Origin of the sequence: Stackebrandtia soli, assembly GCF_965137155.1 — a bacterium.
Taxonomy (GTDB): domain Bacteria; phylum Actinomycetota; class Actinomycetes; order Mycobacteriales; family Micromonosporaceae; genus Stackebrandtia; species Stackebrandtia soli.
Window position 1 is genome coordinate 1 of record NZ_CBCRZX010000019.1, and the last position, 54871, is coordinate 54871.

The window sequence follows — 54871 nt, forward strand, 5'->3', positions numbered from 1 at the left end:
GGGTACGGCCCGCCGCCTTCAGCGCCCGGCGCAAGGCGTACTCGATCTGGGCGTTCACCGACCGCAGATCGTCGGCCGCCCATTTGGCGATGGCGGCGTGCACGGCCGGGTCGAGCCGCACGAGCACGTTCTTGCGTTGCGACATCAGGAATACAGCGAACCCGCGTTGACCACCGGCTGCGTCGCGTGGTCGGAGCACAGGACGACCAGCAGGTTCGACACCATCGCGGCCCGGCGCTCCTCGTCGAGTACGACCATGTGCTCCTCTTCGATCTTCTCCAGCGCCAGGTGGACCATGCTGACCGCACCCTCGACGATCTGCTGACGGGCCGCGACGACGGCGCTCGCCTGCTGGCGACGCAACATCGCCTGAGCGATCTCCGGCGCGTACGCGAGGTGTGTGATGCGGGTTTCGATGATATCGATGCCGGCCTCGGCGGCGCGCTCGCGCAACTCCTGTGTCAACTCCTCGGCGACCTGCGAGCCGTCCCGCAGGCTCATCCGGTCGGAACCGTGCGAGTCGTACGGGTAGCAGGTCGCCAAGTGACGCAGGGCCGACTCGGCCTGAATCGACACATAGGACATATAGGAGTCGACGGAGAACACGGCTCTCGCCGCGTCCCGGACGCGCCACACGATCACGGCGGCGATCTCGACCGGGTTGCCGTCGGCGTCGTTGACCTTCGCGGCGGCCGTCTCGAAGTTGCGGACGCGGCGGCTCACTGTCCGCTTCGCCGTCAACGGCCATGTGCACCAGAAACCGGGCTGGTCGATCGTGCCGACATAGTTGCCGAAGAACTGCACGACCTTCGCCTCGTTCGGGTCGACGACGACGAGACCGCTGAGCGGGATCACCAGGAGTGCGGCGAATACGGACGCCCCGACGATGACGATCTCGCGAACGTCTTCGGGGATGAGCACGATCGCGACGAACGCGGCCAACACGTAGATCGCGAACAACGCGATCCCGACAAAGCCGGAGAATTTGGGGGCGGGCTTATCCATTTCGTGCTCCAAAACCGAGGGGGATTTCAAAGTGATATCACTATGGTATCCGGTGTCGCCCAGTCGAACCGGAACGGGTGAACGCGAAAGCGCCGCCGCACCGGATTCCGATGCGGCGGCGCCGTAAAGAACAGTTCGAAAGTCAGGCGGCCTCGACGACGATGCCCGCGCCGACCGTGCGGTTCGTCGCCTCATCGATGATGATGAAACCTCCGGTCGCCCGGTTGCGGCGGTACTCGTCGCAGAGCAACGGAAGCGTGGTCCTCAGACGGACGCGGCCGATCTCGTTGAGACCCAAGCCTTCCGCCTTCTCGTCGCGATGCAGGGTGTTGACATCCAGTCGATAGTGGAGTTCCTTGACGATGGTCCGCGCCGCACGCGTCGTATGGGCGATCGCGTACTTGCGGCCGCGCTGCAACGGTTGCTTCTCGTCCATCCAGCAGATCATCGCCTCGACGTCCTGCGCCGCCTGCGGGCGATTGTTCGGGCGGCAGATCATGTCGCCGCGCGACACGTCCAGTTCGTCCTCCAAGCGCACCGTCACCGACATCGGCGGAAACGCCTGTTCGACCGGACCGTCCGCCGTCTCGATCGACGCGATCCGCGTCGTGAAACCGCTCGGGAGCACCATCACCTCGTCACCGGGCTTCATCACGCCCGACGCGACCTGACCCGCGTAACCCCGGTAGTCGTGGTTGGCGTTCGAATGCGGCCGGATCACGTACTGCACGGGGAACCGGACGTCGACGAGGTTGCGGTCGGACGCGATGTGCACGTTCTCCAGGTGATGCAGCAAGGACGTGCCCTCGTACCACGGCATGTTCTCCGAACGACTGACCACATTGTCCCCGCGCAGGGCGGAGATCGGGATGACGGTCAGGTCCGGGATGTCGAGCTTCGTCGCGAAGGCCGTGAACTCCGACGCGATGCGATCGAAGACGTCCTGGTCGTAATCGACCAGGTCCATCTTGTTGACGCACAACACGAGGTGCGGCACGCGAAGCAGCGAGCACAGGAAGGCGTGCCGCCTCGACTGCTCCACCAGGCCCTTGCGGGCGTCGACCAGGATCAGCGCCAGGTCGGCCGTCGACGCGCCCGTCACCATGTTGCGCGTGTACTGAATGTGCCCGGGGGTGTCGGCGATGATGAACTTCCGCTTCGGCGTCGCGAAGTACCGGTAGGCGACATCGATCGTGATGCCCTGCTCCCGCTCCGCGCGCAGACCGTCGGTCAACAGCGCCAAGTCCGTGTACTCGTCGCCGCGAGCGCGGCTCACCGACTCCACGGCCGACAGCTGGTCGTCGAACAGGGTCTTCGTGTCGTACAGCAGGCGGCCGATGAGGGTGCTCTTGCCGTCGTCGACGCTGCCGGCGGTCGCGAACCGCAACAACTCAGTGGTGTCCACTTAGAAGTATCCTTCCCGCTTGCGGTCTTCCATCGCCGACTCGGACACGCGGTCGTCGCCGCGAGTCGCGCCGCGCTCGGTGATCCGGGTCGCGGCGACCTCGTCGATCACCTCCGCGACCGTCGCGGCCGTCGACGGCACCGCGGCCGTGCACGAGGCGTCCCCGACCGTGCGGTACCGGACGACCCGTCGGCTCGTCGCCTCGCCGGGACGCGGCCGGACGAAGTCGCCGACGCCGTACAACATGCCGTCGCGCTCGACGACCTCGCGCTCGTGAGCGAAGTAGATCGTCGGCAGGTCGATGCCCTGGGCGGCGATGTAGTGCCAGATGTCGAGCTCGGTCCAGTTGGACAGCGGAAACACGCGGATCGACTCACCCGCGTTGACGCGACCGTTGTACAGGCTCCACAGCTCGGGGCGTTGGTTCTTCGGGTCCCACTGGCCGAACTCGTCCCGGAACGAGAAGACGCGCTCCTTCGCGCGGGCCTTCTCCTCATCGCGACGGGCTCCGCCGAACAGCGCGTCGAAGCGGTACTTCTCGACGGCGTCCAGAAGGACGGGAGTCTGGATGCGGTTGCGGATGCCGTCGGGCGGCTCGACGACGAGTCCCGAGGTGATGCCCTCCTCCACGGAGGCGACGACGAGGTCGACGCCGAGGCGGGCGACCGTCGCGTCGCGGTAGTCGAGGACCTCCGCGAAGTTGTGCCCGGTGTCCACATGCATCACCGGGAATGGGATCGGCGCGGGCGCGAAGGCCTTCGCGGCCAGATGCAGCATGACGATGGAGTCCTTGCCGCCCGAGAACAACAGGACCGGACGGCTACAGGTCGCGATCACCTCCCGGAAGATGTAGACGGCCTCGGATTCGAGGGCGTCGAGGTGGCTGATGCGATAGTCGGTACTCACTGTTCACTCCTTTCGGGCGGTCGGGGGCGTGGGCGCGTCGGCGATCGCGGCGAGCAATCGGGTCGCCAAATCGGGACGGCACACGACCAGGTCGGTGAGTTTGGGGTCGGGATTGTTGTACGTCAGCGAAGCGCCATCGATTCGCGACGTGTGCAGTCCGGCCGCGCGGGCGACGGCGACGGGCGCAGCAGAATCCCATTCGTACTGGCCGCCCGCGTGGACGTAGGCGTCCACCCTACCCAACACGACGGCGGCGACCTTCGCACCGGCGGAGCCCATCGGCACGAGCTCCGCGTCCAGCGCGGTTGCGACGGATTCGACGAGGGCGGGCGGTCGACTGCGGCTCACGGCGATGCGGGGGCGACGGTCGGTCCATCGCGGCGACGGCGGGGCGTCGCTGGACAGGACGTGCCCGGCGGCGGGCAGCGCGACCGCGCCGTCCGACAACGCGCCGTCCTTCCACAGTGCGACGTGCACGGCCCAGTCGGAGCGTCCGGCCTCGCCGTACTCGCGGGTGCCGTCGAGCGGGTCGACGATCCAGACGCGTGAGGCGGACAGGCGAGCGGAACCGGTGCGCCCGGACTCGCCCTCGCCTTCCTCCGACAGCACCGCGTCGTCGGGGAACCGCTGGCGAAGGGCGGCCATGATCAGCCGGTGCGAGCCGATGTCGCCGTCGCGGCGCAGGGCCGTCGGGTCGTCGAAACCGCGCTCGTCGCGCAGCTTCAGCAGCCACGCTCCGGCCTCCTCGGCGAGCAGGGCGGCGACCTCGGCGTCCGATAGTTCCATAGTGGTCATGCTTTGGCCTCGCCGATCCATCAGTAAGCCCCCGACGAACGCAGGACCGCGGTCACCGTTCGCGCCAATATAACCAGGTCCAGGGTCAACGACCAGTGCTCGACATACCGCAGGTCGAGCCGCACCGCCTCCTCCCAGGGGAGGTCGGCCCGCCCCGAGATCTGCCACAGGCCCGTCAGGCCCGGCTTGACGGCCAGGCGGCGACGCACATCCTCCGGATACATGTCTACTTCGGACGGAAGTGGTGGGCGCGGCCCGACGAGGGACATGTCACCGCGCACGACGTTCCACAGCTGCGGCAGTTCGTCGATCGAGAACCGACGCAGGAACCGGCCCGCGGGCGTCACCCGCGGATCGTCGCGCATCTTGAACAGAACTTCGGACTCGTTGTGCTCCAGCAACTCCGCCAGCCGCGCGGGGGCGTCCGCGTACATCGACCGGAACTTCCACATCGTGAAAGGCACGCCGTCACGTCCAACCCGGACCTGCGAGAACAGCACCGCGCCAGGCGAACCGAACTGGACCACGACCGCCACCGCCGCCAGCAGCGGCGCGAACAACCCCAGCAGCACTAGGGCCACGACGCGGTCGAAGACCTCCTTCACGAGTCGCCGCCCACCCGTCAACCGGGCATGCTCCACATGCAGCATCGGCAGGCCGTCGACCGGGCGGACGCTCGTGCGCGCGCCCGCGACGTCGACGAGCCCGCTCGAGAGGATCAGGTCGACGTCGCCGCGCTCCAACTGCCACGCCAGCCGCCGCAGCGGAACGCCGTCCAACTCGGGGCAGGACAGGACGATCACCGTGTCGGCGTTCGCGGCGGTCACGGCAGCGCCCGCCGCGCCGAAATCGCCGTAGACGCGGGCGTCGACGTCGAGGAACGGCCCGACCGCGCGGCCACCCGGCAGGCACGCGCCGACGACGTGCAGCCCGTGGAAGTGCTCCCGCCGCAACTGCCGGGTCAACGCGGCGACCGGCACCTCATGACCGACCAGGACGGCCCGCCGGACGCACCGACCCGTCGCCCGCATCGCGTGCAACCACTTACGCCAACAGAACCGCAGCAGGATCGCCGTCGCGATCGTCACGGGGAGCGCCACCAGCACGAACATGCGCGACGTCGGCAACTCGAAACCGTACGAGACGATCGCGACGCAGGCCATCACCCATAGGCCCGCGTGCAGGACGCGCTGATACTCGCTGGTCCCCACGTACAGGTGCCTGGCCTCGTAACAGCCGTTCAGGGCACAGGTCCCGACCCAGGTCAAAGGCATCACCACCAGCATGACCACATAGACCTGATTGTGGACGGACACCTCGCCGAAACGGGCGAGGAACGCCACGGCGGCGCCGACCAGCGCGGCGGCCGCGTCGGACAGGCCGATCGCGACGATGTACCTGCTCTGCCAACCCCGCCGCCGACCGAGATCACGGTCGGATTCGGCACGCGGAACCTGATGGCGCGCGCCATCGGCTACTTCGGAAACCACACAACCCCCAAAAAAGGCACCAAGCCCGTCATCGCGTATAACGTGGCGCTCGAGAGTAGGTAACGGCAAGCTCCCAGCCTATGCGTGATAAGGAGATCACTTGTCGTTATTGCGCCATTTCGGGCGTCGAGGACCACCACACTCGACCAACCGCGAGGCATGAGCCCCGATAACCCTTGGGACACAAGGAATCCACCATCACGATGATTCGGCCGATCCGAAACGGCCTTCGGCTTGATGGGGGAAGGGAGGACTTCGAAATGACGGTCCTCTGTCGACAACCGTCAGGAATGGACGGAACCGGCGAGACCGCTCAGGCTGGCGTGTGGAACCGATTCTGGGCGGCCGTGAGGCCATCGGTCATGACGGCCTCGACCGCGTCGGCCGTCAACTCCATGAACAGCGGCAGCTCGGTGCGCTCGTCCGCGGAGAAGTCACGCAGGACGTACGCGGCCGGGTCCATCCGGCCCGGGGGACGACCGATGCCGAACCGGGCTCGGACATAGGACTTCGCCCCGAGCGCCTGCGAGATCGACTTCAGACCGTTGTGGCCGCCCTCGCCGCCGCCCGACTTCAGGCGCAGCACTCCGAACGGCAGGTCCAGTTCGTCGTGCACGACGATGATGCGCTCGTCCGGCACCTTGAAGAACGTCGCGAGCGGACCCACCGACTGACCGGAGACGTTCATGTACGTCAAGGGCTTGACGATGACGACCTGCGGCCCGCCGATGCCGAGCCGCCCCTCGCACACCTCGGAGCGGGTGCGGGCATTGCGCGAAAAACGGCCGCCGATCCGCTGTGAGAGCAGATCGGCGACCATGAAACCAACGTTGTGGCGGTTACCGGCGTACTTCGGCCCGGGGTTGCCGAGGCCGACGACGAGGAACGGTGAATCCGCCATGACTGGATTAGGCCTCGGCCTCGGCGTCCTCGCCGTTCTCGGCGGAGACTTCGGAGCGCGGCTGGGTCAGGGAGACCAGCGTCGTCTCGGGCTCGCTCACGAGCGTCGAACCGGTGGGGAGGGTGACGTCGGCGGCAGTGACGTGGCCACCGACCGCGAGACCTTCGATCGAGACGTCGATCGAGTCGGGGATGGCGGTGGCGTCGGCCTCGACGGTGATGGTGTCGTTCTCGGTGACGAGCAGGCCGCCCTTCTCGGGCTCACCGACGATGTTGATGCGGACGTCGACGGTCACGATCTCGCCGCGACGGACGAGCAGCAGGTCGACGTGGTCGATGGTGTCCTTGATCGGGTCGCGCTGCAACGCCTTCGGCAGCGCCAGCTCGCTGGTGCCGTCGGAGATCTCGACGGTCATCAGCTGGTTCATGCCACCGCGACGAATGAGGTTGGTGAACTCCAGAGAGGGCAGCGCGACGTGCTTCGGCTGCTCACCGTGGCCGTACAGAACGGCGGGGATCTTCCCGGCCCGGCGCGTACGGCGCGCGCCACCCTTGCCGAACTCAGTACGGGGCTCGGCGCTAATACGGACCTCGGACACGGAAACGCTCCAATGACTTTCTCGAAAAGGATGATGGCGCTCGACACGTGCGCGCGGCGCCGACAAGCGACAACCGAAGAGCCCGCGTCGATCACGGCATACGGTGGGGTCAGCCCACCACACGCCCTCGCCGTGGCAACCGAAGTAGCTTACACCGGGACGCCGTTTCGCCCGCACGGCCCCAGCCTGCGACGATCCGTCCGTCTCGGCGTGTGAGCGCCGGTTGACGCGGCCCCGTTCCGTTTTCGGCGAATCACCGAACGAATCGCTCACGCCCCCGAACGGGCGACCCGAAAACCGACGTCGTCGATGCGCAATGTGGGGTGGCTGCGGCGTCGCACGGACGCCCGACAGCTCCAGTGCTCATCGAACCAACCACCGCCACGAAGGACACGGTACGGACCGTATACCTCGGGATCGTAGACGTCCCAACACCACTCCCACACGTCACCCAGCATGTCGTGCAAGCCCCAGGCGTTGGGGCGCCGACCCCCGACATCGCGAATCCGTTCGCCGGAGTTCGCTCGGTACCAGGCGATCTCGTCGAGGTCGCCGTACCGGGGACCGGCCGTGCCCGCGCGGCACGCGTGCTCCCACTCGGCTTCGGTCGGCAACCTGTAGCCGTCGGCGGAGGCGTCCCAGTCGACGCCCGCGCCATCCGCGGCGTCCACCTCGTCCGGGTCGACGCGGTACGCGGGAGTGGCACCCTCGTGGACGGACAGGGCGTTGCAGAAGGCGATCGCGTCATTCCAGGTGACGCTCTCGACGGGAAGGCGGTCACCCCGCGAGGCGCTCGGGCGTTTCCCGGTCAACCGGGCGTAGACGTCCTGGGTGACCGGGAACTCGGCGATGCGAAACGGCGCCACGTCGACGGACCAACGCGTTTCGGTCCGGCGGTCCGACAAGGTGACTAGGCCGCGCGGAACGGGAATCAGCTCCACGCGCTCGACCTCCACCGACACCGACGGCCTAGGACAGGCCGCCGAAGAGGGTGGTCACGGAGCCGTCGCGGAAGACCTCGCTGATCGCCTTGGCGATGAGCGGGGCGACCGACAGGACCGTGAGCTTCGAGAGGCCGTGGTCGGCGGGCAGCGGGAGCGTGTTCGTCACGACGACCTCGCTGCACGGGGCGGCCTCGAGGCGGGCTATCGCCGGGTCCGAGAAGATCGCGTGAGTCGCGCCGATGACGACGTCGGCGGCGCCCGCCGCGTCCAGCATCTCCGCCGCGCGGCAGATGGTGCCGCCGGTGTCGATCATGTCGTCGATGAGGAGGCAGACCCGGCCCGCGACGTCACCGACGACCGTGTTGGCGACAATCTCGTTGGGGCGCAACGGGTCTCGCGTCTTGTGAATGAAGGCGAGGGGGGTGCCGCCCATCCGGTCCGTCCAGCGTTCGGCGACGCGGACGCGACCGGAGTCCGGCGCGACGACGGCCAGCGGCCGACCCGAGTACTTCTCCTCCATATAGGAGGCAAGGGTCTCCATCGCGAACAGGTGGTCGACGGGGCCGTCGAAGAAACCCTGGATCTGCGCCGTGTGCAGGTCGACGGTGAGGATGCGGTTCGCGCCCGCCGTCTTCAACAGGTCGGCGACGAGTCGCGCCGAGATCGGTTCCCGGCCACGGTGCTTCTTGTCCTGTCGCGCGTAGGGATAGAACGGCAGGACCACGGTGATGCGCTTCGCCGAACCACGCTTGAGGGCGTCGATCATGATCAGCGTTTCCATGACCCAACGGTTGATCGGAGCCGTCATCGACTGCACGACGAACGCGTCACAGCCACGGACCGATTCCCGGTACCGGACGAACAGCTCGCCGTTCGCGAACGAGTAGGCGTCGGCCGGCGTCGGCGCCACGCCGAGATGCTCCCCGATCTCCTCCGCCAGCTCGGGGTACGCCCGGCCGGAAAACAACATCAGATTCTTGGGATTCTCGGCGGAAATGCTGGCCATCAGGGCACACCCTCGTGTCTACGGCTGAGTAACTCGACTCGGACAGTCTTGCTCGCCGACCACGACCGCGAGGGAACTTGCCCCAGCAAATGTGGAATTGATCTCCGCCGCGCGGAGCGACTCGCTGACCGGCGGCTCCACGGCCGCGGCGCGACGCCTCGACCGTGGACGATCGCTGGCCCGCTGAGACCGGTCGCGCCGTGACGTTTCGGCACGTGAGGGGCGCGAACCGCGGTCCGCCGCGTGGCGGATCGCCCGCGCCGATGACCGCTCCGGCGGGGCGGCCGCTTCGCCGGAATCCGGACTCGGAAGCGTGCGGGGAACGCGTCTTCCGGACGCGACCGCGAGTCGGTCTCGCGCGCCGTCGTCGGCCCTGCGGCGCCGCACCCGAGCCCGCCGGCACGGACCATCGGTGCGCGAGAGGTGATCTTGCACTGTTCCCACGCCACGCGGCGCTCACGCCAAAGGCTCTGGCCCACTGGTCCCGGCGCCGGCCCGACGCGGCGCTCAATCCAAAGCCGGAACCTGCTCGACTGGTCCCCGCGCTGTCCCGACGCGGCCCTAAATCCAAAGCCGGACCCGCTCGACTGGTCCCGGCGCTGTCCCGACGCGGCCCTGGCACGCCGGGGACGCGGGTGGAAGCCGTGTTCGCCGAACACCTTTGCCTCACAACGCGTCCGCCCGGACCCGCTCGACGTGGAGGCTCAGTCGCTCGAACCGGCCCGCTTCGCCGCGTCGGCGCTCTTGGTTCCGGCCCGACGCCGTTCGACCCAACCGTCCGAGTTGTGCTGACGGCCGCGCGCCACCCCGAGCGCGCCCGGTGGGACGTCCTCGGCGACCGCGCTCCCGGCGGCGACGTACGCGCCGTCGCCGATCGCGACCGGCGCGACGAGGACGGAGTTCGAGCCGACGAACACGGCCTCACCGATGTCCGTCGGGTGCTTGGCAACGCCGTCGTAGTTGGCGAAGATGGTGCCCGCGCCGATGTTGGCGCCCGCGCCGATCGTCGCGTCACCCGCGTACGTCAGGTGCGGCACCTTCGCGCCTTCGCCGACGGTCGACTTCTTGACCTCGACGAAGGTGCCGACCTTCGCGCCCTCCAACAGCACCGCGGCGGGCCGCAGGTAGGCGTACGGACCGACCGACGCGGACGGCCCGACCTCGGCCTCGACGCAGTGCGCCCGCGTCACCGTCGCGTTCTCCCCCACGACCGTGTCGACCAAGGTCGAGTCGGGGCCGATGACGGCGCCGGACGCGATCCTGGTCGCGCCCTCCACCTGGACTCCGGGACGCAGCGTCACGTCCGGCTCGATCACGGCGGTCACGTCGACCCACGTCGACGCCGGGTCGTCCATCGTGACGCCCGCGCGCATGAGCTCGGTGTTGATCCGGTCCCGCAGCAGCGACCGCAGGCCCGCGAACTGGGCGCGATCGTTGCAGCCCAAGGTCTCGGCGGCGTCGGCGGCGACGAAGGCGCCGATCCCGTGCCCGTCCGCCATGAGCAGTTCGAGTGTGTCGGTGAGGTACTCCTCGCCTTGGTCGTTGTCGGTCGTCAGGCGGGACAACGCTGACCGCAGCGGCCCGATCGTGAACGCGTAGATGCCCGAGTTGATCTCGTCGATGCGGAGTTGTTCGGGGTCGGCGTCGCGATGTTCGACGATGCCGACGACGTCGCCGGAACGGTCGCGAACGATCCGCCCGAATCCGGCCGGGTCGGCGACGCGCGCCGTCAACACGGTCGCCGCCCTGCCGGAGGCCTCGTGCTCGGCGGCGAGCTGTTCCACGGTCTCCGGGCGAAGGAGCGGTGTGTCCGCGCCTAGGACGACGACCGTGCCTTCGACGTCGGGGAGGCTGTTCAGCGCGACCCTCGCGGCGTCGCCGGTGCCGCGCATGACCGGTTGCAGCGCGATGGACGCCTGCGGGGCGATGCCGGTTACGTGTTCGGTGACCCGGTCGCCCCCGGCCTTGCCGACAACGACGACGGTGTGGTCCGCCCGGACCGCGCGGGACGCGTTCAGGACATGCCCGAGCAGCGACCGCCCGAGCATCGGATGCAGCACCTTCGGGAGGGCGGACTTCATCCGCGTTCCCATTCCCGCCGCCAACACCACGACTACCCGTGCTGCGCTCATGTACACCGGCCCCTCTGATCGGAAATCACGACGTGTCATCGTATCCAGCCGACCCGTCCGCCCCGGTTTCTTCCCCTATCAGGGTCTCCGCTTGGTTGGGCAAAAGTTCCGCTTGGTTGGGCAAATGTTCGAAACAGGCGTGTTTTCGCAATTTGCCCAACCAAGCGAGACGTTTAACCAACCAAGCGGAATGGACGGTGGTCCGGCCAGGCGGACGATGTCGAAACGTGAACGGCGGCAATCGAATGCCGGGGGCGCAGGTACGGGAATCGACGGAGAATTGGCGGGGAAGTGATCGGCGCCGTTGGTGGAAGTGGTCTCCCACTTCGGATGGGGATGAGCTCCCGGAGGAGGATTCGAACCTCCACGTACGCCTTCAAAGGGCGCTGTCCTGCCATTAGACGATCCGGGATCGGCCCGTTGCGCGGGCCGTTTTCCACGTCCACCCTACCCGTTCGCCCACGCGTGGCGCACCCGCCTTAGCCGACGCCGAGCCGGAAGCCGCGAATCGACGTACCGGAGCGCCCGCCCCGCCGACTCCGGGATCATCCGTGGACCCGAAGCGCGCCAAGATCCTCACCAGACGACACCGTGACACGACAAAAGGTGACGGAAACGCCACCCCCAATCCGGGGGTTTTCCCCATTCCCTTCCTACGCTTGCGTAAGTTACGGTTTCGTAGGCGCTACCGTCACCGCTTGGTCGCGCTGCAAACTGCTTGCTCTACCTGCGAGGACACTCATGAGCGCGTTCACCGGCATCGAATCGGTCGCCCCCGGTGGCACCAGTGCGGACACCGTCGCCGAACCCAAACCACTGACCGTCGGAAAACAGAGCCGAGGCACGCTCATCGGCCTCTGGTTCGTCGTCATCGCACCGTTCTTCGCTCTGGCGATCGCCATTCCGCTCCTGTGGGGCTGGGGACTGTCGTGGGTGGACGTCGCGATCGCCGTCATCATGTACAACGTCTCGGGCTTCGGCGTGACGATCGGTTTCCACCGATACTTCACTCACGGCAGTTTCAAGGCCAAGCGCTGGCTGCGAGTCTCGCTCGCCGTCGCGGGTTCCCTCTCCGCGGAAGGCTCCGTGATCCAGTGGGTCGCCGACCACCGCCGCCACCACGCGTTCTCCGACCGCGAGGGAGACCCGCACTCCCCTTGGCGTTACGGCAGCGGCTTCTGGGCACTGACGAAGGGCCTGTTCCACGCGCATGTCGGCTGGATGTTCGACCGCGACATGTCCAATCGCGACCGTTTCGCGCCGGACCTCGTCGCCGACAAGGACATCCGTCGGGTCGACAACCTCTTCGGCCTGCTGTTCGCGCTGACGCTCATCGCCCCCGCCGTCGCGGGTGGCCTCATCACCTGGTCCTGGCAGGGCGCCCTGACGGCGTTCCTCTGGGGTGGCCTCATCCGCATCGCGTTCCTGCACCACGTCACGTGGTCGATCAACTCGGTCTGTCACGTCTACGGCGAACGCCCCTTCGCGACCCGTGACGGCGACAAGGCCTCGAACTTCTGGCCGCTCGCGCTCCTGTCGATGGGCGAGTCGTGGCACAACCTTCACCACAGCGACCCGACCTGCGCCCGCCACGGCGTCATGCGCGGTCAGATCGACACGTCGGCCCGCATCATCTGGTTCTTCGAGAAACTCGGCTGGGCGTCGAACGTCCGCTGGCCGAACCGGGAGAGGCTGAGTAAGCGGATGACGAGCGGGCAGGACAAACTACGTGGGTGAGCGATAAGAATTCGAATACAACGCGCCGCGTTCGGATGTCATCGGCTCAACGCCGAGAGCAGTTGATATCCGTAGCGCGGCGCGCTTTTGCCGAACGGGGCTTCGACGGGACGAGCGTGGAGGAGATCGCGGCACGCGCGAAGGTCTCCAAACCCGTGGTGTACGAGCACTTCGGGGGCAAGGAGGGCCTGTACGCGGTCGTCGTCGACCGGGAGGTGCGGGCCCTGCTGGACAGGGTGACCAAGGCGCTGACGGGCGGGCACCCGCGCGTCCTCGTCGAACAGGCGGCGCTGGCGCTCCTCGACTACATCGAGGGCGACACGGACGGGTTCCGGGTGCTGGTGAGAGATTCGCCCGTGGCGTCGGGCGCCGGCAACTTCTCGTCCATTTTGAACGACGTGGCGCACCAGGCCGAGGGCATCCTCGGTAAGGAGTTCTCCGAACGCGGCTTCGACCCCAAGCTGGCCGAGTTGTACTCGCAGGCGCTCGTCGGCATGGTCGCGTTGACCGGTCGCTGGTGGCTGGAGGCGCGGAAGCCGAAGAAGGAGGTGGTCGCCGCGCATCTGGTGAACCTCGCGTGGAACGGTCTGTCCCATCTGGAGATGAAGCCGTCCCTGGAGTCTACTGAGGAATGACGAACCCCCGGCCGAGATCGACCGGGGGAAGGGAGCACGTGCGGGAGGCGATCAGGTGTTGTCTCCACCGACGACGCGGTGCCTGTGCTGGTTCTGGGCCTGCTCGGCCGAACGGGGGCCGACCTTCCCGTACAGCCCCGCGGTGAGCAGCGTCAGACCGAGGATGGACGACACGACGCACGTCGCGACGCTGAAACCGAGGAAGTTGAGGTCGGTGCGCAGCACGGCGAGCATGCCCATGCTCGCGAGCAGCTGAATCGACCCGGCGACGAGGTTGACGACCCGGTCGACGTTGCGCCCGATCAGCACGCCGAGCACGACGATCGCGCCGACGACGATCGACAGCAGCGAGAACGCCGGGTTGGCCTTGAGACCGAGGGCGCTCGGAAGGCCGGACTGGGCGAACCATTCGAGGCCGTCACCGGTGGAGGCGACGAAACCGACGATGCCGAAGACGAGCATGTAAACACCGGCGAAGAACGCCAGCCCACGCCACAGCGGCCGTAGTTGATGATTGACAGGTAGATGATCCACGAGGGTGATTGTCGCTGATCACCTCAGACGACCTCGCCGGGACGGTCGATTAATGTGGTGCCGCTTTCGGGGGGCGGCCGGGGACGGCGATCTGGCGACACAGCGCGGCCAGGTGTTCGGCGTCGGCTTCGACCTGATCGAGGTCGATCATCTGGTACCGCCGGATCAGCATCAGTCGCCCGTTCTCAAGCCGGTAGTGGATGTCGGGGGAACGTCCCAGCCGCTCCGCCATCTCTTCCCAATCCTGAATGGATAGTGGTGGTGGGCCTTCGATCATGTCGGCGGTGACGTCGAAGGCCGGGGCGTTGACATCGACGGTCCCCGCGACGACGACCGTCGCGGTTCGCAGCGGTCGATCGTGCCGGTACTCGGTGACGGTGATCGGGTGCTCGTCGTAGCGGCCGATGAACTGGTGCCGCTGGCGGAAGCCGTCGGCGAACGGCGCGCCCCGACTCGGAGCGGGCAGTGTCGCGCCGAAGGTATAGGCCAGGCCGTGCGCGTGTGCCCACGCTCGGAAACGGGCGCGCTGACGGCGATCGCCGACGTACAGCCACCCGAAGAACCCGAGGAGGATGAGCAGGCACGCGACACCGGTCACGACATTCCACGGATAGGGTATGTCCATCATGGCGGTCCTTGAGGGGTGTGGGGGACGCCGAGGGGTGGCGGGGGTCAGCTGTGCGCGCGCACCGCTTCGGCTATCTCGGCGGCGACGGTTTCGGCGGTTTCGGCGGTGGCGGCCTCGACCATGACGCGCACGATCGGTTCCGTTCCGGACGGACGCAGCACGATCCTGCCGCGCGTTCCCAGCGTGGTCGTGTGGTGGTCGAGCAGCTTCCGCACGGGTTCGGCGTCGATGACGGTCTTGTCCGTGACGGGGACGTTGATGAGGATCTGCGGCGCGTGGCGCATGACGGCAGCGAGCTCGGAGAGACGGGAACCCGTCGCCGCGACGCGAGCCATGAGGTGCAGCGCGGTCAGCAGGCCGTCCCCGGTCGTCGCGTGCGACGGCATGATGATATGTCCACTTTGCTCTCCGCCGAGGGCGAGACCGTCGGCGTTGAGCTGCTCCAGGACGTACCGGTCGCCGACCGCCGTCGTCAACAGGGAGACGCCCGCGTCGCTCATCGCGGTGTGCAGACCGAGGTTGCTCATCACGGTCGCCACGAGGGTGTCGCGGGTGAGAGTGCCCGCCTCCTTCATCGCGATCGCGAGGATAGCCATGATCTGGTCACCGTCGATCGTGGCGCCGGTGTGGTCGACGGCGAGGCACCGGTCGGCGTCCCCGTCGTGGGCGATGCCCAGGTCCGCGCCAGCCTCGACGACCGCGCGCGAGACCACGTCGAGATGTGTGGAGCCGCAACCGTCGTTGATGTTGAGGCCGTTGGGTTCCGCGCAGATCGTCGTCACGGTCGCGCCTGCCCGCCGGTACACCTCGGGGGCGACGGCCGACGCGGCGCCGTTCGCGCAGTCGACGACGACGTGCAGGCCTTCGATCCGTTGCGGCAGAGACGACAGCAGGTGTTCGATGTAATGCTCGGCGCCGTCGACGAGGTCGCGAACGCGGCCGATCTCGGCGCCGACGGGGCGCGGATGCGGCGAGTCGCAGGCACGCTCGATGGCGTCCTCCGTCGCGTCGGACAGTTTCTCCCCGCCCGCGGCGAACAGCTTGATTCCGTTGTCCGGCATGGGATTGTGACTCGCCGACAACATGACGCCGAAGTCGGCGCCCGTCGCCGCGATGACGTACGCGACGGCCGGGGTCGGCAGCACGCCGACGCGAACGACGTCGGCGCCGACGCTCGTCAGACCCGCGCAGATCGCGGCCTCCAGCATCTCGCCGGACGCTCGCGGGTCGCGCCCGACCACGACCGTGCACCGGCCGCCGTCGGTTCGGGCGAGCACCTCGACGGCGGCTTGCGCGACCGTCATCGCCAGTTCCGGCGTCAGCGCGGAGTTGGCCTGAGCGCGGATTCCGTCGGTACCGAACAGTCGTCCCACGTGCGTCCCCTTTGGTCGGCGAATCTATCTGGTCATCTCACAACGGGCGAGACGTATCCGAGGCTGCCGTGGGCGAGGCGAGAGTCGTTCCTGGATAACGGTTTCTGCCGTGTCCAGATGCTCGTCGTCGCGGATCTCGGGTCGGTCGCGGCCGATGATGCTGTTATGAACACGGTACGGCGAACGGGGCCAGGCTGTGCCTGGCCCCGTCGGGAAGAACTAACGCTTCGAGTACTGAGGCGCCTTACGGGCCTTCTTGAGGCCGTACTTCTTGCTTTCCTTCTCACGCGGGTCACGCGTCAGGAAACCGGCCCGCTTGAGGGCGGGGCGGACCTCCGGGTCCAGCTCGATCAGCGCGCGCGCGATCGCCAGACGCAGGGCACCGGCCTGGCCGGTGACGCCGCCACCGTGCAGGTTCGCGAGAACGTCGAAGGACTCGGTGCGCTCGGTGGTGACGAGCGGCTCGGCGACGATCTGCTGGTGCACCTTGCTCGGGAAGTAGGTGCTGAGGTCACGTCCATTGAGGACGAACTTGCCGGTTCCGGGGACCAGGCGGGCACGAACGACGGCGCGCTTGCGGCGGCCGACCGTCTGCACCGGGCGGTCGTGCGGGATGGCGGGAGCGACCGGGGGCGCGGCGGGAACGGCGGCCGGGGTCGGGACGGCTTGGGTGATTTCGCTCATGATGTAAAAGCTTCCTTATCCGGTGCGCGCCTACTGCGCGATCTGCGTGATCTCGTACGGCTGGGGCTGCTGGGCGGCGTGCGGGTGCTCCGCGGCCGCGTACACCTTCAGCTTGGTCAGCATCTTGCGGCCGAGCTTGTTGTGCGGAAGCATGCCCTTGACGGCCTGCTGCACGGCCCGCTCGGGCTTGGTCTCCAACAGCACGGAGTACGGAGTCTTCTTGAGACCACCGGGGTAACCAGAGTGGCGGTACGCCATCTTGGTGTCACGCTTGTTACCGGTCAGGACGACCTTTCCGGCGTTGATGATGACGACGAAGTCGCCGGTGTCAACGTGGGGCGCGAACGTCGGCTTGTGTTTGCCGCGCAGCAGCTGCGCAACCTGGCTGGCCAGGCGGCCGAGCACGACGCCCTCGGCGTCGATGATGTGCCACTGTCGGGTGATGTCACCCGGCTTCGGACTGAAGGTACGCACAGGATTACCTTGCTCTCGTTGTCGGTCTTGGAACACGAACCCCGTCGCCGGGAAAGGCGCCGGCGCCGCCCGAATGCCTCACCGGGTGGTGAGTTCATTCGCGGGACAGCTCAGGCGGGGTACCCGTTTTCGGGCACGACCCGCTGGCTCGCACAACAGCAGTCGATACTACTCGCCCACACCGGGGGCGATCCTGCCGGGCCGGGGTGGCGCCCACTCACGGCGATCCACCCCGCGAACAGGCGAAACACGCGTGTTCGAGTAACGTCACAGACGCGCCAGGAAGGTCGCCAACGCCGCCTCGTACGCCTCGGGGTCCTCGTTCCACGACGCGGTGTGACCGACCTCGGTCGTCACCAGTGTCATCAACTCGGCCGGGACCGCCTCGGCGAACTCCAGGGACGCGTCGGCGGCGACCGTCTCGTCGGCGATGTCGCAGTACAGCAGGATCGGCGTCGTCAGGTCGGCGGCGATCAAACGCTGATCGAGGTCGTCCAGATCGACGTCGACGCGCCATTCGACGATCAGTTTCGCGACGTCGGTGAGTATGCCCGGCAGGCTCCGCAGCTCACCCTGCTTGTCGAGCGTCGACGACCAGTCCAGGACCGGCGAGTCGAGGACGACTCCCGCGACGAGCCCGGGATCGTCCATATTGCGCAGAGTTGACATGACGACGGCGCCGCCCATCGACCAGCCCGCCAGGACGACCGAGCGGGCGCCGTTGTCCACCGCGTAGTCGACGGCGGCCGACACGTCCTCCCATTCGGTGGCGCCCAGGTGATGCAGGCCGTCCGGGGAATCGGGGGCGCCGACGTCGTTGCGATGCGTCACCGACAGGAGAGGGAAGCCGCTCTCGTGGAATCGCGGCAGGGCCCGCAGCGCCTCGCCAGGCGACGCGTTGCGTCCGTGGACCGCGATCACCCAGGTGTCACCGTCGGCCGGGACGTACCAGGCGGGGAACTTCCCCAACTTTCCCTCGATGTCCACCGTGGAGTATGCGAGTCCGAAGTCGGTCTGCGGATCGGTCGCGTACGCCCACGTGTCGATGCGGGTGTCGGTGCCCTCGGTGGGTCGGTCGCCCTCCAGCAGGCGTCGAGTCACGGTCTCCGGGTTGATGTCGGTGATCTCACCGATGACCGCGCGACCGTCGCCCCAGTCGAGCCCCCACACTCCGACGCGGGTCGTGTCGTGGTTGTTCGGAAGTGTCACGGTGTCGTCGTCGACCGCCACCACCGGGTACGGGTAGGAATGCGGGCCGTGCACGACGTCCACGACCTGCCCCGAGAAGTACCAGCCGGCGCCGCCGAGCGCGACGAGCAGCAGGACCAGCAACGCCGAGACGCCGATGACGAGCCATCGCGTCCAGCCGCGCCGTCTCCGGGCGGGTTCCTCGACGATCGCCGCTTCGTCGTCCATCATGGATTCGACGGGATCGGTGGACGGTGTCGGCTCCTCGGCACCGGTCTCGTCGACGGGAAGGGTGTCGCCGACTGGGGCACTGTCGGGCTTCGTCATGAGCGCCGTCCTGCTCGATCCTGGGGGCAAAGTGGGCCGAAAGATCGAAGATTAGCAATGCCCACATGGGGGCGGTACCGACCGAACGGCCCATCGAGGCGTCCGGGCCGACGTCGAGATCGACGGCTTCCTCAGGGCGGGGTTTCGGTCTGCGGTTTCGTGGCGCGGTTTCGTGGCGCGGTTTCGGCGGGCGACACCGGCGACAACGCGGGCGTGGCCTCGAATCCGCCCGGCCCGTCAGGTCCGCGTTCGATGCCTCGGTGGCTGAACGCGTGCGATTCGCCCGATCACAGGGCCCGGCCTACCTAGGATCGACACGGAATGTCACCAAAGCCCGACCCGAGAGGACGCGTCCCATGCCGACCGCCGTCAACGTCGCGATCATCTACTACTCGTCCACCGGGACCGTCTACGAGCTCGCCCGGACCGCCGCCGAGGAGGCCGAGGCGATCGACGGCGCCGAGGTCCGGCTCAGGAAGGTCGCGGAGCTCGCCCCGGAGGGCGCGATCGCGTCGAACCCGGCATGGGCGGAGCACGTCCGCGCGACGAAGGACATCCCGGTCGCGGGCCTGGAGGACCTCGACTGGGCCGACGTCGTCCTGTTCGGCACGCCGACCCGGTACGGGCTCCCGACGTCGCAGATCAAGCAGTTCATCGACACGTCCGGACCGCTGTGGGAGTCCGGAAAGCTCGTCAACAAGGTCGTGTCGTCGTTCACCGCGACGGCAACGAAGCACGGCGGCCACGAAACCACGATCACCGCGCTGAACAACACCTTCTACCACTGGGGCTGCATCATCGTCCCGCCCGGCTACGCCGATCCGATCCAGTTCGCGACCGGGAATCCTTACGGCACGAGTCATGTCAGCGGCACGCCCGACCAGCCGCTACCCGGCCAGGTGCAGCGCGACGCGATGCGCTTCCAGACCCGCCGCACCGTCACGATCGCCCAGGCGCTGCTGCGCGGCGGGGTCGGCGGTTGAGACCGGTCGGTCTGCTCTCGGCGCCTCGTTCAGGCCGCCGAGGACCCGCAGTACCCACGCTCCCGAGCTCCCGAGCTCCCGAGCTCCCAGAACTCCAGAACTCCAGAAACTTTGGCTTGGTTGGGCAAATTCTCCGCTTGGTTGGGCAAATGTTCAAAACAGGCGTGTTTTCGCAATTTGCCCAACCAAGCGGGACTTTTGCCCAACCAAGCGGAGATCCTTGGGGTCTCAGCGCCGTTCGCGCAGTGCTTCGGCGATGGCCCGCTCCACCGGGACCGGGTTCTCGGCGTCCGGATCGAAATCACCGACGGGGACGAGCGGCGGCTGCGCCATGAAACGCGGTCGGGTGCCCCGAATGTCCTGGGCCGCATGGACGAGGAACGGGTGGCACAGGTAGACGTCGCCCGCCGCGCCCGTCGCGTACGCCTCCGGATGGTCGGCGGTCACGTCGGCGACCGCGCCCGCGAGCTCCATGAACTCCAGGCCCGTCTCGCCCGCCGAGGCCAGGGCGCGGGCCGTGTCCCGATGCGAACCGACCCGGATCCGCGTCGGCGCGTCGTCCTCACCGACATCGGTGAACAGGAACAACATGAGCAGCGCGCGCTCGCGTGATCGCAGGTTGGCGCGCGACCGACCCTCGTCGTCGGCGAAGCTCGTGTCGACGTGCCACCCGGTGTCCTCGGCGGCGTCCGCGTGCGGGAACCGCAGCGGCAGCGAGCCCACTCCCCCGCGCGGCACCCAGCGGCCCGCGCCGACGAGGGCGTCGAACGCCGCGTGCAGCGCCGGGGTGTTGACGGCGGCCCGGAACGGTTCGGTGTGCATGTGCCAGACACGCACGACCGGCTCCACCCAGGTCGCGGGATCCTCGGCGTCGTAACCGATCTCGCGCCACAACTCATCGCGGCAGGTCGCGGCCGTCCGCGCGTCGAAGGCCGCCGGAACGCGTACGAAACCGTCGCGGACGAACGCCTCGATCTGTTCGGGGGCGAGCATCAACACTCCTATGTGTCTCTAATGTGGGTCATCTGACGTCCCACACGGGTTCGGGGGTTTCGCTGACCTCTCCGTCGCCCGCGAACAGGACGAACCTGTCGAAGCCTCGGGTGAACCAGCGGTCGTGGGTGACGGCGAGGACGGTGCCCTCGAACGCCGCGAGCCCCTCCTCAAGAGCCTCGGCGCTCGCGAGGTCGAGGTTGTCGGTCGGCTCGTCCAGCAGCAACGCGGTCGCGCCGGACAGTTCCAACAACAGCACCATGAACCGGGCCTGCTGACCGCCGGACAACGTGTCGAAGGTCTGCTCCGACTGCGCCGTCAAGTCGTACCGGTTGAGCGCGTTCATGGCCGCCGATCTGTCCAGAGACGGGCGCTCCTCGTCGCCCTCCCACAGGATCGTGCGCAGCGTCCGGCCCGCGAACTCGGGATGTTCGTGGGTCTGCGAGAAATGCCCCGGACGAACGCGCGCGCCGAGCCGAGCGACGCCGGAGTGCTCGACGGGTGTCATCGCGCCCGTGGCGATCCCGTCGCCCTGCTGGGCGAGCAGCCGCAGAAAGTGGGACTTTCCGGTGCCGTTGGCCCCGAGTACCGCGACGCGGTCCCCGTACCAGACCTCCAGGTCGAAGGGGTACGTCAAGCCGTCGAGTTCGAGCTGTTCGCAGATGATCGCGCGCTTACCGGTGCGACCGCCGCGCAGTTTCATCTGGATGTTCTGTTCCTTCGGGGGCAGCGGCGGTGGCCCGGCCGCCTCGAACTTGGCCAGTCTGGTCTCCGCCGCGCGCAGCCTGGATGCCATGTCCGAGTTGTACTTCGCCTTCGCCCGGTACATGATGACGAGCTCTTTGAGCCTCTGATGCTCCTCGTCCCAGCGGCGACGCAGCTCCTCCAACCGGTCGTGCCGGGCGACCCGGGCGTCGTGCCAGGTCGCGAATCCGCCGCCGTGGATCCAGACGTCGCCGGACTCCAAGGTGACGATCCGCTGCGCGCAGTTGGCGAGGACCTCACGATCGTGGGAGACGAACAGGATCGACTTGTCCGACTCCCGGATGCGCGCCTCCAGTTCCCGCTTGGCGGGGACGTCCAGGAAGTTGTCCGGCTCGTCGAGCAGCAGCACCTCTTCGGGGCCGCGCAGCAGCAGTTCCAACGCGAAACGCTTCTGCTCGCCACCCGACAATGTCTGAAGGGGACGGTCGCGGGTCTCGTCCCACGGCAGGCCGAGGATCAGCACCGAGACGGTGTCGCACAGGACCTCGAACTCGTAGCCGCCCGCGTCGCCCCACGCGGTGATCGCGTCGGCGTAGTCCAGCTGCGCGCGTTCGGCCGCCGTCGAGTACTTGCCGCGTTTCTCGGCCTCGGCGAGCCGGTCGGCGGCGGTCGCCAGGCGTTGCCCGAGGGCCCGCACCGATGGTGGCGCGAGCGTCAACGCCAGCACCGACAGCGTCTGTTCGCCTTCGCGCATGCCGACGAGCTGGCGCATCACCCCGAGACCACCCTGCCGGGCGATGACGCCGGACGTGGGATCGAGATCACCGGCGATCATCCGCATCAGCGTGGTCTTGCCGGTGCCGTTCGCGCCGATGAGCGCGACCTTCATGCCCTCGCCGACACGGAATGAGACGTCCGAGAAGAGAACGCGCCCGTCCGGCAGCACGTGGGAGACCCCGGCAACGTCGATATAGCCCATGACCGGTCAGTCTGCTCGGGCTCCGACCCAGCGTCCAGCGATTTTCGTGGTCGACGTAGACGCGCCGAGCCGACCGTGACGCGAGACATCCCCAGGACTGGTGGACGGTCACCTCCCCACTCGCGCGGGGCTAAGGTTGGACGGCGAGGCGATCGAGACCCGTCGACGGCGATGAAGGAACGGTCATGGCGAAGTTGATCTACGCGTCGAACATGTCGCTCGACGGCTGCACCGAGGACGAACACGGTGCCTTCGACTGGGCTCCGCCGGATGACGACGTCTTCGCCGTCATCACCAACGTCATGCGATCTGCCGGCACATACCTCTACGGGCGGCGCATGTACGAGACACTGGCCGTCTGGGAGACCGACCCCACCCTGGCCGCGCGGTCGGACCTCACGGCCGACTACGCCGGCGCATGGCAGGCGGCGGACAAGGTCGTCTATTCCTCGACCCTCACCGAGCCGTCCACCGCGAACACTCGGATCGAACGCCACTTCGACCCCAGCGCGGTGCACGACCTGAAGGCCGCCGCCACCAGGGATCTCTTGATCGGTGGCCCGAACCTCGCGGCACAGGCTCTCGCCGCCGGACTGGTCGACGAGCTCGCTCTGTTCGTCTGGCCCGTCGTCCTCGGTGGACGCAACCCCGCACTGCCGACGGACGCACGCGCAGACCTCGAACTCATCGACGAGCACCGATTCAGCAACGGCGTCGTCCACCTCCGCTACCGCCTTCATTAACGACGCGGGGAACCGCACCCTCACGCGCAGCCTCGGAACACCGGCTCAGGTTCACGCTACGAACGTGGAGAACGTTGCCAATCGCGCCAGGGTGGCAGTTCCGTCACGTTGGTGCACACCGCTCGCGCTGAAAGGCCCTACGCGCGCAGGTCCTAAGGGCACTCTTCGACTCACCACTCCACCGGGCCGTTCTTCGGCTTGGCGGGGCGGCTAACCGACGGACACCATTCCGCAGTGGACATCAAGGCGGCGCCCGAGCCGCGCAACTCGATCGCCTGCCGAAGCGAGTGTCCCTACTGGATTGACACGGATCCGTGCTCGTCGGAAGCGTCAGGTCGTCAGTGAGGCGACGATGCCCAGGAGCGCCGGGAGGAGGTCGCCCTCGGGGTTGGCTTCGGCGCAGGTGAGGGTGTACGCGGTGCCGTCGTGCGCGAACCGGAGGGTCGCGCCGTTGCCCCCGAGGGTCGAGTAGGTGAGAATCCCGGCGTCGGGCCGGTCGTCGATCGCCGACGCTCCGGTGATCTCCGTCCACGTCGCGATGTCGGAGGCGGCGATCGCGGTGTCGCCGTCGTAGGTGGTGGCGGTCAGTTCGACGGTGACCGGGGAGAAGTTCGAGGTGGTGACCGTCGAGTCGTCGAGGTCGACGTCCGTCATGTCAACTCCGGCCTGGGCCCAGCGGCAGACTTCGCCGTTGTGGTTCTCGACGACGTTCTCGGTCGCGCCGGGGATCGCCTGCACGGCGTCCAGTGGCACGTCCGCGCAGACGGTCGCGACGGACGCGGGGGCGGACGCTTCGGAGGTTCGGTCGTCGGGGTTCGTGACGGCGTCGACGGCCTCGGTGGCGACGTCGAGCACGGCCGCCGCCACGTCCTCGCTGGACGGGTCGGGTGCGCTGTCGAGCGTGTATCCGCCGGAGGTGGCGACGTCGACGGAGTAGTCGGCCACAATCGACAGTGTGTCTACACAGGATCGGACGATGGCGCGGGAGCTGTCCGCCCCGGCGAGTCGGCTCTGGTTCCCTGTGTCGCCGAGGTCGATCGACGAGGTCTTGGCGGCGGCGAGGCCGTCGTCGGGCGACGCCACCGCTTCGCACGCGCGCTCGGCGTCGGGCCACCACGTGTAGCGAACGGTCAGGGAATGCCCTAGCAGCCAACGGCTGTCGGCCTCGGGGGCGTCGGTGCGCTGCGGCCCGAACGTCGCGACCGGGTCGTATGTCCACTCACAACTGTTCGACTGGCCGCCGCCCCCGTTGTCGCCTTTGGGAAGGGTCCGCCCGGAGGAGTCCTCGATGCCGGGCGCGTCGGCGACGAGCGCGTCGACCGTCTTCAGTGAGACGGCGGCGCACGCCGACGGTAGCGCGGTGACGGTAGTGCCGCCGCAGCCGGACAGACCTGCCGTGAACAACACCGCGACGGCCGTCATTCCGATTCGCCTCATACTGTGGACTCCCCTCGAACCGATGACCCACTAGAGGTTGTCTCGTTACCTCAGGTCGCGCGAGGCGCGTGTCAGGGCGTCACTCGGCGAGGCGGAGGATCGCCCGCACACCGGTGTCGTACGCCGACGATCCGACAACGCGGGCGACGACCGTCGAACCGCTGACGTGGTTCGACCATGAACACCGCGACGCCGCCGCAGCCGATCTGCTGGGTGACGAGACAACCTTTTCGTCACCACGATAGACCCGGCGTCCTTCGGGCTCGACGCGCCCGCACGCGTCGCGCTCGCCGCTTCCCGTTGCACCGCTGAAGGAGCGGTGATCAGCTATGTGGATCTTCGGATGCCCGGTCGGCTGCGCGGGTGACGCGCAGAACGCGGTAGCCCTTCTGGCTGGCGTGTTTGACGGCGGTGAATCCGTGCGTGCCGAGCCAGGACGCCAGCGAATCGGCGCCCTTGTGGCGGGCGACGACGAGCCACGCGACTCCGCCGTGTGCCAGGCGCGGCAGCCACTCCAGCAGGAGCACGTGGAGCGCGTCCTTGCCGATACGGATCGGTGGGTTCGACCAGATCTCGTCGTACACCCTGTCCTTCGGTGCCTCGTCTGGGAGGACGGCGGTGACGCGGTCCCCGACGTCGTTACTGTCGGCGTTGCGCCGCACCAGTTCCAGCGCACGGTCGTTGACGTCGACCGCGGTGACTCGGCCGGTGGAGACGCGCGCGAGGGTCACCGTGATGGGACCGTAGCCACAGCCCAGATCGAGGTATTCACCGTCGCCGCTCGGTAGTGGCGCCTTGCGGAGCAGGACCGCCGTGCCGGGGTCGAGCCGCGACGAGGAGAAGACTCCGGCGGAGGCGTCCAATCGCAGGTCGACGCCGCCCGCGGTGAATTCGACGACGCGATCGGTCGCGGCCGAGGAGGGCCGCGCCGAGAAATAGTGTTCGGATTCGGTCACGGGGTTCATTGTGCGGCAGTGGGCCACGCCGCGCTGCGTCACATCCGCGCCTCGCGGGCAGATATCGACTAGCCTCGACGGACGTGGCAGCGAGCCAATCCCCATTCGGAACCCCGCCAACGCATTCGGCACCGCACCGGCACCGCCGGGTCGCCGAATCCTCACCACCCGACCGGCTGCGACGCACGGGGCGGGTCGACACCAACTCCATTGAACGTCCCGCCCGTCCCGCGAGGGGCGCCGCACGACCGCGAGGCTTCCGCGAACCCGACACGGTCCCGCTGCGTCGGGCCGCCGCCCGCGCGCGCAGGAAGAGCCAGGTGTGGCTGACCGTCGTCGCGTGTCTGGCGGGTGTCATCACCGCGAGTGCCTGCGCCGCAGGCGGTTGGATGCTGCTGCGGGACGATCCCGCTGCGGCCGAACCGAATCAGCAGCACACCGACGAGAACTCCGTTCCGCGCGACGACGTGCCCGACGCCGCGCTCTCGAGGGAGACCGACCCGGAGCCCGTCACGGCCGACGAGCTGTTCTCCGAATCCGCGCTCGACGGCTATACGGTCCTCGGGACCGACGAGGTGACGAAGTGCGCCGACGCGGCGGTCGGCGCGGTTGGCGACTTGTTGGCCGATGGTGACTGCACCCAGGTGGTCCGCGCGACCGTCGTCGCTCCCGACGGCGCGTACGTCGCGACCGTCGGCGTAGTGAATCTCGTCGACGACGCGGCGGCTTCGAGTGCCCGTGACGCGATCGAGGCGGGTGTCGACGGTGGTTTCGCCGCGCTGCGCACCGAGGGCGCGGGCAGCGAACTCGGGTTGAGCCCCACCGTCCTCGGTTTCAACACCTACGGGCACTACCTGCTGTATGTCGTGATAGGACGAGTCGACGGCGAGGCCCCGGCCGGCGACGACCCGGCCGTGGGCGCCCTCGTCTCCGAACTCGTCGACACGCACCTGATCAGGACCCTGAAGCCGCGCAGCGAGACTCAGGACTGACGCGCACCGCCGGGCGCGCGTGGAAACGCCTGAGCCGCGAACGAGGACGGCGGGGCGGCCGAGGTCGGGGCGGTCGGTCGCGCCGCGACGGTCCCCCGCAACGATGGGCCATGACGCCGGGATCACGACCGCGCGGACGGCGGCATCCCGCTCCTACGCGCTCGTCAGCGAGACCGCGACGGGGCGGTGATCCGAGTACGGGGCGGGCGGGTTGGCCGGGTCGCTCGGGCGCAGGTCCGGTGTCGTCAGGATGTGGTCGATCTGTTCGCCCGGCGTCGATGTCGTGTCGAAGGGACGATCGGCCGCGAAGGCGTCGACGAGACCGACGTCCATCAGGATCCGCCACACCTCGTCGTCCGGTTCGAGGTTGAGATCCCCGGCGAGGACGACGGGGCCGCGCGTCGCGGCGTCCGCCGCCAGTGCCGCGATCTGCTCGACCTGACCGGGGTCGTTCCAGTCCGGCGGTGGTTGCAGGTGTGTGGCGATGACGGTGACATCCGTTCCGTCCCAGTCGATGCCGACGCTGAGGGCCTGTGCGCCGGTCGGGCCGCCGGGGACGAGCGGGGTGTTCGCGATCGAGGTGATCGGGAGGTTCGTCAGCACGGCGTCGCCCCATACCCCGTCGGCGGCGGGCGCCCAGACGTATCGCATGCCGAGCCGATCGGCGAGTGCGGCGAGACCGTCGTGGCCGCCGTTGAGGAACCACCCTCTGTCTATCTCGGACAGTACGACGACGTTCGGGGCGAGGTCGGCGATGGTGTCGGCCTGTTCGGCGAGGTCGAGTGTTCCGTCGAGGCCGTAGCCCATGCGGACGTTGTACGCGACGACGCGCAGCTCGTCGGCGGGGGCGTCCACTGTGATCGCGGTGGGCGTGGTCGCGATGCCGCCCGCGAAGGCGACGACGGCCGCGGCGATCGGCCACACCGAGTACGGCGCGATCCGGGTGCGCGCGTGGGTGGCGGCCCGGCCCCGCCAGGCGAGGAACGCGAGCGCGGTGGCGGCGACGGCGGGCACCCATTCGTTATCGAGCGGGAGATCGTAGGCCGCGTAGTAGGCGAACAGGAGGACGACGAAGGCGATCATGCCGACGGACTGGGCGATCCCGGCGGCGATGGGTCGCGGGTTGGGATCGCGGCGCGCGGCCGCGAAACCGAAGCAGGCGGCGGTCGCCCACGCGGCGGCGACCGCGACGATGATCGTCCACCATGGATGTAGCCCGGTGACGCCGTCGACGGTGACGGTGGCGAGTGGGAACGCCAGCGCGGAGGCGATGAGGACGATGCCGGGCGCGAGCGGGTGCCCGGCCAACCGGTCGGGGGCGGCGACGACGGCGACGGTCGCGGTCACCGTGAAGGTGATGACGGCACCGGCCGCCCAGCCCGGCCATGCGGTGACGGCGGTGGCGAGGCCAGGGTTGGCGGCGAGCATGCCCCACAGCAGGACGGCGGGTCCGATGCCCCACCACGCGGAGGCCGTGGTGGCGTTGGGTTTCCGGCGTGTCCGGTGACGTTTCCACAGGGTTGTCCACAGGCCCAGGACGAGCGCGGCGGTCGCGGCCCACGGGAGGAGTCCCGGCCGCCAGGCCAGGTCGACGGTGTTGGACGCGACCTGGACGACGGTGGCGGCGGCGACACCGGTGATGACGCCGATGAACGCGCCTTGGGTGTCGTCGTCGCTCATCGCGGTGGCGGTCAGCCACGACAGTCCGATGGCGACGGTGACGGAGGCGACGTACAGCTGCGCCTGGCCCCCGTCGGTGGCCTGCAGCGCGAGGCGGGCGAGGCCGAGGGCGGCGCCCAGCCCGAGCGCGAGGGTCGTCGGCGTGACCAGCCGGGCAAAGGGGATGACGAGCACCGGCACGACGAACCAGGCCAGGGCGAACAGTCCCATGTACTCGGCCGGGGTGCCGCCCGCCTGCCCGAACAGGGTGATGAGCGAGGGCATGAAGACGCGCAGGCCGTCGAGGAGAAGGAGGACGCCCAGCGCGATATCGAGTCGCCACCGACGTGGAATCATGTCGCCGCCTTTCAAACGTGAGTCATTCTCGCCTATTTCGGAGCGACGCACAAGAAGGAACGCCGCCCGGCGCGAACCGGACGGCGTTCGAGGACTCGGCTCGTCAAGCCCGGGTCGAGGAGCGGGTCACCGCCCGATGACCGACGCCGAGCACGACGAGCGCGATCGCGGCGTACACCGCCGCGTCCGCCAGTTGCACCCGCCAGATGTCGCCCGCGCGGTAGTAGTCCACATAGACCTGATCGAGGTCGTCCGAGCAGGTGTCCCGGGAGCAGAGGGCGCCTTCGAGAACCAGGTCCGTGCGCGAGGACGACATGCCGTAGTCGACGGGGAAGGTGTCCTCGCTCCTGCCCGGGGGCTCGGGCGGACCCACGTAACCCTCCGCGGACCACTCCATCGGCACCGCGTACCGATACGGCGTCGTGAGGTGCGGCGAGACGAACACCCCGATGACGCCGAGCACGACGGCGTAGGCGGCGACCGTACCCGCGAGCGCGGCGATCGTGTTGCGGCTCAACGCGCCAATCGTCACCGCCAGCGCGAACGCCAGGAGGGTCAAGGCGCCGAGCACCGGTCCGATCGTCAGGTACCACGGCGAGGAGAACACCTGATGGAACAGGCCGGTCCGCGCGCCGTACACGGAGACGACGCCGAGCACCGCCATGAGGACCACCAGTGGAGATCCCGCGATCGTCAGTTTCGTCCACCACCAACGCTTCCGGCTCACGTCCTGGGAGAGGACGAAGACGTCGGTGCCCGCCTCGTACTCGCGCGCGAACAGTGGAGCGCCCGCGAAGGCGCCGAGGAACATCGGAAGCGCGATCATGACGAGGACGAAGACGAACTCGTTGTCCAGGAGGAGTTCGACGTCCGGACGACAACGGGGGCCGTCCGTCAGACCGCACCCGCTCAGGTCACCCGAGGCGATGATGGACGACCACCATCCGATCAGGACCAGCACGATGCTGACGGAGACGATCAGGTTGGCGCGTTGACGGCGCCAGACCAACCAGGTCATGAGGACACCTTCCCGGTCATGGCGACGTCGCGACGCAGGTGCGCCACGGTCAGATCCTCCAATGTGGGTTTCTCACCGTCGCCCGTACCGCGCACGAGGACCCGCGCGGACGGCCCGACGTCAACGGGGCCGACGACCTCGGCGTCACCGGTTTCGTCGGCGTCGACGAGGCGGTGTCCGTCGATCAGCTCCGCGACGGGGCCGGACAACCGCAGTCGTCCGCTCGTCAACAACAGCAGACGATCACAGAGCTGGTCCAGTTCGGACACGACGTGCGAGCTGATGATGACCGTGGTGCCGGTGACGGCGGCTTCCTCTCGGATCGACTGCTGCACGTCCTGACGCGCGATCGGGTCAAGGTCGGCGACGGGCTCGTCCAGCACCAGCACCGCGGGACGGCGCGCGAGCGCTAGCGCCAGGGCAACGCGGGTCCGCTGCCCGCCGGAGAGCGTGCGAACCGTCGCGCCCATCGGCACGGCGGCGGCGGTGATGAGCCGTTGCGCGTACGCGTCGTCCCACGTCCGGTTGAGCGACCGACCGGCGCGCAGCATCTCCGCGACGGTGAAGCGCCCGTACAGCGGCTTGGACTGGGCCAGGAAGGACAGCTGGGATCGGTCGGACCCGACGCCGACGGGTTCCCCGGAGACGAGGACGTCCCCGTCATCGGGCGCCAAGAGGCCCGCGACGATGGACATCAGGGTGCTCTTTCCCGCTCCGTTAGGGCCGACGAGCGCAGTGATCGAACCGGCGGGTATCGAGAACGAGCAATCGACGAGCGCCTCGGCCCGGCGATATCGCTTCTTGAGGGAACGCGCCACCAGGGCAGGCGTCGACATCACATCACATCCAGTCTTAAGGGGACAAAAGGTCGACGGGGGCATCGCGCGTCGAGCCACCACATACCGTACACAAGTGACGCAAGGACTTCGGTCACGAGCGGCGGCCGAACATCCGCGCCGGCCTCGCCGATTCGGCCACCCGGACTCGATCGCGGCGCATCCGTCGCTCATCGCGGAAATTGTTGGGCCACAATGGAAAGGTGAGCTACGTGGCCGAACCTTTCGTCGGCGTCACGACCGAGCACGAGAATCCCCGCCATGCCGAACGGGGAGGAACGCGCGGCGAACCGCCGCCGGACCACCGTCGCAGTCCGGCCTGAGCTAGCCTCGCGGGCCGCCTTCCTCGTCGCACCGTCGAGGCCACAACCGACGGTCCACAAATGTCCATCGACTCCCGCGTCGCCCGATCGAGCGATATTCCCGCGCCTCCCGACACTTCGATCCATAAAGGTGTCGATTGGCGCATACGTCATCCGAACATCGAGAACCCGGGAACCCTATATCGGATGTGATCGCAACCGATTCGTTATCTTACGAATTTGATTCGTCGTTCACCGCGTTCTTAACCGCCACTTAACAGGTAGCTACCGACCGTCCCCCTCGACGCCACTTTACGCACCGGTACCCAATATCCGAAGACGTGTGAGTTCCGCATGAAGTAATCCCTTTCCAAGCAAAAGTCCTGTTCCAGAGCTCGGGACGGCCGGGACGTCGCCGCGCGCCGCCACATACTGGGGGTACACGCGGGTGGACGAGCTGTCGTATTGTTGCGATTGTTCCTTCGCCCCGGAATGCCCACTAAATCGCTTCAAGAATGGGTGGCAACAATGCCCGATACCTCAACCGAAAGCGCCTTCGCTCGAACGCTCGCACATCACAGCGAAGAGGTCACCTCACCCGACGGCCGCATCAACGCGACCGTGCAGGCTGGACTGATCAAGGGCCTGTCGTTCGCCTCGGGTACCTACACGCAGTACACCGAGCCGGAGCTCCAGGCTCAGCTCGTCCAGCTGGCCAGGCTCGCGTGGGTGTCGCGAGAACGCGCCCGCCAGGCCGGTCTGCGTGCCGCCAACGGAGAAAGCCACGAGGCTCGACCGCGAGTCCCGGTGTCCTCCGCCGAGCGCAAGCTCCGCGAGGAGCGCGACGCCGCGCAGGTATCCGTCAGCAGCGCCAACCTGACGATCACGATCGTGGGCGGCACCCGGTGGGTCGTGAAGATCAAACCGGGCACCATTCGCAAGCTCAAGGAGGAGGAGTTCCTCCGCGAACTGGCGATGCTCGTCAAGCGGGCGATGGGCAGCTGGCGCAGCACCATGTCCCGACTGCGTGACAAGTCCTTCGGGCCCAGCGAAATCCTCCGCGATCTCGGCCGGTCGCGCACCACCTCTTAAAGAAAGGCATGGCAATGGAAGTCGATATCTTTGACGTCCTCATCGGCGCGGACATCCTGACCGACCTCGGCACGTCGTACGGCGAGTCGATCTCCACGATCAGCGGCACCGCCTCCCCCGGAGACGTCTTCGAGACGGGCACCGTGAGCGGCCCGTGGTCGAGCATGGTCAACGGGATCTGGAACTGCCTGGCGGACAGCCAGAACAACTGCAACGACACCGGACGCACCCTCGTGCGGTACGTCAACACCGTCTGCGCGCAGGACGCGTCGGCCGCGGCCGACCTCCAGCAGGAGATCGACGAGTACATCCAGGCGTCGCAGAACAGCGGCACCGACCCGGGCCTCCCCAGCCTCGACCCGAACAACCCCGGCAACGGCGTGCCCGAGCCCGATTACGACCCGGCCGACCGGCCGTAAGCCCCCAGCCCCCAGCCTTTCGTTGACGAGGTAAAGCAATGGCAGACGCATGTGGCGATCACAAGGACATGGATGAGGGTGCCTTCGGCTCCCACATCGAGGAACTAGCCACCAAGATCAAGGACAAGATCTCCGAGCTCGCCGCGAGCCAGGTCATGACGGACGCGCAGACCGCGCAGAGCGCCGTCGACTACGCGATCGAGCAGAAGACCCGCGAGATCCAAGACGACATCATGTACGACAACGTCGACCCCACTACGGTCACCTGGCCGGAGAAGGGCCCCGACAACGGGTACAGCCTGCTCGACTCGGGCACCAAGGAATTCGTCGACGACTACAAGGAGAACTACAACGTCGACCTGTTGACGTTCACCACGAGCGACGCGTCCAAGGCCGAGAGCGACCTGAAGAACGAACACCTCGTGTGGATCGTCGACCTCTTCTCGCGCGCCGGCTCCATCCCGAAGCCGAGCCGCGCCGACTCGCACATCGCGGCGCTGGAACTGGTCGCCGGAGCCGAGGGGCTCGTCGAGGTCGAGACGAACGACGAGGGCGAGATCGACGTCGACACCAACTCGACGAACCTCGGCAACTCGCAGCTCGGCTCCGCGGTGACCTCCGACGTCAACGCCGTCCGGTCCGCCGTCACGTCGTGGGACTCGGCGACGTCCAAGGTGTTCAAGTTCCAGTTCCTCCCGAAGATCCCCGTCGCGGCGGCCCACCAGGTGAACGTGATCCGCGCGATCCGCAACCTGCTCGGCGTCCACTACGGTCTCGTCGAACGCGCCCGCGCGGACATCGACAGCCTCGCCCACAGCGGACTCGAAGCGGTCGAGAGCTTCGACGACTGCTGTGGCGGTGGCGGCGACGTCCAGGCCTGGCTCGGTCTCGCCGGCGCGGTCCTCACCATCGCGGGCGCGGTCACCTCGATCGCGAGCGCCGGTACGAGCCTCGCGCTGGTCGGCGCGGGAATCAGCCTGATCAACGGTTCCGTCTCGGTGGCGAAGAACCTGGACTCGTTGAGCGCCACGGAAGAGCAGCTCGGTGCCGACACGCTCGACGGCGTCATCGAGAACCTGCGCACGCTGGCCCAGAAGTCCTGGACCGACCTCGACGAGGCCTACGAGAAGCTGGGCAGCGGCATGACCTCGCTGTCCGGACTGATCGAATCCAGCAAGCAGCATCTCGTGGCCCCGCGTCCCGAGGGCGCCAACGGCGAACCGGGCTTTGGCGACGCGACACCGGAGAACGTCGACGACGTCGTCAACTAATACACAGTGGACCAGTTTTGGCAGGGGCTGGTCGCCACTGAGCAACGAGGCGGGACGCGGTTGGCGTCTCGCCTCGTTGTTTCCGGCATGCGCACCGGAACCGCGGGTGCGATCGGGCGTGCCCGTCCGCGCGAGTGCGTCGAAAGTCGAAAGTGGAGATCGTCCGAAGTCCCGATCGAGTCCGCGTTGATCAGGGCAACGTACGGACGCGACGAGTCTCGGTCTGGCGGGCAGACCAGGCCGCCGGATCGTCGGGGTAACCGACCGCGACGAGGGTGAGGCCGTGCGGCGGCGCGACCGTGATCTGGTCGCTGCGACGGCCTAGCGTCAGCATCGACGCGAACCAGGCCGGGTCGCGGCGTCCCTCGCCGACGGCGATGAGCGCACCGACGAGGCTGCGGACCATCGAGTGACAGAAGGCGTCGGCGACGACGGTGATCGCGATGATCCCGTCCTCGGCACGGGCGACGTCGAAACGCCGCAGCGCCCGAATCGTCGTGGCGCCCTCGCGTTTACGGCAGAACGCCGCGAAGTCGTGCTCGCCCAGCACGGCCGTGGCCGCGCGACCCATCGCGGCCGCGTCGAGCGGACGAGCCCACCCAAGAGTGTCGTTGCGGCGCAAGGGTTCCACACCCCACGCCGAGTCGGAGACGCGATAGACGTACCGGCGCCAGGTCGCCGCGAACCGCGCGTCGAAGGCGGGATCGACGACCCGCACGTTCGGCACCCGCACATCCGGCGGCAGAATCCCCCGCAGTCGCCACACCGCCCGCTCCCCGTGCTGACGCCACGCCTCGACGGGGACGTCGACGTGGGCGACCTGACCGGTCGCGTGCACCCCGGCATCGGTCCGACCGGCGACCGTCAACCGCTCGTGCCGGCCGAACAGAAACGTCAAAGCGCGGTTGATCTCGCCGGCGACGGTGCGCCGTTCCGGCTGGAACGCCCAGCCGGAGAAGTCCGCGCCGTCGTAGGAGATGTCAAGCCGAAGCCGCACCATGTCGGGCGCGGAATCCTCGGCGGCCACGACCTCGGCATCGGCGGGCACTGTCTCGCCAACCGGCAGGGGCGCCCCGCCCACGACCGTGTCGGGGACTTCCCCGGGCACGACAACGGCCGTGCTGTCGGCGGGAATCGCTTCCCGCGCGGTCGCACGGCCGTTGTCGGACACGTCGTTACTTGTCGTCGCCGTCGGTCGCTTCGTCGTCGCCACCGGCGAGCGCCTCCACCGCTTCGGCCTTGGCGGCCTTGCGGGACGGAGCCTTGCGCTTCGGCGCGGCGGTCTCCTCGAGCTCTTCGACGAGCTCGATCACGGCCATCGGGGCGTTGTCGCCCTTGCGGGGGCCGATCTTGACGATGCGGGTGTAACCGCCGGAACGGTTGCTGTAGCGAGGCGCGATGTCGTCGAACAGGTCGTGCGCGACGTCCACTTCGGTCATCTTCGCGATGGCGCGACGGCGCGAGGCCAAGTCGCCCTTCTTCGCGAAGGTCACGAGACGCTCGGCGTACGGGCGCAAACGGCGCGCCTTCGCCTCGGTCGTCGTGATCTTGCCGTGCTTGAACAGCGAGGTCGCCAGGTTAGCCAGCATGAGCCGCTGGTGCGCCGAGGACCCACCCAGACGCGCGCCCTTTGTAGGCTGTGGCATTGGTTTCTCCTTTTAGTACTACAGCCTCTGCGGCTGTCGTCAGACAGCCTCTAGAGCTGCTCGGTCTCGCGAAGGTCTTCGCCGTCTTCGAAGTCGTCGTACTCCGCGTCGTCGTAGGCGGCAGCGGCCTCGGCCGGGTCGAACGTACCCGGCGAGTCCTTCAACGCCAGACCCAGCCCGGCGAGCTTCATCTTGACTTCGTCGATGGACTTCTGCCCAAAGTTGCGGATGTCGAGCAGGTCGGCTTCGGTGCGGTTGATCAACTCACCGACGCTGTCGACGCCCTCGCGCTTGAGGCAGTTGTAAGAACGAACGGTCAGTTCCAGTTCCTCGATCGGCAGCGCCAGGTCGGCGGCCAGCTGGGCGTCGGCGGGCGACGGTCCAACGTCGATGCCCTCGGCGGTGGAGTCGAGCTCACGATAGAGACCGAACAGTTCCACCAGGGTCGACCCGGCCGACGCCAGCGCGGTACGCGGGCTGGTCGACGGCTTGGTCTCGACATCGATGATCAGCTTGTCGAAGTCGGTGCGCTGCTCCACACGGGTAGCTTGCACCGAGTAGCTCACCTTCACCACCGGCGAGTAGATCGAGTCGACCGGAATCCGGCCGATACCCGCGTTCGGCTGCTTGTTCTGCGAGGCCGACACGTAGCCGCGGCCGCGTTCGACCGTGAACTCCATGTCGAGACGGCCCTTGCCGTTGAGCGTCGCGAGCTTCAGCTCCGGGTTGTGGACGGTGACGCCCGACGGGGGCTGAATGTCGCCCGCCGTCACGTCACCGGGGCCCTGCTTGCGCAGGTACATGGTGACCGGCTCGTCCGAGTCGGAGCTGACGCACAGCTGCTTGACGTTCAACACCAGCTCGACGACGTCTTCCTTGGCGCCGGGGATGGTGGTGAACTCGTGCAGCACGCCGTCGATCTTGATCGAGGTGACTGCCGCGCCCGGAATGGACGACAGAAGCGTCCGACGCAGCGAGTTGCCGAGCGTGTAGCCGAAGCCCGGCTCCAGCGGCTCGATGGAGAACCGCGAACGGGTCTCCGACAGCGTCTCTTCCGACAGCGTGGGCCGTTGAGTGATGAGCACTAGTGTTTTCCTTTACGTTTCGACGCCCGCTATATGACGTCTTCAACATGGACAGTCGAGTCCCGNGNCCGCCCGCGCGACGCGGGAGGTGCCGCGCGGGCGGACACGGTGGACGACTAACTACTTCGAGTAGAGCTCGACGATCAGCTGTTCCTGCACCTGGGTGTCGATCACCTGGCGCGCGGGCAGCGAGTGGACGAGGATCTTCATCTTCGACGGGATCGGCTCCAGCCACGCGGGAGCGGTCTTCTCGCCGGCCTCGGCGCGAGCCACCACGAACGGCGTCATCTCGACCGACTTCGGGCGAACCTCGACGATGTCCTTGGCGGTCACCCGGAACGAGGGGATGTTGACCTTGCGGCCGTTGACCATGAAGTGGCCGTGCGTCACCAGCTGGCGGGCCATGTCACGGGACTTGGCGAAACCGGCGCGGAACACGACGTTGTCGAGGCGTGACTCGAGGATGCGCAGCAGCTCTTCACCGGTCTTGCCGGAGCGCTTGTTGGCTTCCTCGTAGTAGTTGCGGAACTGCTTCTCCAGCACACCGTAGGTGCGCTTGGCCTTCTGCTTCTCACGCATCTGAAGCAGGTACTCGGTCTCCTTGGGGCGACCGCGACCGTGCTGTCCGGGCGGGAAGGGGCGCGACTCCAACGGGCACTTCGCGCTCTCGCACTTGCTCCCCTTGAGGAACAGCTTCATCTTCTCGCGACGGCAACGACGGCAGTCGGGTCCGGCATAACGAGCCATTGTCTATTACTCCCTTTCCCTAGACCCGACGCCGCTTGGGCGGACGGCAGCCGTTGTGCGGCTGAGGCGTGACATCGTTGATCGAACCGACTTCGAGGCCGGCGGCCTGCAGCGAACGGATCGCCGTCTCGCGGCCCGAACCGGGGCCCTTCACGAAGACGTCGACCTTGCGCATGCCGTGCTCCATGGCGCGGCGGGCGGCCGATTCAGCGGCCATCTGCGCGGCGAACGGCGTCGACTTGCGCGAACCCTTGAAGCCGACCTGGCCGGACGACGACCAGGAGATGACGGCACCGGTGGGGTCGGTGATCGAAACGATGGTGTTGTTGAACGTGCTCTTGATGTGGGCGTGCCCAGCAGCGACGTTCTTCTTTTCTTTACGGCGGAGTTTCTTGACCCCACCGCGAGTCTTCGGCGGCATGTAGCTGTGCGCTCCTAATATCCTGGCTGACTACTTCTTACCGGGCTTCTTCTTACCGGCCACAGTGCGCTTGGGGCCCTTACGGGTACGCGCATTGGTGCGGGTCCGCTGCCCATGAACGGGCAGGCCACGGCGGTGGCGGATGCCCTGGTAGCAGCCGATCTCGACCTTGCGGCGGATGTCAGCGGCGACCTCGCGGCGCAGGTCACCTTCCACCTGGTAGTTGGCCTCGATCCAGTCGCGCAGCTGAACCAGCTCGGCGTCGGTGAGGTCATGGACCCGGCGGTTCGGGTCGATGCTGGTGTTGGCACACGTCTCGATCGCGCGAGTGCGGCCAACGCCAAAGATGTACGTGAGGGCGATCTCGAGCCGCTTATCGCGCGGGAGATCGACACCAACTAGACGTGCCATTCGGGCTGTCTCCTTGAATAGTCGGAGGTCTGCACCGTTCGCGGCTCCCCGCCTGCCCGGGCGGGGCCCCGGCCTCCGCGCCGGGGGTGTCGTGCTCAGGGCACGGCGAACAGTGTTACTTGTCTATTGTGGGCGTTCTGCGAGAAGCAGCTGCCACAAGTGCTTCTAGCCCTGACGCTGCTTGTGGCGCGGGTCAGAGCAGATCACCATGACCCGGCCGTTACGGCGGATGGTGCGGCACTTGTTGCAGATCTTCTTGACGCTCGGCTTAACCTTCACGAGTCCTACTCGATGTCGTCGTCAGTCAGCGATAGCGGTAGACGATCCGCCCGCGCGACAGGTCGTATGGAGAAAGCTCCACGACGACCCTGTCCTCGGGCAGGATACGAATGTAATGCTGACGCATCTTGCCGCTGATGTGCGCCAAGACCTTGTGACCGTTAGTCAGCTCCACCCGGAACATGGCGTTCGGGAGGGGCTCAATGACCCGGCCCTCGATTTCAATTGCGCCGTCTTTTTTCGGCATGTCCTCCGCTACCGTGACTTCTCGGATCCGATACTGATCAACACTGTTTCGTCCAGCCGCGTCCGTCGCCGTGGAAGCGCGCAAGGCATGACGGACAAGACGCACAGCGCCGTCTAGGGAGTCTACTCTCCGCAAAAACCCCACACCAGCCGCCCCGCGGTCGGGCGTGTCACACGTCCGGGGATCACCCCGGCACCACCACCCGTTATCCGCTGTCGCACAAGTCTCATCGTTCGCTAGATTGAACGGTCCCATCGCGACGCTCGCCGGCGCCGTCGTCGCGTGGCATCCCGCCCGGCGTCGGACCCGCCCGGTCCGACGACCCTTCACCAAGGTGTCCTATGCGTAAATTCCTCGGCGCGTCGCTGTGCGCTGCCGTCCTGGTGCTCACTGGATGCACCACGTCCGCGAAGTTCGTCGACCCGACCGCGCCCACCCGCGACATGTTCGGCGCGGCCATCGAGGACGTCGCGGATCTCGACATGCTCCGCTACAACGTCGGAGTCACCGCTCTCGGAAACAACGTCACGTCACGAACGATCGAGTTCGTCGCCTTCTCCAACGGAACGTCCTACGGTACTTTCACCACGAAGAAGGCCGACGACAGTCAGATCATCTCGCACGGCGAGGACGTCTTCGCTCGATCAACGACCTCGTTCTGGAACGACGCCGGTTTCCCTAGCGGGGGAAAGCTCAAGAACAAGTGGGTCAAGGTCGACCCCGAGTCGTGGTTCAACCCTGGGGCGCTACTGGCACCCGCCTACGTCGCCGAAACCCTGCTCGAGCAATTCCAGGAGACCGACGCCCTCCGGGTCCAGCTGCCCGCTCCGGCGATGTTCAATGGCGTGTCCGCGTACTCGATCCCCACGCTGGGCGGGCACACCCACGTCGCCGCCGAAAAACCGCACGAACTGCTTGGCGTCGAGGGGGTCGAATTGTCGATCGCCGACCCTCAGACCCGCATCAGGACGACACTGCGCTTGGACCTTCTGATGACCCCGCCCGACGCCGAGGAACTCACGGAACTCGGTGAGAAGCTGCAGGAGGTCTCGAACGATATGGAGACTCCTTTCGATCTCACGTCGACCGTCGACGTCAAGACCGATCAGAAGTCATACGACTGCCACTCCTCCTTCACCTGCACCTTCGTCGTAGAGGTCGAGGTCCACGTCTACGGCGACAGGTCGGACCGTGCACTCGTGGTCTTCGAAGCGACGAGCGAGTCGAGCACCCTCGGAGAAGAGACGTGCGTGGCGACGAAAACCGTCAAGACCACGAAGAAGGTCGACATGACCTGCACCGTCCAATTTCCCGTGATCCCGGGTAGCCACGAGATCCAGGGGCTCTGGACGAGCAACGCCTTCGCGATCCTCGACTACGATGCCGACGCGCTATCCACCGCCTTCGAAGAGGCGATGACGGCCGCTGGCTGACGGTGACGACAACGGGCCCGATCATTCGGTCGGGCCCTTTCCATGCCCGAGGCGGGCGAGTGGTCAGCGCGGGTCGCGGGCCGTCAGCACGTAGGCGGGTGGGATGTTCAGCAACACGGGGCGGCTGATCTCGATCTGGGCGAACCGTTCCGCCAACAGTCCGCGAAACCGCCGAGCCGTCGGCATGGAGAACGCGCCGACGTAGTTGAACGTCACGAACGGGCCGCCGGAGTCGCGCAGGCTCAGCACGACCGCGTCGAGCACGTCCCGCTGGAGCTGCTCGGGGAACGCCGCGAAGGGCAGGCCGGAGACAACGGCGTCGACGCCCGTACGACCGCGTTCCGCCAATATCTTCACGAGTTCGGTGGCGCTGTCGTTGACGACGTCGACGTTCGGGAATCTTCGGCGCAGTCGCTCGGCGAACTCGGGGTTCAGCTCGACGGCGACATGACTGCCGCCATCGCCCAGACGACCCTGGATCGCCTCCGTCAAGGCACCCGTGCCGGGGCCGAGCTCCGCGACATCGGGATCATCGATACCGGTGAGCACGGTGGTCATGGCGGTCGCGAGGTACCGCGACGACGGCAGGACCGCGCCGGTGCGGCCGGGGGTCCGCATCCACGACCGAAAGAAGACGGCGGCGTCGCCCCAATAGCCTCGAGGCTGCGGCGTTTCCGAGGTGGCGTTCATCTCGGTCGAGGGTACGGGATGAGTGCCCGAATCGGTAACCCCGCATCGGGAAGCCATGCGTGGACTGGCGATCCGGGTCACCGTGCCGACGTCAGGTCGGCGCGGGCTCGACGACGGGCTCCGTCTCGCGTTCGGCGGCGCGAAGCCACGTCACATAGCCGTGCACCACGAGCCCGGCGAAGATCACGTACACGAAGGCCGAGAACCACAGCCCCGCGTTGAGCTGAAACGGCACCCCGACGATGTCGACGGCGAGCCAGACGAGCCAGAACTCGGCCAGCCCACGTCCCTGCGCCGCGAAGGCGACGATCGAACCGATGAAGATCCAGGCGTCGGGCCACGGCAGCCACGCCGAGGAGCCCGTCCACTGGAGGTACGAGCCGTACGCGAGCGTCCCCACGACCATGGCGGCGATGAGCAGCAGCCACTCGGTCCGATTCGCCTTGCGCACCGGCACCCCGAACACCGTCTTACGGTGCCGCCACCACGCCCAGGCGCCGTACGCCGAGATCAAGAAGATGGCGATCTGTCGATCCCTGAGGCCCGTCAGACCGGCGTCGTTGTAGACCGTGAACAGCAGGACGGTCGCGAGGATCTGGACCGGCCACACCCACAGACTGCGTTTGGCGGCCATGAGCACGACCGCGATCGCCGACAGCTGGCCGACGAGTTCGGCCCAACTGACGTGCTGCCCGAACAGGGACGGGCCGAACTCGTTGAGATATCCCACGAAAATCACGCTACTCGCTGGTAAAGGCGCGGCGCGACTCGCGCTCGGCTCGCTGACGATCCAAGGTGGGCCGGATCATGAACCGCTCCATGAGAGTCACCGACAGCATCGGCGCGCCGATCGGTCCCGCGACCCACAGCGGCCAGAACGGATCCTGATCGGCCCCCGTCACCATCAGGATCACGGCGATGACGCTGCACAGCAGGACGGGGACCGACCAGCCGAACCACATCCACTTGATCCACGCGGGCGTGCCGGACCGGCGCACCTTCCCGGTGCGGACCGGCGTCGCGAGATCGCCACCGGGCACCGAGACGACCGTCCGACCGAGACCCATCAGGTCACCCGTGATCGGCGTCAGGTCGCCGACGGTCTTCGCTTCGAAGATGCGCTGCAGCCTCTCGTCGTACTCGGCGAGGGACAGCCGGCCCTCGTCCACCGCCGACTTCAACAACCGGGACACGACTTCGCGATCGCTGTCGCCGATGCGCAGCTTGTCTTTATCGTTCACATTCAGCCTTCGAGGGTGGAGAGGTGGTGGTGCGCGTCAGTCGTCGTTCATGAGCTTGGACCACGTGGAGGCCAGGGCTCCGATCCCCCAGATCCCGACGATCCACGCGGGCCAGTAGTGGCCCGGCGGGTTGCCGCTGGCGATCCAGCCGATCGCCCACAGCCCCGTGAAGAAGATCAACGCCCCACCGAAACCCGACCAGATGCCCCGCAGCTCCTTGCGGCGCCGCGCGCGGCGCTTGTCGACCGCCTCCCGCGACGTCACCGCGCCCGGTTGGACGGCCTCCAACTCCGACTGGCCGGCCGGGACCGTGCCCGGGATGTCGGCGAGAAGCCTGTCCAGATCGCCGTACGTCTTCGCCTGATAGGCGGACGCGATCCGCTCGTCGTACTCCGACAGGTCGAGACGACCCTCGTCCAGGGCGTGGCGAAGTCGGTCGACGGTGAGCTTGCGGTCGGAGTCGGCGGCCCGTTGACCGCTCCGGTCGGGGGCAGGCGGATGGGCGTCATCGGACATGCAACCATCATGCCACCAAGGTGACGTCACGTCGAGCGGGCGAGACGCGCCGCGGAAACCGTTCGCCAATCGTTACCGAAAAGCTCCACAAGGGAACTTAGGTTCACTTGTGGAGCGGAGGAAAACGGTTCAGCCGCGGGCTTTCGCGGAGGCCAACTCGCCGAGCCTGGCGAGACCGCCGTCCGGTGCCGTCAGTACCCACACCCCGTCGCCGCACAACGCGATCGAGTGCTCGACGTGCGCGGCCATCGACCGGTCGGCCGTCCGCACGGTCCAGCCGTCGGAGTCGTCGACCGTCTCGGGATTGCCGAGCGTGATCATCGGCTCGATCGCCAGGGCCATGCCCGTCCGCAGCTTCACGCCGCGCCCCGGGGCGCCGTAGTTGAGGATGTGCGGGTCCTGATGCATCTCGGTGCCGATGCCGTGGCCGCCGAAGCCCTCCACGATGCCGTAATCGCCGGACGCCTCCACGGACGTCTCGATCGCGTGCGAGACGTCGCCGAGGCGCTTCCCGGTCGCGGCCGCGCGGATTCCGGCCCACATCGACTCCTCGCAGGCGGCGATCAGCGCGGTCAGGTCCGACGAGATCTCGCCGACTCCGACGGTGATCGCGGCGTCGCCGTGCCAGCCGTCCACAATGGCGCCTACGTCGACCGACACGATGTCGCCCTCGCGGAGCACCTGCTTGCGGGACGGGATCGCGTGGACGACCTGCTCGTTCACCGAGGAACAGATCGAGGCCGGGTAGGGGCCGAGCCCGATGTCGTAGCCCTTGAACGACGGGATGCCGCCGTTGTCGCGAATGACCGTCTCGGAGAGCTCGTCGAGCTCCCCCGTCGACACGCCGGGCGCGACCGCGCCACGAATCGCGTCATGGACGGCCGCGACGACGAGACCGGCAGCGCGCATCTTGTCGAACTGCTCGGGCGTCTTGTACTGGATGTTGTTCTTGGTACCGAACACTCGACCGTCACACCTCGTAGGACGACAGGACCGCGAGGGCGCGTTCCGTCACGTCCTCGACCGGACCGGTCGCGTCGATGCCGACCAGCTTGCCGGTGCGGCCGTAGAAACCGATCAACGGAGCGGTCTCGCGGGCGTACACCTTCAGCCGGTTGGCGATGGTCTCGGGCTTGTCGTCGTCGCGCTGGTACAACTCACCAGAACAGCGATCGCACACGCCTTCGGCCTGGGTGCGATCGAACTCGACATGCCAGATCTTTCCGCAGCCGCGACACGTCCGGCGACCCGACAGACGCCGAATCACCTCGTCGTTGTCGACGACGAGTTCCAACACCAGATCCAGGCCCGTGCCGAGATCGGCGAGGAGCTTGTCCAATGCCTGCGCCTGTGGGACGGTGCGGGGGAACCCGTCGAGCAGGAAACCGTCCTCGGCGTCGGGCTCCGCCAGTCGCGCGCGGACCATGTTGATGACGACCTCGTCGGGCACCAGCTCACCGGCGTCCATGTATCGCTTGGCTTCCAGACCGAGCTCGGTGCCACCCGTCACGTTGGCCCGAAGGATGTCCCCCGTGGAGATCTTCGGTACCGACAGCTGTGTGGCGATGAACTCCGCCTGCGTGCCCTTGCCCGCTCCGGGCGGGCCGACCAGAACCAACCTCATACGCTGTCCCCCTTACCGAAGGAAACCCTCGTAGTTGCGCTGCATTAGCTGGCTTTCGATCTGCTTGACGCTCTCAAGACCGACGCCGACCATGATGAGCACAGCCGTACCACCGAACGGGAACTGGTTGAACGCCTGGTTTCCGCCGAACGCGATGATCGCGAGGTTCGGGAGAACGGCGATCAGACCGAGGTAGATCGAACCGGGGAACGTCAACCGCGACAGCACGCGCTCAAGGAACTGAGCGGTCGGCTTGCCGGGGCGGACGCCCGGGATGAATCCGCCGAGCTTCTTCATGTTGTCCGCGACGTCGTTCGGGTTGAACGAGATCGAGACGTAGAAGTATGTGAAGAAGACGATGAGGAAGAAGTAGACGACCGTGTAGACCCAGTTGCCGGGGTTGGACAGGTAGTCGGTGACGAAGCGAACCCACGCGGGCGGGTCGGTGTCGTTCTGGTAGAACTGCGAGATCAACGTCGGGATGTACAAAAGCGACGATCCGAAGATGACCGGGATGACGCCGGCCTGGTTGACCTTCAGCGGGATGTACGTGGAGGTGCCGCCGTACATGCGACGTCCCACCATCCGCTTCGCGTACTGCACCGGGATGCGGCGCTGCGCCTGCTCGATGAAGACGACGAGGGCGATGATCGCGATACCCACCGCGATGATCGCGCCGAACAGGAACCAGCTGTCCTCGGTCTCCTTCAGCTGCCAGACCTGGCCGGGCAGCTGGGCGGCGATCGACGCGAAGATCAGGACCGACATGCCGTTGCCGACGCCGCGGTCGGTGACGAGTTCGCCGAACCACATCGTGACGGCGGCGCCCGCGGTCATGACCATGACCATGACGGTCAGCGTCATCCACATCGGGATACCGACCTCCATGGCGGAGGTGTCCGGGATGATCTCGGTACACGCCGGGTTCGGGTTGTTGTTGAACAACGTGCCCGTACGCGCCAAGGCGATGTAGCCGGAAGCTTGAAGGATGGCCAACCCCAGCGTCAGGTAACGCGTGTACTGGGTGATCTTGCCCTGGCCCGAGGGGCCTTCCTTCTTCAGCTGCTCCAGTCGGGGAATCACGACCGTGAGCAGCTGCAAGATGATGCTCGCGGTGATGTAGGGCATGATGCCCAGCGCGAGAACCGACAGCTGCAGCAAGGCGCCGCCGGAGAACATGTTCAACAGCGTGAAGACGCCGGTATCCGACTCGGCCGTACCGAGACAGGCTTGCACGTTGCCGTACGACACGCCAGGACTGGGAAGGGCGGCTCCCAGTCGGTACAGCCCGAGGACGAACAGAGTAAACAGGATCTTCTTGCGCAGATCGGGCGTCCGAAACGCGCTGAAGAATGCGGTTAGCAACTCAGGTTCCTCCAGCAACTGCCGCCACTGGGGTAAGTGGCGATGGGCGTGGTGTAGTGGTAGCCCGCACATGCGGGCCGCGTGAGGGACTCTAACAGCCCGCACCGAGTCCGAGCTCGGCGGCGGGCTTCGAACCCATAACAATGCGATCGCGCCGCGGCGATGCCGAACGGCGTCCGGGCAACGGTTCCCCGTGAACGGCCGAGAAGACGGCCGGGGACGACACGCCCGAGAACGCGAGTGGGCCGGTTGTTCGAGGACGAACCGGCCCACTCGACATTGCTGTGTTAGGCGTTCTTGCCGAGGACGGAGGTCGAACCACCGGCGGCGGCGATCTTCTCCTTGGCGGAGCCGGAGAAGGCGTTCGCGGTGATGTCGAGCTTGACACCGCCCAGGTCGCCGGAACCGAGCACCTTGACCGGCTGGCCCTTTCGGACCGCGCCGGCGCGCGCCAGCTCCAACGGACCGACCTTGCCGCCATCCGGGAACAGCTCAGCGAGCTTGTCCAGGTTGACGACCTGGTAGGTCACCTTGAACGGGCTACGGAAGCCCTTCAGCTTCGGCAGCCGCATGTGCAGCGGCATCTGGCCACCCTCGAACGCCGCGGGGACGTTCTTACGGGCCTTCGTACCCTTGGTACCGCGACCAGCGGTCTTTCCCTTGGAACCCTCACCGCGACCCACGCGGGTCTTGGCGGTGTTGGAACCGGGGGCGGGACGCAGGTGGTGAATCTTGATCGTCATCGCTACTCGACCTCCTCGACCGAGACGAGGTGCGTCACGGTGTGGATCATGCCGCGGATCTCAGGCCGGTCTTCCTTGACAACGACATCGTTGATGCGGCGCAGGCCCAGGGAACGCAGCGTCTCGCGCTGGTTGGGCTTGGTGCCGATCAGGGAACGACGCTGCGTGACCTTCAAACGTGCCATCAGTCTCGTCCCCCTTAACCCTCGACACCCGCACGGGCGCGCAGCATGGCGGCCGGGGCGACGTCTTCGATGGGCAGCCCACGACGGGCGGCCACGGCTTCGGGAGATTCGAGCGACTTCAGCGCGGCGACCGTCGCGTGAACGATGTTGATCGCGTTGTCGGAGCCGAGGCTCTTGCTCAGGACGTCCTGCACGCCCGCGCATTCCAGCACGGCACGCACCGAACCACCCGCGATGACGCCGGTACCGGCGCTGGCGGGCTTGAGGAGCACGACACCGGCCGCGTCCTCGCCGATCACCGGGTGCGGGATCGTCGCGTTGATACGGGGAACGGTGAAGAAGCTCTTCTTCGCCTCTTCAACGCCCTTGGCGATCGCGGCGGGAACTTCCTTGGCCTTGCCGTAACCGACGCCGACCTGACCGTTGCCGTCACCGACGACGACCAGCGCGGTAAAGCTGAACCGACGTCCACCCTTGACCACCTTGGCGACGCGGTTGATCGACACGACGCGCTCGATGTGCGGCGTCTTCTCCGCGGCGTCCTTACCGCGGCCTTCACGACGGTCCCGACGACGGCCTTCGCCACCCCCGGAACCACCCTGGCGCTTTTCAGCTGCCATGAGGCATACCTTCCTTTATTCGCTATAACGCCGACGCTCGTCGCGCCGACTCGCTAACACTCCTCAGTGGAGATGAATCTCCCCGAGGAGGATAGTCCCCCCATGACGGAGAGACGGCCCCCTCCCCTCGGGCGAACCCGAGAGGCGCCGGAAAATATCCAGGTGAGGGGGTGTGGGTGGAGCAGAGGCTCCCCCACGAGGATCGAAGATCCCAGGAGCACCGCGTGGGTGGAGCCGAGGCTCCCCCACGAGGCTCGAAGGTGCGCGGGTGAAGCCGAGGCTCCCCCCGCGCGCATCGAAGACCCTAGAAGCGCAGGCCGCCCTCACGAGCGGCGTCCGCCAGGGCGGCGATCCGGCCGTGGTAGGCGTTGCCGCCACGGTCGAAGACGACCGCTTCGACACCGGCGGCGGTCGCGCGCTCGGCGAGCAGCTTGCCGACGGAGGCGGAGAGCGACTTCTTGTCACCCTCGCCGCCGCGAACGGCAGAGTCCATCGTGGACGCCGAGGCGACCGTGTGGCCCTTGTCGTCGTCGATCAGCTGCGCGACGATGTGCTTCAGCGAACGGGTGACCACCAGGCGCGGACGCTCAGCGGTGCCGTAGACGTTCTTGCGAACGCGGAAGTGACGACGCCCGCGAGCGACACGCCGAGCCTCGCTGGGGCCAGCGCCCTTGCGACGCTTGGAAAGCGTGGCCGACATTTACTTACCTGCCTTCCCCGCCTTGCGACGGATCTGCTCGCCCACGTACTTGACGCCCTTGCCCTTGTACGGCTCCGGCGGGCGAATCTTGCGAATGTTCGCGGCGATCTCGCCGACGGCCTGCTTGTCGATGCCCTCGACGTGGAACAGGGTCGGCTTCTCCACGGAGAAGCTGACGCCGTCCGGAGGCGTGACGACGACCGGGTGCGAGAAGCCGAGGGCGAACTCGAGGTCCTTGCCCTTCAGCTGAACGCGGTAACCGGTGCCGTTGATCTCCAGGCTCTTCTTGTAGCCCTCCGTCACGCCCGTGACCATGTTGGCCACCAGCGAACGGAACAGGCCGTGCATCGCCCGGTTGCGGCGCTCATCGTTGGGACGGGCCAGCTGAAGCGAGCCGTCCTCGTTCTTCGCGATGGTGATCGGCGCGACGAGCGTCTGAGACAGCTCGCCCTTGGGGCCCTTCACCAGCACGTTCGAACCATCGATGGTCACCTCGACACCCGAGGGCACCGGAATGACTTTACGTCCGATACGAGACATGTGTACTTACTCCCTTACCAGACGTAGGCGAGGACTTCCCCGCCCACTCCACGCTTGCGGGCTTGACGGTCCGTCAGCAGTCCCTGGGATGTGGAAATGATCGCCACGCCAAGGCCGCCGAGCACGCGAGGGAGCTCGGTCGACTTGGCGTAAACCCGCAGACCGGGCTTCGACACCCGGCGGATGCCTGCGAGGCTGCGCTGACGGTTGGCGCCGAACTTGAGGTCGAGGACCAGCTTCTTGCTGACCTCTCCCTCGCCAGGCTCCTCCGTGCGCCAGTCGGCGAGGTAACCCTCCTGCTTCAAGACCTCGGCGATGTTCGCCTTGATCTTGGAGTGGGGCATCTCGACAACGTCGTGGAAGGCCCGGTTGGCGTTACGCAGACGCGTCAGCATGTCCGCGATCGGGTCTGTCATTGTCATTGCTGTGTTGTAACCCTTCTCGCTCCGGTTCCCCCCGTGTCGGGGGGCCTGTAGCGATGGAAATAGGAATCGGATCGAACGGGAAACGACCCGGACGCACCGGCACGGCTCGTACGAGACCGGCAGGTTGACCTACCGGCGACGTACGAACCGTGAGCGGACGTCGTTGGTTCGGGACGCCTCGTGCGATCTGCTACCAGGACGCTTTGGTGACGCCCGGCAGTTCGCCGCGGTGGGCCATCGAACGAATGCACACCCGGCAGAGCCCGAACTTGCGGTAAACGGCCTTCGGCCGTCCGCACTTCTGGCAGCGAGTGTACGCGCGCACCGCGAACTTCGGCTTCTGCGCAGCCTTGTGGATCAGCGCCTTCTTCGCCATCTCACTTCTCCTTGAACGGGAAGCCCAGCAGCTTCAGAAGAGCGCGGCCCTCCTCATTGGTCTTCGCAGTCGTCACGACCGTGATGTCCATACCACGGACGCGGTCGATCTTGTCCTGGTCGATCTCGTGGAACACCGACTGCTCGGTCAAGCCGAAGGTGTAGTTCCCCGAACCGTCGAACTGCTTGTCCGACAGACCACGGAAGTCACGGATACGCGGCAGCGCGATCGACAGGAGTCGGTCGCAGAACTCCCACATCCGGTCGCCGCGAAGGGTGACCTTCGCGCCGATCGGCATGCCCTCGCGCAGCTTGAACTGCGCGATCGACTTCCGAGCCCGACGCATCTGCGGCTTCTGACCGGTGATGGTCGCCAGGTCCGACAACGCGCCGTTGATCAACTTCGAGTCGCGAGCGGCGTCACCGACACCCATGTTCACCACGATCTTCGTCAGACCGGGGATCTGCATCGGGTTGGCGTAGGAGAACTGCTCCTTCATCGCCGACGCGATCTCGTTGCGGTACCGCTCCTTGAGGCGCGGCAGCACTTTGGTTTCTGTCGCCGTTGTCATCACAGGTCCTTATTGCCTTCACGCCGCGAGACGCGGACCTTGCGGCCGTCCTCATCGCGCCGGTAGCCAACCCGGGTCGGGCGGTTGTCAGCGTCGAGCACCATCACGTTCGAGACGTGAATCGGCGCTTCCTGAATGACGATGCCACCGGTCTTGGAACCGCGGTTGGTCTGACCGATCTTCGTGTGCTTGGTGATCCGGTTGACACCCTCGACCAGAACACGGTTCTCGTTCGGGTAGGTCTCGATGACCTTGCCCTCGGAGCCCTTGTCCTTGCCGGAGATGACCCGAACCCGGTCGTTCTTCTTAACCTTCATCGGTTACAGCACCTCCGGCGCGAGGGAGATGATCTTCATGTACTTCTTGTCGCGCAGCTCGCGGCCCACCGGGCCGAAGATGCGGGTGCCGCGAGGCTCCCCATCGTCCTTGATGAGGACGGCGGCGTTCTCGTCGAAACGGATGTACGACCCGTCCGGGCGACGGCGCTCCTTGCGGGTGCGCACGACGACGGCCTTGACCACGTCACCCTTCTTCACGGCGGCACCGGGCGTGGCGTCCTTGACGGTCGCCACGAACATGTCGCCGATGCCCGCGTAGCGGCGACCCGAGCCACCGAGAACCCGGATGCACAGCACTTCCCGTGCACCCGTGTTGTCGGCGACCCGCAGTCGCGACTCCTGCTGAATCACGTCGGGATCTCCTTACTTGGCTTTCTCGAGGATCTCGACGATCCGCCAGCGCTTCGTCGCCGACAGGGGTCGGGTCTCCATGATCTGAACCCGGTCACCGATGCCGCACTCATTGTTCTCGTCGTGCGCCTTGTACTTCTTGGTGCGGCGCATGACCTTGCCATAGAGCGGGTGCTTGACCCGGTCCTCGACCGCGACGACCGCGGTCTTGTCCATTTTGTCGCTGACGACCAGGCCCTCACGGACCTTACGAGTCGTCGCGCGCTCCTGAGTACTCATGAGGCCACCTCCGTCGGCGCGGCGGACAGACCCAGCTCGCGCTCACGCATGATCGTGTAGATCCGGGCGATGTCACGGCGAACCGTGTTCAGCCGCCGGTTGTTGTCCAGCTGCCCGGTCGCCGACTGCACCCGAAGGTTGAACAGCTCTTCCTTTGACTCCCGAAGCCGCGTACGCAGCTCGTCGTCGGAGAGCTCGCGCAGCTCAGCGGACTCGATTCCCGCCGCCATCAGACCTCACCCACTTCACGTGTCACGATGCGGCACTTCATTGGGAGCTTGTGGATCGCACGGCGCATCGCTTCCCGCGCGATTGTCTCGTTGGGGAAGGACAGCTCGAACATGACACGACCCGGTTTAACGTTGGCCACCCACCACTCCGGCGAACCCTTACCGGAACCCATGCGGGTCTCGGCGGGCTTCTTCGTCAGAGCCTGGTCGGGGAAGATGTTGATCCACACCTTGCCGCCACGCTTGATGTGACGGGTCATGGCGATACGCGCCGACTCGATCTGCCGGTTGGTCACGTACGCCGACTCCAGCGCCTGGATGCCGAACTCGCCGAACGTCACGCGCGTGCCGCCCTTGGCCATACCACGACGCTTCGGGTGGTGTGGCTTACGGAAGCCCTTCGGGGGCTTACGTGGCATAAGCATTGTGCTCAGCCCTCCTGGTTCTGCGTCGCGCCGCCAGCGGCGGCACGCCCTGCTTCAGTACCGGTCGCGGTGGTACCCGACGCACCGGAACGCACCCGGCCACGACGTTCACCGCGTCCGCCGCCGCCTTCGCGACGACGCTGGACGTTCTCCTGCGGCGCGGCGGAAGCCATGCCGTCGCCCTTGTAGATCCACACCTTCACGCCGATGCGGCCGAAGGACGTGCGAGCCTCGAACAGTCCATAGTCGATGTTGGCGCGCAGCGTGTGCAGCGGCACCTGACCCTCGAGGTAGAACTCCGAACGGGACATCTCGGCGCCGCCGAGACGACCGCTGCAGGCGACCTTGATTCCCTTGACCGTCGGGTTGCGCATGGCCGACTGGATCGACTTGCGCATCGCGCGACGGAAGTTCACACGGCTGGCGAGCTGCTCGGCGATGCCCTGCGCGACGAGCTGGGCGTTCGACTCGGGGTTCTTGACCTCGATGATGTTGAACTGCACCTGCTTGCCGGTGAGCTTCTCCAGGCTGCCCCGAAGCCGCTCGGCCTCGGCGCCCTTGCGGCCGATCACGATGCCCGGACGCGCGGTGTGCACGTCAACGCGCACCCGGTCGCGGGTCCGCTCGATGACGACCTCGGAGATGCCCGCGCGCTCCATGCCCTGCGACATCAGCTTGCGGATCTTGACGTCCTCACCGATGTACTCGGCGTAGGCCTTGTCGGCGTACCAGCGGGACGTCCAGTCAGCGCTGATGCCGAGGCGGTACCCGTGTGGGTGGATTTTTTGACCCATTACTCGGTCTCCTTCTCGGCGGTCGGGCGCTCGGTCGTCTCCGGCGCGGTGGTGGTCTCGGCGCGACGCTTGGGGCGACGCATCGTCGGCGCGGGGCCCGCGGCCTGCACGCTCTCCAACACCACGGTGATGTGGCTGGTGCGCTTGCGGATGCGGTACGCACGTCCGTGCGCCCGCGGCCGGTAACGCTTCATCGTCGGGCCCTCGTCGACGTACGCCTCGGTGATCAAGAGCGACTCGGGGTCGAGCTTCTCGTTGTTCTCCGCGTTGGCGATCGCCGAGGCGACCACCTTGTACACCGGCTCACTGGCTGCCTGCGGCGCGAACTGAAGCACCGTCAGCGCTTCGTTCGCGGGCAGGCCACGAACGAGGTTGACGACGCGGCGCGCCTTCATCGGGGAGACGCGTACGTACCGCGCCACCGCCCGCGCGCCCGGGGCCGTAGTGGCCTCGTTGTTTGCCATCGTTTGTCCTTTGGATCATCCCCACCGGAGCGGGGAGCGGCGGCTTACCGCCGGCGGCTTTTACGGTCGTCTTTGTCGTGGCTGCGGAAGGTGCGGGTGAGAGCGAACTCGCCCAGCTTGTGCCCCACCATCGATTCGGAGATGAACACCGGGACGTGCTTGCGGCCGTCGTGCACCGCGATCGTCAGGTTGATCATTTCCGGGGTGATGGTCGAACGCCGCGACCAGGTCTTGATGACGTTGCGGCTCTTCGTTTCGACGGCGTGCTCCACCTTCTTCATCAGGTGGTCGTCGACGAAGGGACCCTTCTTCAAACTGCGTGGCATGTTGACTCCCGCCTCATCGCTTCCGGTTCACGTAACGGCGACGGACGATGAGCCGGTCGCTGGCCTTGCCCTTGGTGCGCGTACGGCCTTCGGGCTTACCCTGCGGGTTCACCGGGTGACGTCCACCAGAGGTCTTACCCTCACCACCACCGTGCGGGTGGTCGACCGGGTTCATGACCACACCACGCACCGTGGGACGACGTCCCTTCCAGCGCATACGTCCGGCCTTACCCCAGTTGATGTTCGACTGCTCGGCGTTGCCGACCTCGCCAACAGTGGCGCGGCAGCGAACGTCGACCAACCGAATCTCGCCGGACGGCATACGCAGGTGCGCGTACTTGCCTTCACGAGCGAGCAGCTGGATTCCCGATCCGGCGGAGCGAGCGAGCTTCGCGCCCCCGCCGGGGCGCAGCTCGACGGCGTGCACGACGGTACCGACGGGGATGTTGCGCAGCGGCAGGGCGTTGCCCGGCTTGATGTCGGCCTTGGGGCCGTTCTCCACCAGGGCGCCCTGGACCAGGTCCTTCGGCGCGATGATGTAGCGCTTCTCACCGTCCGCGTAGTGCAGCAGCGCGATGCGCGCGGTGCGGTTCGGGTCGTACTCGATGTGCGCGACCTTGGCCGGCACACCATCCTTGTCGTGGCGGCGGAAATCGATCAACCGGTAGGCACGCTTGTGCCCACCGCCGCGGTGGCGGGTGGTGATCTTGCCGCGCGAGTTACGGCCACCGGTCTTGGTCAGCGGACGCAGCAGCGACTTCTCCGGCGTGTCACGAGTGACCTCGACGAAGTCGGCGACGCTCGACCCGCGGCGACCGGGGGTCGTCGGCTTGTATTTGCGGATGCCCATTAGTTCCTACTCCCGTCTCAGGCCGCTACGCGACCGAGCCGCCGAAGATTTCGCTCAACCGGGACGCGTCGCCATCCACTGTCACGATCGCGTGCTTGACGTCTTTACGCTTGCCCCAACCCGTACGGGTGCGGCGGCGCTTGCCCGCCCGGTTCAGCGTGTTGACGCTTTCGACGCGAACGTCGAAAATCTGCTGGATCGCTTCTTTGATGTGCGTCTTGTTCGCGTCCGGGTGGACCTCGAAGGTGTACTTGTTCAGTTCAAGAAGGCCGTAGCTCTTCTCGGAGATGACCGGCTTGATGATCACATCGCGCGGGTCGGCCACTTTCACCGAGCTCACTGCGCGGCCTCCTTTTCCTTCGTGCGGTCGGCGATGAAGGTCTCCAACGCCGACTTGGTGAACACCAGCGCGTCGCTGACCAGCACGTCGTACGTGTTGAGCTGGTCGGCGTGCAGGAGGTGCACGTCCGGCGCGTTGCGGAGGCTCATCCACGTCGTGGTGTCCTCGCGGTCGAGCACGACCAGGACCTTCGCGTGCTCAGTCGTGCCACGCAGGGCCTTCAACGCGTCCTTCGTCTTAGGCGTGTCGCCCTCGAGCAGACCGGTCTTGACGAAGATGCGCTCGTTGGCGGCGCGGTCCGACAGCGCGCTGCGAAGCGCGGCGGCCTTCATCTTCTTGGGGGTCCGCTGCGAGTAGTCACGCGGCACGGGACCGTGCACGACGCCACCACCGGCGAACTGAGGCGCGCGGGTCGAACCCTGACGGGCGCGACCGGTGCCCTTCTGGCGGTACGGCTTCTTGCCACCGCCGGCCACCTCGGCGCGCGTCTTGGCCTTGTGCGTGCCCTGACGGGCCGCGGCCAGCTGCGCCGTGACGACCTGGTGCATGAGGTGGATGTTGACCTCACGCTCGAAGATCTCGGCCGGCAGCGTCACCGTGCCCGCTTCGGCACCGTTGATGTCGGTAACGACGAGTTCGAGACTCATGCGGCACCACCCTTCTTCGCGGCGTTGCGCACGAGCACCAGACCACCGGCCGGGCCCGGCAGGGCGCCCTTGATCAGCAGCAGATTGTTCTCGACGTCCACAGCGTGAACCGTCAGGTTCTGCACGGTGTGCCGCACGCCGCCCATCCGGCCGGCCATGCGGAGGCCCTTGAAGACGCGGCCGGGCGTGGCACAGCCGCCGATGGAACCCGGCGAACGGTGCTTGCGCTGAACGCCGTGACCGGCGCCGAGGCCGGAGAAGCCGTGACGCTTCATGACACCGGCGTAGCCCTTGCCCTTGGTCTTACCGGTCACGTCGACCGGCTGCCCCACCGAAAAACGGTCGACGGTGACCTCGTCACCCTTGCCGTACTCGGAGGCGTCGCTCGTCCGCAGCTCGACGACGTGACGCCGCGGCGCCACCTCCGCCTTGGCGAAGTGGCCGCTCAGCGGCTTGGT

General features: G+C 67.1%; 68 protein-coding genes and 1 tRNA gene (1 of these 69 cut by a window edge). 9 read left to right on the forward strand and 60 right to left on the reverse strand.

Annotated features, from left to right (window positions below; all coding sequences use genetic code 11):
- From ACM9NP_RS23975 to ACM9NP_RS12785, 12 genes are all read right to left on the reverse strand, one after another.
- A partial coding sequence (locus ACM9NP_RS23975; RefSeq protein WP_462933505.1) for a type II toxin-antitoxin system antitoxin occupies positions 1–145 on the reverse strand: 145 nt, incomplete at its 3' end.
- Positions 145–1005, reverse strand: a complete 861-nt coding sequence (locus tag ACM9NP_RS12735) for an SPFH domain-containing protein (protein WP_415646874.1) — start codon at positions 1003–1005, stop codon at positions 145–147. The genes ACM9NP_RS23975 and ACM9NP_RS12735, both read right to left, overlap by 1 nt.
- 142 nt (positions 1006–1147) lie before the next feature.
- Positions 1148–2410 carry a sulfate adenylyltransferase subunit CysN gene (gene cysN / locus ACM9NP_RS12740; protein WP_415646875.1) on the reverse strand — a complete coding sequence of 421 codons (1263 nt, stop codon included), beginning with the start codon at positions 2408–2410 and terminating at the stop codon, positions 1148–1150.
- Positions 2411–3316: a sulfate adenylyltransferase subunit CysD gene (cysD, locus tag ACM9NP_RS12745; protein WP_415646876.1), complete on the reverse strand. Its 906-nt coding sequence runs from the start codon at positions 3314–3316 to the stop codon at positions 2411–2413.
- A 3-nt stretch (positions 3317–3319) separates the two neighbouring features.
- Positions 3320–4102: an inositol monophosphatase family protein gene (locus ACM9NP_RS12750; protein WP_415646956.1), complete on the reverse strand. Its 783-nt coding sequence runs from the start codon at positions 4100–4102 to the stop codon at positions 3320–3322.
- Positions 4103–4131: 29 nt separating this feature from the next.
- Positions 4132–5601, reverse strand: a complete 1470-nt coding sequence (locus ACM9NP_RS12755; protein WP_415646877.1) for a sugar transferase — start codon at positions 5599–5601, stop codon at positions 4132–4134.
- A 313-nt stretch (positions 5602–5914) separates the two neighbouring features.
- Positions 5915–6502, reverse strand: a complete 588-nt coding sequence (gene pth / locus ACM9NP_RS12760) for an aminoacyl-tRNA hydrolase (RefSeq protein ID WP_415646878.1) — start codon at positions 6500–6502, stop codon at positions 5915–5917.
- Positions 6503–6509: 7 nt separating this feature from the next.
- Complete coding sequence (locus tag ACM9NP_RS12765) at positions 6510–7100, reverse strand: 50S ribosomal protein L25/general stress protein Ctc (RefSeq protein ID WP_415646879.1); 591 nt, start codon at positions 7098–7100, stop codon at positions 6510–6512.
- Between the two features lie 269 nt (positions 7101–7369).
- Positions 7370–8041, reverse strand: coding sequence for a formylglycine-generating enzyme family protein (locus tag ACM9NP_RS12770; RefSeq protein ID WP_415646880.1), 672 nt, complete (start codon positions 8039–8041; stop codon positions 7370–7372).
- Between the two features lie 28 nt (positions 8042–8069).
- Positions 8070–9050, reverse strand: a complete 981-nt coding sequence (locus ACM9NP_RS12775) for a ribose-phosphate diphosphokinase (protein WP_415646881.1) — start codon at positions 9048–9050, stop codon at positions 8070–8072.
- Positions 9051–9754: 704 nt separating this feature from the next.
- The gene (gene glmU / locus ACM9NP_RS12780; RefSeq protein ID WP_415646882.1) at positions 9755–11182 is read right to left on the reverse strand and encodes a bifunctional UDP-N-acetylglucosamine diphosphorylase/glucosamine-1-phosphate N-acetyltransferase GlmU; all 1428 of its coding nucleotides are present in this window, start codon (positions 11180–11182) and stop codon (positions 9755–9757) included.
- A gap of 341 nt (positions 11183–11523) precedes the next feature.
- Positions 11524–11594 (reverse strand) — tRNA-Gln (locus ACM9NP_RS12785).
- 329 nt (positions 11595–11923) lie between these two features.
- Here ACM9NP_RS12785 and ACM9NP_RS12790 point away from each other — a divergent pair.
- Together ACM9NP_RS12790 and ACM9NP_RS12795 are read left to right on the forward strand one after the other, a co-directional pair.
- Positions 11924–12919, forward strand: coding sequence for an acyl-CoA desaturase (locus tag ACM9NP_RS12790; RefSeq protein WP_415646883.1), 996 nt, complete (start codon positions 11924–11926; stop codon positions 12917–12919).
- A 35-nt stretch (positions 12920–12954) separates the two neighbouring features.
- Positions 12955–13554, forward strand: a complete 600-nt coding sequence (locus tag ACM9NP_RS12795; RefSeq protein ID WP_415646957.1) for a TetR family transcriptional regulator — start codon at positions 12955–12957, stop codon at positions 13552–13554.
- 51 nt (positions 13555–13605) lie between these two features.
- On the opposite strand, the gene ACM9NP_RS12800 is transcribed toward ACM9NP_RS12795, so the two are convergent.
- The 6 genes from ACM9NP_RS12800 to ACM9NP_RS12825 all read right to left on the reverse strand — a co-directional run bounded on the left by ACM9NP_RS12800 (position 13606) and on the right by ACM9NP_RS12825 (position 18762).
- Positions 13606–14088, reverse strand: coding sequence for a DUF4383 domain-containing protein (locus ACM9NP_RS12800; protein ID WP_415646884.1), 483 nt, complete (start codon positions 14086–14088; stop codon positions 13606–13608).
- 49 nt (positions 14089–14137) lie between these two features.
- Positions 14138–14716 (reverse strand): hypothetical protein, encoded by a 579-nt coding sequence (locus tag ACM9NP_RS12805; protein ID WP_415646885.1) that lies wholly within the window; start codon positions 14714–14716, stop codon positions 14138–14140.
- Positions 14717–14760: 44 nt separating this feature from the next.
- Positions 14761–16089: a phosphoglucosamine mutase gene (gene glmM, locus ACM9NP_RS12810; RefSeq protein ID WP_415646886.1), complete on the reverse strand. Its 1329-nt coding sequence runs from the start codon at positions 16087–16089 to the stop codon at positions 14761–14763.
- A 219-nt stretch (positions 16090–16308) separates the two neighbouring features.
- The gene (rpsI, locus tag ACM9NP_RS12815; protein WP_415646887.1) at positions 16309–16773 is read right to left on the reverse strand and encodes a 30S ribosomal protein S9; all 465 of its coding nucleotides are present in this window, start codon (positions 16771–16773) and stop codon (positions 16309–16311) included.
- A gap of 30 nt (positions 16774–16803) precedes the next feature.
- The gene (gene rplM, locus ACM9NP_RS12820; RefSeq protein WP_415646888.1) at positions 16804–17247 is read right to left on the reverse strand and encodes a 50S ribosomal protein L13; all 444 of its coding nucleotides are present in this window, start codon (positions 17245–17247) and stop codon (positions 16804–16806) included.
- A gap of 267 nt (positions 17248–17514) precedes the next feature.
- Positions 17515–18762 (reverse strand): alpha/beta hydrolase family protein, encoded by a 1248-nt coding sequence (locus tag ACM9NP_RS12825; RefSeq protein ID WP_415646889.1) that lies wholly within the window; start codon positions 18760–18762, stop codon positions 17515–17517.
- 356 nt (positions 18763–19118) lie between these two features.
- On the opposite strand from ACM9NP_RS12825, the gene wrbA reads away from it, so the two are divergent.
- Positions 19119–19745 (forward strand): NAD(P)H:quinone oxidoreductase, encoded by a 627-nt coding sequence (wrbA, locus tag ACM9NP_RS12830; protein ID WP_415646890.1) that lies wholly within the window; start codon positions 19119–19121, stop codon positions 19743–19745.
- A gap of 228 nt (positions 19746–19973) precedes the next feature.
- Here the strand turns inward: wrbA and ACM9NP_RS12835 are convergent, their stop codons facing one another.
- Together ACM9NP_RS12835 and ACM9NP_RS12840 are read right to left on the reverse strand one after the other, a co-directional pair.
- Positions 19974–20738 (reverse strand): phytanoyl-CoA dioxygenase family protein, encoded by a 765-nt coding sequence (locus tag ACM9NP_RS12835; protein WP_415646891.1) that lies wholly within the window; start codon positions 20736–20738, stop codon positions 19974–19976.
- A gap of 28 nt (positions 20739–20766) precedes the next feature.
- The gene (locus tag ACM9NP_RS12840) at positions 20767–22422 is read right to left on the reverse strand and encodes an ABC-F family ATP-binding cassette domain-containing protein (RefSeq protein ID WP_415646892.1); all 1656 of its coding nucleotides are present in this window, start codon (positions 22420–22422) and stop codon (positions 20767–20769) included.
- Between the two features lie 185 nt (positions 22423–22607).
- Here ACM9NP_RS12840 and ACM9NP_RS12845 point away from each other — a divergent pair, with 185 nt between their 5' ends.
- Positions 22608–23165 carry a dihydrofolate reductase family protein gene (locus tag ACM9NP_RS12845; RefSeq protein ID WP_415646893.1) on the forward strand — a complete coding sequence of 186 codons (558 nt, stop codon included), beginning with the start codon at positions 22608–22610 and terminating at the stop codon, positions 23163–23165.
- Between the two features lie 330 nt (positions 23166–23495).
- On the opposite strand, the gene ACM9NP_RS12850 is transcribed toward ACM9NP_RS12845, so the two are convergent.
- Together ACM9NP_RS12850 and ACM9NP_RS12855 are read right to left on the reverse strand one after the other, a co-directional pair.
- On the reverse strand, positions 23496–24602 hold the full coding sequence (locus ACM9NP_RS12850) for a hypothetical protein (RefSeq protein WP_415646894.1): 1107 nt from the start codon (positions 24600–24602) through the stop codon (positions 23496–23498).
- Positions 24603–24925: 323 nt separating this feature from the next.
- The gene (locus ACM9NP_RS12855; protein ID WP_415646895.1) at positions 24926–25567 is read right to left on the reverse strand and encodes a class I SAM-dependent methyltransferase; all 642 of its coding nucleotides are present in this window, start codon (positions 25565–25567) and stop codon (positions 24926–24928) included.
- Positions 25568–25641: 74 nt separating this feature from the next.
- Here ACM9NP_RS12855 and ACM9NP_RS12860 point away from each other — a divergent pair, with 74 nt between their 5' ends.
- Positions 25642–26550, forward strand: a complete 909-nt coding sequence (locus ACM9NP_RS12860) for a hypothetical protein (RefSeq protein WP_415646896.1) — start codon at positions 25642–25644, stop codon at positions 26548–26550.
- A gap of 153 nt (positions 26551–26703) precedes the next feature.
- Here the strand turns inward: ACM9NP_RS12860 and ACM9NP_RS12865 are convergent, their stop codons facing one another.
- The 3 genes from ACM9NP_RS12865 to ACM9NP_RS12875 form a co-directional block, all read right to left on the reverse strand.
- Positions 26704–28566 carry an endonuclease/exonuclease/phosphatase family protein gene (locus ACM9NP_RS12865; protein WP_415646897.1) on the reverse strand — a complete coding sequence of 621 codons (1863 nt, stop codon included), beginning with the start codon at positions 28564–28566 and terminating at the stop codon, positions 26704–26706.
- Positions 28567–28669: 103 nt separating this feature from the next.
- Positions 28670–29584 carry a hypothetical protein gene (locus ACM9NP_RS12870; protein WP_415646898.1) on the reverse strand — a complete coding sequence of 305 codons (915 nt, stop codon included), beginning with the start codon at positions 29582–29584 and terminating at the stop codon, positions 28670–28672.
- The gene (locus tag ACM9NP_RS12875) at positions 29581–30420 is read right to left on the reverse strand and encodes an ABC transporter ATP-binding protein (RefSeq protein WP_415646899.1); all 840 of its coding nucleotides are present in this window, start codon (positions 30418–30420) and stop codon (positions 29581–29583) included. The genes ACM9NP_RS12870 and ACM9NP_RS12875 overlap by 4 nt, the downstream gene beginning before the upstream one ends.
- A gap of 830 nt (positions 30421–31250) precedes the next feature.
- On the opposite strand from ACM9NP_RS12875, the gene ACM9NP_RS12880 reads away from it, so the two are divergent.
- From ACM9NP_RS12880 to ACM9NP_RS12890, 3 genes are read left to right on the forward strand one after another with little or no spacing between them, the layout of a single operon-like run.
- The gene (locus ACM9NP_RS12880) at positions 31251–31814 is read left to right on the forward strand and encodes a hypothetical protein (protein WP_415646900.1); all 564 of its coding nucleotides are present in this window, start codon (positions 31251–31253) and stop codon (positions 31812–31814) included.
- 14 nt (positions 31815–31828) lie between these two features.
- Positions 31829–32233 (forward strand): hypothetical protein, encoded by a 405-nt coding sequence (locus ACM9NP_RS12885; RefSeq protein ID WP_415646901.1) that lies wholly within the window; start codon positions 31829–31831, stop codon positions 32231–32233.
- A gap of 38 nt (positions 32234–32271) precedes the next feature.
- Positions 32272–33504 (forward strand): hypothetical protein, encoded by a 1233-nt coding sequence (locus ACM9NP_RS12890; RefSeq protein WP_415646902.1) that lies wholly within the window; start codon positions 32272–32274, stop codon positions 33502–33504.
- Between the two features lie 190 nt (positions 33505–33694).
- Here ACM9NP_RS12890 and truA read toward each other — a convergent pair whose 3' ends face one another.
- From truA to infA, 8 genes are all read right to left on the reverse strand, one after another.
- Entirely contained in the window at positions 33695–34504 is an 810-nt protein-coding gene (gene truA / locus ACM9NP_RS12895) for a tRNA pseudouridine(38-40) synthase TruA (RefSeq protein ID WP_415646958.1), read from the reverse strand.
- A 175-nt stretch (positions 34505–34679) separates the two neighbouring features.
- On the reverse strand, positions 34680–35150 hold the full coding sequence (gene rplQ, locus ACM9NP_RS12900) for a 50S ribosomal protein L17 (RefSeq protein WP_415646903.1): 471 nt from the start codon (positions 35148–35150) through the stop codon (positions 34680–34682).
- A gap of 50 nt (positions 35151–35200) precedes the next feature.
- Positions 35201–36235, reverse strand: coding sequence for a DNA-directed RNA polymerase subunit alpha (locus ACM9NP_RS12905; RefSeq protein WP_415646904.1), 1035 nt, complete (start codon positions 36233–36235; stop codon positions 35201–35203).
- Positions 36236–36355: 120 nt separating this feature from the next.
- A complete protein-coding gene (rpsD, locus tag ACM9NP_RS12910) occupies positions 36356–36982 on the reverse strand; it encodes a 30S ribosomal protein S4 (RefSeq protein ID WP_415646905.1) in 627 nt (208 codons plus the stop codon).
- Between the two features lie 19 nt (positions 36983–37001).
- Complete coding sequence (gene rpsK, locus ACM9NP_RS12915; RefSeq protein ID WP_415646906.1) at positions 37002–37403, reverse strand: 30S ribosomal protein S11; 402 nt, start codon at positions 37401–37403, stop codon at positions 37002–37004.
- Between the two features lie 30 nt (positions 37404–37433).
- On the reverse strand, positions 37434–37814 hold the full coding sequence (gene rpsM / locus ACM9NP_RS12920; RefSeq protein WP_415646907.1) for a 30S ribosomal protein S13: 381 nt from the start codon (positions 37812–37814) through the stop codon (positions 37434–37436).
- A 165-nt stretch (positions 37815–37979) separates the two neighbouring features.
- Positions 37980–38093: a 50S ribosomal protein L36 gene (gene rpmJ, locus ACM9NP_RS12925; protein ID WP_415646908.1), complete on the reverse strand. Its 114-nt coding sequence runs from the start codon at positions 38091–38093 to the stop codon at positions 37980–37982.
- 25 nt (positions 38094–38118) lie between these two features.
- Complete coding sequence (gene infA / locus ACM9NP_RS12930) at positions 38119–38340, reverse strand: translation initiation factor IF-1 (RefSeq protein WP_013016493.1); 222 nt, start codon at positions 38338–38340, stop codon at positions 38119–38121.
- Positions 38341–38681: 341 nt separating this feature from the next.
- On the opposite strand from infA, the gene ACM9NP_RS12935 reads away from it, so the two are divergent.
- On the forward strand, positions 38682–39773 hold the full coding sequence (locus ACM9NP_RS12935) for a hypothetical protein (RefSeq protein WP_415646909.1): 1092 nt from the start codon (positions 38682–38684) through the stop codon (positions 39771–39773).
- A gap of 63 nt (positions 39774–39836) precedes the next feature.
- On the opposite strand, the gene ACM9NP_RS12940 is transcribed toward ACM9NP_RS12935, so the two are convergent.
- The 27 genes from ACM9NP_RS12940 to rplC all read right to left on the reverse strand — a co-directional run.
- On the reverse strand, positions 39837–40463 hold the full coding sequence (locus ACM9NP_RS12940) for a class I SAM-dependent methyltransferase (RefSeq protein ID WP_415646910.1): 627 nt from the start codon (positions 40461–40463) through the stop codon (positions 39837–39839).
- A 91-nt stretch (positions 40464–40554) separates the two neighbouring features.
- Positions 40555–41193, reverse strand: coding sequence for a nicotinamide mononucleotide transporter family protein (locus ACM9NP_RS12945; RefSeq protein WP_415646911.1), 639 nt, complete (start codon positions 41191–41193; stop codon positions 40555–40557).
- A 10-nt stretch (positions 41194–41203) separates the two neighbouring features.
- On the reverse strand, positions 41204–41704 hold the full coding sequence (locus ACM9NP_RS12950; RefSeq protein WP_415646912.1) for a DUF1707 SHOCT-like domain-containing protein: 501 nt from the start codon (positions 41702–41704) through the stop codon (positions 41204–41206).
- 36 nt (positions 41705–41740) lie between these two features.
- A complete protein-coding gene (locus ACM9NP_RS12955; protein WP_415646913.1) occupies positions 41741–42220 on the reverse strand; it encodes a DUF1707 domain-containing protein in 480 nt (159 codons plus the stop codon).
- A 129-nt stretch (positions 42221–42349) separates the two neighbouring features.
- A complete protein-coding gene (gene map, locus ACM9NP_RS12960) occupies positions 42350–43183 on the reverse strand; it encodes a type I methionyl aminopeptidase (protein WP_415646914.1) in 834 nt (277 codons plus the stop codon).
- A gap of 7 nt (positions 43184–43190) precedes the next feature.
- Positions 43191–43844, reverse strand: a complete 654-nt coding sequence (locus tag ACM9NP_RS12965) for an adenylate kinase (RefSeq protein ID WP_415646915.1) — start codon at positions 43842–43844, stop codon at positions 43191–43193.
- 12 nt (positions 43845–43856) lie between these two features.
- On the reverse strand, positions 43857–45209 hold the full coding sequence (secY, locus tag ACM9NP_RS12970; protein WP_415646916.1) for a preprotein translocase subunit SecY: 1353 nt from the start codon (positions 45207–45209) through the stop codon (positions 43857–43859).
- A 287-nt stretch (positions 45210–45496) separates the two neighbouring features.
- Entirely contained in the window at positions 45497–45952 is a 456-nt protein-coding gene (rplO, locus tag ACM9NP_RS12975; RefSeq protein WP_415646917.1) for a 50S ribosomal protein L15, read from the reverse strand.
- 2 nt (positions 45953–45954) lie between these two features.
- Positions 45955–46137, reverse strand: coding sequence for a 50S ribosomal protein L30 (gene rpmD, locus ACM9NP_RS12980; RefSeq protein ID WP_415646918.1), 183 nt, complete (start codon positions 46135–46137; stop codon positions 45955–45957).
- A 14-nt stretch (positions 46138–46151) separates the two neighbouring features.
- Positions 46152–46757 (reverse strand): 30S ribosomal protein S5, encoded by a 606-nt coding sequence (rpsE, locus tag ACM9NP_RS12985; RefSeq protein ID WP_415646919.1) that lies wholly within the window; start codon positions 46755–46757, stop codon positions 46152–46154.
- A 304-nt stretch (positions 46758–47061) separates the two neighbouring features.
- Positions 47062–47457 (reverse strand): 50S ribosomal protein L18, encoded by a 396-nt coding sequence (gene rplR, locus ACM9NP_RS12990; RefSeq protein ID WP_415646920.1) that lies wholly within the window; start codon positions 47455–47457, stop codon positions 47062–47064.
- Positions 47458–47997, reverse strand: coding sequence for a 50S ribosomal protein L6 (rplF, locus tag ACM9NP_RS12995; protein ID WP_415646921.1), 540 nt, complete (start codon positions 47995–47997; stop codon positions 47458–47460).
- 14 nt (positions 47998–48011) lie between these two features.
- Complete coding sequence (rpsH, locus tag ACM9NP_RS13000; RefSeq protein ID WP_415646922.1) at positions 48012–48419, reverse strand: 30S ribosomal protein S8; 408 nt, start codon at positions 48417–48419, stop codon at positions 48012–48014.
- Between the two features lie 193 nt (positions 48420–48612).
- On the reverse strand, positions 48613–48798 hold the full coding sequence (locus ACM9NP_RS13005; RefSeq protein WP_415646923.1) for a type Z 30S ribosomal protein S14: 186 nt from the start codon (positions 48796–48798) through the stop codon (positions 48613–48615).
- Position 48799: 1 nt separating this feature from the next.
- Positions 48800–49369: a 50S ribosomal protein L5 gene (rplE, locus tag ACM9NP_RS13010; RefSeq protein ID WP_415646924.1), complete on the reverse strand. Its 570-nt coding sequence runs from the start codon at positions 49367–49369 to the stop codon at positions 48800–48802.
- Positions 49369–49686: a 50S ribosomal protein L24 gene (rplX, locus tag ACM9NP_RS13015; RefSeq protein ID WP_415646925.1), complete on the reverse strand. Its 318-nt coding sequence runs from the start codon at positions 49684–49686 to the stop codon at positions 49369–49371. Before rplX ends, rplE begins: the two co-directional genes overlap by 1 nt.
- A gap of 3 nt (positions 49687–49689) precedes the next feature.
- Positions 49690–50058, reverse strand: coding sequence for a 50S ribosomal protein L14 (rplN, locus tag ACM9NP_RS13020; RefSeq protein WP_415646926.1), 369 nt, complete (start codon positions 50056–50058; stop codon positions 49690–49692).
- Between the two features lie 12 nt (positions 50059–50070).
- On the reverse strand, positions 50071–50337 hold the full coding sequence (rpsQ, locus tag ACM9NP_RS13025; protein WP_415646927.1) for a 30S ribosomal protein S17: 267 nt from the start codon (positions 50335–50337) through the stop codon (positions 50071–50073).
- Positions 50334–50567, reverse strand: a complete 234-nt coding sequence (rpmC, locus tag ACM9NP_RS13030) for a 50S ribosomal protein L29 (protein ID WP_415646928.1) — start codon at positions 50565–50567, stop codon at positions 50334–50336. The genes rpsQ and rpmC overlap by 4 nt, the downstream gene beginning before the upstream one ends.
- Positions 50567–50992: a 50S ribosomal protein L16 gene (rplP, locus tag ACM9NP_RS13035; RefSeq protein ID WP_415646929.1), complete on the reverse strand. Its 426-nt coding sequence runs from the start codon at positions 50990–50992 to the stop codon at positions 50567–50569. The genes rpmC and rplP overlap by 1 nt, the downstream gene beginning before the upstream one ends.
- Before the next feature lie 5 nt (positions 50993–50997).
- A complete protein-coding gene (gene rpsC / locus ACM9NP_RS13040; protein WP_415646930.1) occupies positions 50998–51786 on the reverse strand; it encodes a 30S ribosomal protein S3 in 789 nt (262 codons plus the stop codon).
- Positions 51786–52250: a 50S ribosomal protein L22 gene (gene rplV / locus ACM9NP_RS13045; protein WP_415646931.1), complete on the reverse strand. Its 465-nt coding sequence runs from the start codon at positions 52248–52250 to the stop codon at positions 51786–51788. Before rplV ends, rpsC begins: the two co-directional genes overlap by 1 nt.
- A 44-nt stretch (positions 52251–52294) precedes the next feature.
- Complete coding sequence (gene rpsS / locus ACM9NP_RS13050) at positions 52295–52576, reverse strand: 30S ribosomal protein S19 (protein ID WP_415646932.1); 282 nt, start codon at positions 52574–52576, stop codon at positions 52295–52297.
- 13 nt (positions 52577–52589) lie between these two features.
- Positions 52590–53426, reverse strand: a complete 837-nt coding sequence (gene rplB, locus ACM9NP_RS13055) for a 50S ribosomal protein L2 (RefSeq protein WP_415646933.1) — start codon at positions 53424–53426, stop codon at positions 52590–52592.
- A 25-nt stretch (positions 53427–53451) separates the two neighbouring features.
- Complete coding sequence (gene rplW / locus ACM9NP_RS13060; RefSeq protein ID WP_415646934.1) at positions 53452–53766, reverse strand: 50S ribosomal protein L23; 315 nt, start codon at positions 53764–53766, stop codon at positions 53452–53454.
- Positions 53763–54413: a 50S ribosomal protein L4 gene (gene rplD / locus ACM9NP_RS13065; RefSeq protein WP_415646935.1), complete on the reverse strand. Its 651-nt coding sequence runs from the start codon at positions 54411–54413 to the stop codon at positions 53763–53765. Before rplD ends, rplW begins: the two co-directional genes overlap by 4 nt.
- A protein-coding gene (gene rplC, locus ACM9NP_RS13070; protein ID WP_415646936.1) for a 50S ribosomal protein L3 crosses the window boundary here: on the reverse strand, positions 54410–54871 show its 3' portion. The gene runs 192 nt beyond the window's last position; the window shows 462 of its 654 coding nt (coding positions 193–654); its start codon lies beyond the right edge, outside the window; the stop codon is at positions 54410–54412. The genes rplD and rplC overlap by 4 nt, the downstream gene beginning before the upstream one ends.

Coding starts and splice junctions, on each gene's coding strand:
- ACM9NP_RS12775 (WP_415646881.1), bottom strand. CDS start 9,050: ATGGCCAGCATTTCCGCCGAGAATCCCAAGAATCTGATGTTGTTTTCC.
- rpsH (WP_415646922.1), bottom strand. CDS start 48,419: ATGACAATGACAGACCCGATCGCGGACATGCTGACGCGTCTGCGTAAC.
- truA (WP_415646958.1), bottom strand. CDS start 34,504: ATGGTGCGGCTTCGGCTTGACATCTCCTACGACGGCGCGGACTTCTCC.
- ACM9NP_RS12885 (WP_415646901.1), top strand. CDS start 31,829: ATGGAAGTCGATATCTTTGACGTCCTCATCGGCGCGGACATCCTGACC.
- ACM9NP_RS12735 (WP_415646874.1), bottom strand. CDS start 1,005: ATGGATAAGCCCGCCCCCAAATTCTCCGGCTTTGTCGGGATCGCGTTG.
- glmU (WP_415646882.1), bottom strand. CDS start 11,182: ATGAGCGCAGCACGGGTAGTCGTGGTGTTGGCGGCGGGAATGGGAACG.
- rpsS (WP_415646932.1), bottom strand. CDS start 52,576: ATGCCACGCAGTTTGAAGAAGGGTCCCTTCGTCGACGACCACCTGATG.
- rpsM (WP_415646907.1), bottom strand. CDS start 37,814: ATGGCACGTCTAGTTGGTGTCGATCTCCCGCGCGATAAGCGGCTCGAG.
- ACM9NP_RS12795 (WP_415646957.1), top strand. CDS start 12,955: ATGTCATCGGCTCAACGCCGAGAGCAGTTGATATCCGTAGCGCGGCGC.
- ACM9NP_RS12845 (WP_415646893.1), top strand. CDS start 22,608: ATGGCGAAGTTGATCTACGCGTCGAACATGTCGCTCGACGGCTGCACC.
- rpmC (WP_415646928.1), bottom strand. CDS start 50,567: ATGGCGGCGGGAATCGAGTCCGCTGAGCTGCGCGAGCTCTCCGACGAC.
- ACM9NP_RS13005 (WP_415646923.1), bottom strand. CDS start 48,798: ATGGCGAAGAAGGCGCTGATCCACAAGGCTGCGCAGAAGCCGAAGTTC.
- rplD (WP_415646935.1), bottom strand. CDS start 54,413: ATGAGTCTCGAACTCGTCGTTACCGACATCAACGGTGCCGAAGCGGGC.
- ACM9NP_RS12840 (WP_415646892.1), bottom strand. CDS start 22,422: ATGGGCTATATCGACGTTGCCGGGGTCTCCCACGTGCTGCCGGACGGG.
- rpsD (WP_415646905.1), bottom strand. CDS start 36,982: ATGGCTCGTTATGCCGGACCCGACTGCCGTCGTTGCCGTCGCGAGAAG.
- ACM9NP_RS12965 (WP_415646915.1), bottom strand. CDS start 43,844: ATGAGGTTGGTTCTGGTCGGCCCGCCCGGAGCGGGCAAGGGCACGCAG.
- rplE (WP_415646924.1), bottom strand. CDS start 49,369: ATGACAACGGCGACAGAAACCAAAGTGCTGCCGCGCCTCAAGGAGCGG.
- rpsQ (WP_415646927.1), bottom strand. CDS start 50,337: ATGAGTACTCAGGAGCGCGCGACGACTCGTAAGGTCCGTGAGGGCCTG.
- rpsC (WP_415646930.1), bottom strand. CDS start 51,786: ATGGGTCAAAAAATCCACCCACACGGGTACCGCCTCGGCATCAGCGCT.
- ACM9NP_RS12880 (WP_415646900.1), top strand. CDS start 31,251: ATGCCCGATACCTCAACCGAAAGCGCCTTCGCTCGAACGCTCGCACAT.
- rpsI (WP_415646887.1), bottom strand. CDS start 16,773: ATGAGCGAAATCACCCAAGCCGTCCCGACCCCGGCCGCCGTTCCCGCC.
- rplR (WP_415646920.1), bottom strand. CDS start 47,457: ATGTCGGCCACGCTTTCCAAGCGTCGCAAGGGCGCTGGCCCCAGCGAG.
- rplX (WP_415646925.1), bottom strand. CDS start 49,686: ATGAAGGTTAAGAAGAACGACCGGGTTCGGGTCATCTCCGGCAAGGAC.
- ACM9NP_RS12805 (WP_415646885.1), bottom strand. CDS start 14,716: ATGATGGACATACCCTATCCGTGGAATGTCGTGACCGGTGTCGCGTGC.
- rplF (WP_415646921.1), bottom strand. CDS start 47,997: ATGTCTCGTATCGGACGTAAAGTCATTCCGGTGCCCTCGGGTGTCGAG.
- rplP (WP_415646929.1), bottom strand. CDS start 50,992: ATGCTTATGCCACGTAAGCCCCCGAAGGGCTTCCGTAAGCCACACCAC.
- pth (WP_415646878.1), bottom strand. CDS start 6,502: ATGGCGGATTCACCGTTCCTCGTCGTCGGCCTCGGCAACCCCGGGCCG.
- rplV (WP_415646931.1), bottom strand. CDS start 52,250: ATGGCAAACAACGAGGCCACTACGGCCCCGGGCGCGCGGGCGGTGGCG.
- ACM9NP_RS12750 (WP_415646956.1), bottom strand. CDS start 4,102: ATGGAACTATCGGACGCCGAGGTCGCCGCCCTGCTCGCCGAGGAGGCC.
- rplQ (WP_415646903.1), bottom strand. CDS start 35,150: ATGCCACAGCCTACAAAGGGCGCGCGTCTGGGTGGGTCCTCGGCGCAC.
- rplB (WP_415646933.1), bottom strand. CDS start 53,426: ATGGGCATCCGCAAATACAAGCCGACGACCCCCGGTCGCCGCGGGTCG.
- ACM9NP_RS12855 (WP_415646895.1), bottom strand. CDS start 25,567: ATGAACCCCGTGACCGAATCCGAACACTATTTCTCGGCGCGGCCCTCC.
- rplO (WP_415646917.1), bottom strand. CDS start 45,952: ATGACGATCAAGATTCACCACCTGCGTCCCGCCCCCGGTTCCAACACC.
- ACM9NP_RS12865 (WP_415646897.1), bottom strand. CDS start 28,566: ATGATTCCACGTCGGTGGCGACTCGATATCGCGCTGGGCGTCCTCCTT.
- ACM9NP_RS12890 (WP_415646902.1), top strand. CDS start 32,272: ATGGCAGACGCATGTGGCGATCACAAGGACATGGATGAGGGTGCCTTC.
- rpsE (WP_415646919.1), bottom strand. CDS start 46,757: ATGGCAGCTGAAAAGCGCCAGGGTGGTTCCGGGGGTGGCGAAGGCCGT.
- ACM9NP_RS12835 (WP_415646891.1), bottom strand. CDS start 20,738: ATGCTCGCCCCCGAACAGATCGAGGCGTTCGTCCGCGACGGTTTCGTA.
- ACM9NP_RS12875 (WP_415646899.1), bottom strand. CDS start 30,420: ATGTCGACGCCTGCCCTGGTGGCGCGTTCCCTCAAGAAGCGATATCGC.
- ACM9NP_RS12825 (WP_415646889.1), bottom strand. CDS start 18,762: ATGACGAAGCCCGACAGTGCCCCAGTCGGCGACACCCTTCCCGTCGAC.
- ACM9NP_RS12955 (WP_415646913.1), bottom strand. CDS start 42,220: ATGTCCGATGACGCCCATCCGCCTGCCCCCGACCGGAGCGGTCAACGG.
- ACM9NP_RS12870 (WP_415646898.1), bottom strand. CDS start 29,584: ATGACCTGGTTGGTCTGGCGCCGTCAACGCGCCAACCTGATCGTCTCC.
- ACM9NP_RS12850 (WP_415646894.1), bottom strand. CDS start 24,602: ATGAGGCGAATCGGAATGACGGCCGTCGCGGTGTTGTTCACGGCAGGT.
- infA (WP_013016493.1), bottom strand. CDS start 38,340: ATGCCGAAAAAAGACGGCGCAATTGAAATCGAGGGCCGGGTCATTGAG.
- rpsK (WP_415646906.1), bottom strand. CDS start 37,403: ATGCCGCCGAAGACTCGCGGTGGGGTCAAGAAACTCCGCCGTAAAGAA.
- ACM9NP_RS12940 (WP_415646910.1), bottom strand. CDS start 40,463: ATGAACGCCACCTCGGAAACGCCGCAGCCTCGAGGCTATTGGGGCGAC.
- ACM9NP_RS12790 (WP_415646883.1), top strand. CDS start 11,924: ATGAGCGCGTTCACCGGCATCGAATCGGTCGCCCCCGGTGGCACCAGT.
- rpmD (WP_415646918.1), bottom strand. CDS start 46,137: ATGGCACGTTTGAAGGTCACGCAGCGTCGTTCCCTGATCGGCACCAAG.
- wrbA (WP_415646890.1), top strand. CDS start 19,119: ATGCCGACCGCCGTCAACGTCGCGATCATCTACTACTCGTCCACCGGG.
- ACM9NP_RS12935 (WP_415646909.1), top strand. CDS start 38,682: ATGCGTAAATTCCTCGGCGCGTCGCTGTGCGCTGCCGTCCTGGTGCTC.